Below are 52063 nucleotides of genomic sequence, written 5' to 3'. Positions count from 1 at the left end.
GGTTTGGTTTCACTATTGACTCCGAGAGGCTAATGGGTGACCCTATGGGTCCTCGATAAGGAGCTTGTGCACGAAAGTTATCAGGGCTGGAGCATGGTTAACACCATGAAACTCACGAGCCGAATAGACGTATGCAGTCATTCACCGCCAAGTTTGATCACTTTGTGCTTGCAATAGAGGGGGAGTCCATAGACGCCTCGTTAGCCATCTCTAGATTCAATATATTGTTCTCCGCTATATCCCACGTCATCAATAATTCTAGTAATAATTGCAGCTACAAATAAGTCAGCACAGTAAATTGCCGTATTTAATATATCTTCGTTAAATACAGATTCATCTCCATGCTCCAATGTGTGAGTATACCTTGCAGTCATACTGAAATCATGGTGAGTAATCTTCGATAAAAACGAATATACATTCTGATGATGTTGTTCTCCAAAAGGAAAGAGCCTGGCTTTTTCTGAGACTTTTGTTGCCAAAAAATAGCCTCTCATTTTGGCATCTTTTAGCAACTGGGCATCGCTTCTAGATAATCCGCTTTTTAACTGCTCCTTAAGTGTGTCCTCACAGTATTTCTCCCACTCCTTCAGCGTAGTCACACTAGCAATTTGAAGGTATTTATAAATTTGCTCAGGGCCTAGCCAGTCAATATAAAATGTCAGCGCCAGCTCATACAAAGACCTTACTACAGCGCCAGCGTTGACATATAGGCCCTTATCAAACAGCAAGCTCATAGACTCAAGAGATTCCTCCGCCCGCTGCAAAATAGAATAGAGAGTGTGATGATAATGAAGCTTTACTGCGCCGCCCTTATGAAATTCTTTGACTCTTTGCTTGGTACCTCGTACAGATTCTAAGAGAATATTAAAGCAATATGAGTAAGGTGGCTTTTCTACGCCCAGCAGTGATGGTTGTAACTTATGTTCAATACATAAGAAGCTTTCAAAGTGCTCAGTTCTGTCATTGTATGTACATTTCATAGCTCTTATTACATAACAAGATTCCTCTAAATTTTTCTTGCAGCCGAGAATAATTACTGGAGGCTTGGTTATGTTTAGTTCTTGATAAGCATAATAAGGGCTGACGTCGTCGGGACATAAAAAAACCTGCTCGTCATTCTTGCATATGTTTTCATATACAAAAAGCGCTGGTCTAAACCCCATTCGAATTAGATCTTTAAGATACTCGACATCCTCCTTGATATATTCGTCACACTTGTAAACCAATCCATTTTTGCTAGGCTGATAGAATCCCGGCTTGATACTTTTTAGAGACAACCTTGTAACGTAAGATTTAATCTTTCCTTTAAGGTACTTGGTGTATTTATCAAGAAAAATATCATCGCGCTCAATATTATCCCTGACCTTAATTTTATCGATAGGTATATTTCTTGTGGGAAGACTTCTAACCAAAGACAAGGGGTTTGAATTTAAGTCAATTTTCATATCTGAAATCTAGAGAAGTTCATGGTAATGGCTAGCGCCCGCAACAAACGCGAGCGTGGCGAGTCGAGGGCGAAAGCCCGTTTTGATTGCGTTTGTTAGGCATTCGGGAGCCTTTTCATTACACAGCTACCAGTGAAACCAAATTGTTTATACCAATCAACTAGGTCTTTGCCAATTAACGTGTCTCTATCGCTGAATTGTACTTCCGCTTGAAGATATATTTTAACTTTAAGCGCGTCAGCAAGATTGCATAGATAATTCATCATTTCCTTGCCGTGCCTAACACCTGGCTTGAACGAGCTGATGAGAAAAAGCTGAACTTCAGATGTATCTTCTTCACTATTTGCTGCAACTGCTAATAAGCTAATCGGGATGCCATTTTCATTCTCATACACAAGAGGATAAATTTTATTAGCGAAACCTCGGGCATACCCAGCGGCAAAAGGCACACGTCCGTCAAATTTTGAATACAAAGCGTGAACAAACTCTTCTGCTTTTGTCATCTGAATTGCCTAACATTTTATTATTGTGCATGCTTGTTTTCTCAGTTCCTATAGACGAAAACCTATCTGGCATGTCTTTGTAAAGCAACATCAAATTTCCAAGCTTTACTTTCAGCATCCTGAAAAACAAGCATGCGTTATATTTCAAAACCAGTGTGTTAAATCTGGTTACTTCGCTTTGGTAAGTACCGAATTTATAGCATGTAAATCAAAACAGCAAATTTGCGTTGTGCATTGTTAACTGGATAGTTGGCCTGAACTGCCTGATATTGCAAATAGCACGGTGTAACAGTGTTATGGTTACCGCTTAACCAAGCTCTTTAACCACTTAATGCCGGTATACAGCAGTTGCTTTAGGTTAACCGGTATTAACACCATTAGCGCTGTACCGTTATCAAATTTAGGGTTTAGCTGGCAGTAAAAAGCAATTTCAGTTTTAGTGCTGGCTTTTAACCGGGCAATGTCGTCTTTGCTGTAATTGGTGGCGCGGCCGACGGTTTTTAGGCAGTTAAGGCCGTGCCAGGTGCTGGGTTCGGCATTGGGTACCAGGGCGTGGTAGCGGTTAATGTCGGCGCTGTTCATGCCGGGGTTGGGGTAAATAAAGGCAACTTTTTTGCCAATTGCCCGGTACATGGCCGGGCTTAGCATAGTATCCAGGTAATACACCTTATGTTTTGGGTGGCGCAGCCAGGTGCTAACGGCGGCGAAGAAAGAAAAACCAAAGGTGCTGTTGTTGCCGCGATAACCCGGCGTGAACGCTGCTGACGCGCCCATTACGATGCTGTTGTTGGCCACTTTGCGAAAGGTCAGTAAACAGTAACCCAGCAATACCTCGTCCTGATAAAACAGCCTTAATCGGCGTTGGTAGTGCTGTGGGTTGGCAAAGTAACGGTTGAAATAGTCATGGCTGTCGACGCCGTTAAAGCTGGCGGCAATCAACGCGATGATCTGCCCGGTCTCTTTGGCCGTAAGCCAATTCTTAATGCTGTCTTTATCTTGCTGATAGCGCTGCATAAGGCGACACAAAACGAAAAGTTGGCGTAATCAGGCCAGTTTTTGCCATTAAGCGCAATTATTTTTTGTCGGTGCTTGTTATTGTACTGCTTGGTACATATATAGGTTGCAGCAGCTTGCTGCGATAGCCCACACACTGCTGTGCAGTAAATTTTAATTTTAAATGCAGGACTCACTATGCCAACGTTATTCGATCCTATCCAGGTAGGCGATATTCAACTTGCTAACCGTATTATTATGGCGCCACTAACCCGTTGCCGCGCCAGCGAGGGCAGGGTGCCGAACGATTTAATGCGTGAATACTACGTACAGCGCGCCAGTGCCGGCCTTATTTTAACTGAAGCCACTTCAGTTACACCGATGGGGGTGGGCTACCCTGATACGCCGGGCATTTGGTCAGACGAGCAAGTGGCTGGCTGGCGCAAAATCACTGATGCAGTGCACCAGGCCGGTGGCAAAATTATGCTGCAGCTGTGGCATGTTGGCCGGGTATCAGATCCGTTTTATTTAAACGGCGAGCTGCCGGTGGCGCCAAGTGCTATTGCGCCGAACGGCCATGTCAGCTTAATGCGGCCGAAAAAGCCGTATGTGACACCGCGTGCGCTGGAAACTAACGAAATTGCCGGTATTGTTGAGGCCTATCGTAAAGGTGCGGAAAATGCCAAATTGGCCGGCTTTGATGGTGTGGAAATACACGGTGCCAATGGTTATTTGCTTGATCAGTTCCTGCAGGACAGCAGCAACAAGCGCACCGATAACTACGGCGGCAGCATTGAAAACCGTGCCCGCCTGCTGCTGGAAGTGACCGATGCCGTGATAGCTGTTTGGGGCGCCGGCCGGGTAGGCATGCACTTAGCGCCACGCGCCGATGCCCACGATGTCGGCGACTCACAACGTGCCGATACCTTTGGTTATGTTGCTACACAACTGGGTAAGCGCGGTATTGCCTTTATTTGTGCCCGCGAAGCACAGGCTGATGACAGCTTGGGGCCGCAATTGAAACGCCAGTTTGGTGGGGTTTACATTGCCAATGAGCAGTTTAGCCAGCAATCTGCGGCTAAGGCACTGGCCGATGGCGTGGCAGACGCTGTAGCCTTTGGTGTGCCTTATATTGCCAACCCGGATTTAGTGGCGCGCTTTAAGCACAATGCGCCATTAAATGCCGCTAAGCCCGAGCTGTTCTACGGCAATGGCGCAGAGGGTTATACCGATTACCCGCCGTTAGCGCAGTAACAGTGGAATTAGTACTGCTACAAACAACAACACCGGTTTTCACCGGTGTTGTTGTGTTAACAGCTTCGCGCTTTAACCGCGGTTTTTAACCACGGCTCTTAACCACGGTAAGGGTTATTACTGATGCGTGCCAGCTGCGCGAACAGCAATACGGCCGCTGTTGCCGTATAACCCCATAATGCAAAGGCACTCCAGAACGCCATGCTTTGGCCCATAAACTGCCAGCTGGTATCACCGCAGCTGCCGGTAGGCTCAAACACCGCCGGTAGCCATTTGTCCAGCGCCAGCCAGCCGGGGAACTCGGCAAACAGCGCGCAGCTAAAAAAGCCGCCTTCGGCCAGTAGTTGCTCAATTTCCAGTAATTCATAGGCTTGCAGTATGCCAAACACGCCACTGGCTATTATGCCCAGCAGCGCAACTAACCTAAGCAGTGCTGTTTTCGGTGAGAGCAGGCCAATAATGCCGGCCAGTAAGATCCCGGCGAAAGCGGCACGTACATAAATGCACTTAATACAGGGCTGCATATTCAGGCCATATTGAAAGTACAGCGCCGTGGCCAGCAAGGCCGCGCTTGATAACACCACCAGGCCCCATCCCCAGCGCTGCATAGATAAACGTTTGATTTTTTGAAGCATTTTTTATCCTTCTACACGGGACTTTTGTACTGCTGTGGCTAATCTACGGCATTTAGCCTTAATGTACAATCCGCCGGCTATTTTGGGGCGGTGACTTGTTAACTGTTGGCGCTCTGGTACAATCAGTGCAAATTTGTAAACAAGAAGACGGACAGATCCGCATGACTAATCTGATTAAAGCGCAAAGCCCGGCCGGGTTTGCTGAAGAGTACATTGTTGACTCGATCTGGAACGGAAAATTTGCGCCTGGCAGCATTCTGCCGGCAGAGCGCGAGTTATCTGAGCTGATAGGGGTTACCCGTACCACTTTGCGCGAAGTATTACAGCGTTTAGCGCGGGATGGCTGGCTGACCATACAGCACGGCAAGCCCACCAAAGTGAATAACTTTTGGGAAACGTCCGGGTTAAATATTCTGGAAACGCTGGCACGGCTGGACGAAGAGCGCATGCCTGAGCTGGTAGACGAGCTGTTATCAGCCCGCACCAATATCAGCGCTATCTATATTCGTGGCGCCATTAAAAACCATGCGGCGCAGGTAGTTGAAATTTTTGCCGGTGCCGAAGCACTGGAAGATACTGCCGAAGCCTTTGCCGAGTTTGATTACAACCTGAACCATGAGCTGGCGCTGCATTCGTCTAACCGGATTTATGTGCTGATCTTAAATGGCTTTCGCGGCCTGTATAACAAAATTGCCCGCTTTTATTTTTCACACCCCAAAGCACGTGAACTGGCGCGTAAGTACTATCATCAGATAAAGCTGTACGCCGAAAACGGCAAGTTTGACGAAGTGGTGTTTGCGGTGCGTAAATACGGTAAAGAAAGTGGTTTGGTCTGGTCGGAATTACGGCCGCAGATCCCCAAAGATCTGGTTGAATAACGCTAACACAAACCGCCTTCGGGCGGTTTGTTGTTTTTCTGCGCCAGCGGGTGCTTGAGGCGTGGCGGTATAGTCGTTATCATTAGCCGGAATAATATATATCTTTTGGTTATAACCGGGTGAGCCATGCTAAGCGCGAAACAGGAAATTTATCTGGATAACAACGCCACGACGCCGGTGTTACCGCAGGCAGCACAGGCGGCTATGCATGTGATGCAATATGGCTTTGGTAACCCCAGTAGCAGCCATGCCGCTGGCATTAAGGCCAAAGCTGAGCTGGAAAGCACCCGCGCTTTAGCCCGCCAGCTGATTGGTGCCAGCAGTGGCGATATTTTATTTACCTCAGGTGCCACTGAAGGTATTCAGGCCGCCGTCGTCTCAGCCTTACTGGCTGCCCGCGAGCGTAGCCTGACCGGGCCAAATACCCTGCTGCTGTATGGCGCTACCGAGCACAAAGCCGTGCCGGAGAGTTTAAAACACTGGAATAAGGTATTGGGCGTGCATGCCAGCCTGATGGCGATTCCGGTTAACCGCGCTGGCCTGTTGGACGAGGCTTTTATCCGTCAGCAGTTGCCAGCCGCCGCCATAATTTGCACCATGGCCGCCAATAATGAAACCGGTGTCAAACAAGACTTAGCCGCACTGGAGCAGCTGATCCGGGCGGTAAACCCCGGCGTGTACTGGTTGGTAGATTGCGTGCAGGCGCTGGGCAAAATGGCGCTGAATATCTCGCAAACCAGTATCGACTATGCGCCCTTTAGTGGCCATAAACTCTATGCGCCCAAAGGCATCGGTTTTTTATATGTGCGTAAAGGTGCACCTTATCAGCCGGTGATTGCCGGTGGCGGCCAGGAAAGTGGCCTGCGCTCGGGTACAGAGAACCTGCCGGGCATCGCAGCGCTGCATGCCGTCTTTACTGAGCTGGCCAAAGCGAGCGGCTCTGCCTTTGTGGCGGAACCTGTGCTGTGGCATTACCGCGAGCAGTTAATTAACGCGTTAAAGCAGGTATTTCCTGCCATGCTGCTAAACAGTGATGCGCCTTATGTCGTGCCTACCACCATCAATTTTTCCGTGCCGGGCTTTTACAGCAAAGACATTATGGATTTGTTTGATGCCGCCGGTATTCGCGTTAGCTCAGGCTCGGCCTGCAGCTCTAAAGTGCCCAGCAGCTTTGTGCTGGATGCGATGGGGCTGGAAAGCTGGCGTTCGCAGGGGGCTATCCGCTTGTCGTTTGGCCCGGCCATGACCCAGGCAGAGTGTGACCGCGCCTGCGCCGCCATTCGGGCGCTGAGTAAAGTTGTGTGCCAACACTGTCTGGTGTTAACCGACGCCACCCCGACGCTGGAGCTGCACGCACAGGGGTTAGTCCAGTTAAAACACGACGCCTTATGCAGTTATTTGCTGATTTGTCCGGATACACGCCGCGCCGTGGTGATTGATCCGGTGCTACCGCTGGCACTGCGCATTGCCAATATTATTCAGGGCCAGGGCCTGAGTGTTGCAGCGATTTTGGATACCCATATACACCGTGACCATCAATCGGCCCGTCAGGAGCTGCTGACATTGCTGGGCGAGCCAGATGGCCATGCACTGTGCAACAGCGCGGCCTGTGACGTGTTGGGCTGGCCGCAGGGTTGTAGCACACTGGAGTTTGGCTGTTATGCATTACGCCGCCTGCCAACGCCGGGCCATACACCCGAAGCGGTAAGCTTATTGCTGACACTGGATAAGAGGTTAGTGGCGGTGTTCTGTGGCGATGTTATATTGCCGGGCGGCGTTGGCCGCACCGATTTACCCGGCGGTGATATCAGCGCCCTGGCCGACAGCATCAGGTTGTTAGCCGCTAAAGTGGCGCCTGATACTTTGCTGCTGTCAAGCCATGACTATGCGCAGCGCTTTTTTACCTGTTTTAACCTGGCCATTGCCGAGCAGCCGCTGCTACAGGAGCTGCTAGATAACAGCAGCAACAGCGACTGGCAACAACAACTGCAGCAACAGGCACTGAGCTTACAGCAGCACAGCCAGCATCTGTGTGGTCTGGTTGAGGTCAGCTTCTCTGACGCTACCGACGTTATTGCCGCAAAGCAGTTAAATGCCTTTATGCAACAGCAACCTGAGCTGGTGTTGGTGGATGTGCGTGAGCCGCATGAGCAAAGCGCTGGCGCTTTGGCCGGCTATTTAACCCAGCCTTATCCGGTACTGGAAATTCCGCTGTCTAAACTGGCCGACGCACTGATTAAAGGCCAGCTAACGCCGCAGCAGCCGCTGTTATTGGTGTGTCGCTCGGGTAACCGCAGCCTGGTGGCCTGCAAAGTGCTGGGCCGGCTTGGCTTTAACCGGGTGTATAACCTCAAAGGCGGCATGGCGTTATTACAATAGCGCAAAAAAAAGCGCCGCAGCTTTTTACAGCGTGCGGCGTCAGGTACTTCCTGCCAGCTTAGAGAGAAAGGGATCAGTAAAAAAACTGCTGCAGCGGGTTTAACAAGCGGGTTAAGCCCTTTTTAAACTGCAGTGGCGCACTTAATACCGATAAACATAAACAATCTTCGTTTGCCAGGGTGCGCGGGGTATGGGTATCGTCCGGTGAGTTTATCAGCAAATCACCGGCACAATACTCGCCGTTTTCATCGGCAATTTTGCCTGACAACACCAGCGTCATTTCCAGGCCTAAATGGGTGTGCTGTGGCACTTCGGTGTCTTTGTCGATATACAACAGCGAGACATGATGCTCACCACCGGCCGGCAGCTTGGCCGTGGCGATACCGCCCAGCGTTAACCATTTACCATGGTTGCTCGCCAGCCGCTGCAGTGCACGTGGCAGCATAAACTGGCGCTGGTTAACAACAATAGGCTCATAGGCGGCGCGCTGTGCTTTGTGTTGCTCTGCCTGTAGTTCAGCCTTAGCCATTGCGGGCTCTGCCATAATCGCTGCCAGCATATCACTCCAGTCATGCGGGTCTTTTTTCACCCTTTGCTGTGCCAACTGGCCGGCCAGATCGGTAGTAATATCCTGGCTTAACCGCTGACAGTGTGGGCATAAGTCAATATGCGCGGCAACCGCCAGTGCTACGTCGGCACTTAAGGTACCTTCGGCGTATTGTTCCAGCAACGCCATGCCGGGATGAAACTTAATTGCGTGCGCCATCTAATGCCTCTCTTAATCTGTCCAGCGCTAAGCGGATCCGCGACTTTACCGTACCAAGCGGAATACCCAGCTCGTCTGATACTTCCTGATGTGACTTTTCCTGTAAATACACTTTTTCCATCACTTCCCGCTGTGCAGGCGGTAATTGCGCAAAGTGCGGCGCTAATTTTTCACTGAGTAGCTGGTTATCCCACTGCGCCGCCTCATCATCGGCCTGTGGCTCCGGGTACTCGCCGTTTAACCATAAGTCGTCCGCGCTGATATCATCTTTGCGGCTTTGCTTTTTTCGTAACATGTCAAAGCGTACGTTACGCGCTATGGTAAAGATCCAGGTAGAAGCACAGCCGCGTGATGCATCAAACAGAGCAGCTTTTTTCCACACATTGAGCATGGTGTCTTGCACCATTTCCAATGCTTGTTGTTCATTACCAAACATTTTCATGCCAAAGGCTTTTAGCCTCGGCGCGAAGTAACTGAACAGTTCGGCGTAGGCGGCTTTATCGCGCTGCAACGCAACAAAAGTAAGTGCATCTTCCCACTGACTGGCGGTGGCGTTTTCTTGCCCTGACATAGGATCGCGGGTGTCCGTAATGGCTTGAGGGACCCTATCATGCCTTGGTACGCTGACTGACTTCAACATCTTTGCTGTTCCCGGTTAGGTCGCTTACCGACGTTTTAATTGCTCTGCGCCTTTTACGCCGGCTTTACGCCGCTGGTTTGGTTATTTTTCTATTTAAAAAATAGAAAGGTATGTGCGTTTTATTCTGCTTTTTGTCCTATTTAGTTGTTGTATTATGCCGCTATACCTAACCGGAGATGCACCATGAAACAAATTTTACTGATTAACAGCTCTATTAACGGTGATAAAGGCCACTCAGTTCAGTTAGCGCAGCAATTTTTGGCGCAGTTGCCTAAGGGCAGCTTCACACTGGACACGCTGGATTTAAATACGGATCCGGTTGGCCATCTGGAAATGGCAGAAATTGCCGCCTGGATGACACCCACTGAGCAGCGCAGCAGCGAGCAGCAGCAGTTAGCCGCCATTTCAGACCAGCTGATTGCACGCATCAAAGCAGCTGATGTGATTGTGCTGGGGGTGCCGATGTATAACTTTGGCGTGCCATCACAACTAAAGGCGCTGCTGGATCGGGTGGCCCGCGCTGGCGTTACCTTTAAATATACTGAGCAAGGCCCGGTTGGCCTGCTGGACGATAAGCCGGTAGTGGTATTTGCTACCCGCGGTGGCGTTTATCAGGGCACGGCGCTGGACAGCCAAACGCCGTTTTTACACACCTTTTTAAACTTTGTCGGTTTAAAAGATGTGCATTTTATCTACGCCGAAGGCCTGAATATGGGAGCGGACGCACAACAGGCGGCGCTTACCGCAGCCAAAGCGCGTTTAGCTGAATTAAGCGCTAAAATCGCCGCCTAGTTTTATCAGTTACTTCTCCACAGCTGTTCGAATATCTGCTATTCACGCTGTTTTCTGCCGGCCCGGTGTGGGCCGGTTTTTTTTCGCTTAATCTTATCATGCCCGCGTTCAGCCGCATTCGCCGCTATGGCGGTTGCACAAAGCTGGCGCTCTTTGTATAACAGGGCGTCTTTTATCATGATAAGAACAGGTTTATGACACAACATCACTCTACTTTGCTGGTGCTTGCCCTTTGCAGCGCACTGTTAAGCAGCCCGTTGGCGGCGAAAAAAGCCGAACCCTTAAGCTATCAGACCACACCAGTGAGTGTGCCGGCAGTACATACTGCTGACAGCAGCCTGGTGCTGAGCATGGAGCAAATTATGGCCGATCCGGATTGGATAGGCCGTCAGCCAGAAGCTGCCTACTGGAGCGCCGATAGCAGCCAGGTGTTTTATCAGCAAAAGCGCGAGGGCAGTGAGCTGCGCGACTGGTATGCCCGGCCACTGAATGCACAGGGTAATGGCACGCCGGTGTCGTTAGCACAGCTGCATACGCTGGGCAGTGAGACTGCTATTTATAACCGCGATCGCAGCCTGCAAGCCTGGCTGTTTGAAGGTGATGTGTTTGTCCGTCTGCTGCCAAACGGCGCCATAACCCAGTTAACCCGCGATAATGCAGCGCAAAGCGACTTACAGTTTCTGCTTGATGGCCGCCTGGCGTACCGCGAAGGCTGGAGTTTCTATGCTCACAATCTGGTAAGCGGCCAGCGCACTGAACTGGTGAGCCTGAAAACGGAAGACAGCCCGAAAGCACCCGCTGTGCCCTCTGGCTATCTGGCGCAGGAGCAACACAAGCTGATTGCCTTTATCGCCAAAGAGCAGCAAGCCGCCGAGCAGCGCTATCAGGCCAAACAGCAATTAAAACAGCAGAATAACAGCCTGGCGCCGGGCGCCTTTTACCTGGGTAAAGGTATGCAGGTCGTGGCTGCCAGTTTGTCACCCAAGGCCGATTACATGCTGGTGTCGGTACGTAAAGCCAGCAAGCGTAATGACAACGACATTATGCCAAACTACATTACCGCCAATGGCGACATCGCCGCCCAGCCGGTGCGTGGCCGCGTTAATGACGTGGTGCCGGCACCACAGCGTTTGCTGCTGTTAAACCTGCAGGATGGTAGCAGCACTGAGCTGAGCTACAGCAGCCTGCCGGGGTATAACGAAGATGTATTGGCCGAGGTAAAAGCAGAAAATGCCAAAGCCCGTGGTGAGAAATACAAAAGCGAAAAGGTGATCCGTGATATTGGTTTAATGACCGATTGGTACTGGAGCCAGAGCGCGATCCGCTGGCACAGCAATGGCCAGCAGGTGGCGCTGATGTTAAAAGCGCTGGATAACAAAGACCGCTGGATAGCGACGCTGGATTTTGCCGGTAAAAAGCTGCTACCGCAGCACCGCCTGCACGACAAAGCCTGGGTTAACTATGCCTTTAACGACTTTGGCTGGTTAAATAACAGTGACACGCTGTACTATTTATCAGAAGAAACCGGTTACGCCCACCTGTATGTTAAGCCGCTAAAAGGCAAAGCGAAAAAACTGACCAGCGGCACCTTTGAAGTGGCAAACCCGGTGCTGACACAGGATGACAGCTACATTTATTTTCAGGCTAACCAAAGCCACCCCGGCATTTACGAGGTGTACCGCGCGGTACTGGCCAGCGGTGAAGTAGAGCAGCTGACGAAACTGGGCGGTAGCACCAGCTTTAGCTTATCGCCGGATGAGCAAAAACTGCTGCTGAATTTCTCCACTAACCTGCTACCCAATGAGCTATATGTCGCCGAGGCTAAACCCGCTGCCGCAGTAACGCGGCTGACGCATACGGTGTCAGAGCTGTTTAAACAAATGCCGTTTAAAGCGCCGCAAATTGTTGCCGTGCCCTCCAGCCACGGTGAGCAACCGGTGTTTGCCAAGGTGTATTACCCGGATAACTATCAGCAGGGCGAAAAGCGCCGGGCGGTGATTTTTAACCACGGTGCGGGCTATCTGCAAAACAGCGATCTGGGCTGGTCGGGGTATTTCCGTGAGTTCTTCTTTCATAACCTGTTAACCCAACAAGGTTATGTGGTGATGGATATGGATTACCGGGCATCAAAAGGCTATGGCCGTGACTGGCGTACTGCTATTTACCGCCGTATGGGGACACCGGAAATTGAAGATCTCGCCGATGGTGTGAACTGGCTGGTAGAAAATGCCAATGTCGATCGCAACCGTATTGGTACCTATGGTGGCTCTTACGGCGGTTTTATGACCTTTATGGCGCTGTTTACCCAGCCGGATTTATTCCAGGCCGGTGCGGCACTGCGTCCGGTCAGTGACTGGGCCTATTACAACCACCCCTATACCTCTAATATTTTAAATACACCGGCGATAGATCCTATTGCCTATGAGCGCAGCTCGCCAATTTACTTTACTCAGGGCCTGAAAAAGCCGCTGCTGATTAACGCGCCTATGGTAGACGATAACGTGTTCTTTCAGGATGTGGTGCGTTTGGTGCAGCGCTTAATTGAGCAGGAAAATATCAATTTTGAAACGGCAATTTATCCGGTAGAGCCGCATGGCTTCCGCCAGCCGAGCAGCTGGCTGGATGAGTACCGCCGGATCTATAAGTTATTTGAGCAAAACCTGTAATGATGGAAAGTGTCGGCCGCAATACCTGCTCTGGCTCGCCGCAGCAACTCGCCCTTTTGCCTGCGGCAGGGCTCAGACACTCTGCGTCGACCAGCTCAGGTTTCCGGCCTTGTTGACCAGCTTTATCTGGTCTTGGCAGTACAGTTAACACGCCTCAGCCGAGGCGTTTTTTTATGGCTGGGTTAACTGGCCGGCGGCAGTAACAAAATCGGTATCGGCAATAAACGTCAGCGGCGTGCCATGATAAGGCTGCAATACCTGCAATGAGGCGGCATGCAGCATCAGCCTGGGCGCAGCGTTAAGCGCCTCAGCGTGGGCATAAAAGGCATCGCCTAAAATCGGGTGGCCCAAATGCAGCATATGCATGCGCAGCTGATGCGAGCGGCCGGTAACGGGCTTAAGCTCTACCAGGGCGCGGTCTGCAAGTTGTTGCAGTACCCGGTAGTGGGTAATGGCCGGTTTGCCCTCTACAAAACACACCTTTTGCCGTGGTGGGTTAGCACTGTCGGCCATCAGCGGCAGCTCAATCACGCCCTCTGTGGGCGTCACTTGACCCCACACCAGCGCTAAGTAGCGTTTTTTCACCAGGCGGTCGGCAAATTGTTGTTTTAACGCTGCTTCGGCTTTACGCCTAAGTGCCATCACCACCACGCCAGAGGTGGCCAGATCCAGCCGGTGTACCAGCTGCGCCAGCGGGAACTGCTGCTGTACCCGGCTTAACAGGCTGTCGGCTAAATGCGCGCCGCGCCCGGGGTTGGTCAGTAAACCGCTGGGTTTATTCAGCACAATAAGATCTTTGTCCTGATACAGAATGTCGAGCCAGGGCTCGGTTGGCGGATGATAGCTAAACTCAGAGGTCATACAGGGGCCCGGCGTGAAAATGCGCTTAGCTTAGCTGAATTTATGCCGCGGACGAAGCGCTTTTGCGGCATAATAACGCCGATTTAACAGCGGAGTGCAGCATGACAGCAAACCTGAGCGACCTGACGGTATTACCGGCCACCACTGAGCCATACCAGCTAGTGTATGCCGATGATGTATTGTTGGTAGTGAATAAACCGGCCAGGCTGTTAACGGTACCGGGGCGCCACCCGCAAAATCAGGATTGCCTGATAGCCCGGGTACAACGTGAATTTCCAGGCGCCCAGGTAGTGCACCGGCTGGATTACGACACCTCAGGTTTGGTCGTGTTACCGCTGACCAAAAGGGTGTTATCGGATATCAGCAAGCAGTTTCAGGCGCGCACGGTGCACAAACACTATATCGCGGTGGTCGATGGTGAGTTAACGCCAGCAGAGGGTGAAATCAATTTGCCGCTGGCGGCAGATCAGCAAAACCGGCCGCTATACAAAGTGTGCCGGCAAACGGGTAAGCCGGCGCTGACGCGTTATAAGGTGTTGCAGTATGACAGCGCGACACAGCAAAGCCGGGTGCAGTTAGAGCCGGTGACAGGGCGCTCACATCAGCTAAGGTTACATATGCAGGCGCTGGGCCACGCCATAGTGGGTGATAGCTTATACGCCACCGCCGATATTGCCGGCAACAGCCCGCGCTTACTACTGCATGCTGCCAATATCCGCTTTGTGCACCCACTAAGCGGTGCCATGCTCAGTTTTACCGCTGAGGCGGATTTTTAAGCCTGCGATAGCACAGGGAGTTAAGCATGACAGGGTTGCAGCTACTGACGGCATTAATGCCACTGCTTAGTGTGTTTTTGCTGTTGGTGCTGCTGCGGCTACCCGCCAGACAAGCGATGCCACTGAGCTTGCTGTGTTCGGCGCTACTGGCGTTTTTTGTCTGGCACATGCCACTGCTACAGTTGCTGGCTGCCATGACGGAGGGGCTGGTGATTGCCCTGACCATCGTCTGGATTATCTTTGGTGCTATTTTGCTGTTAAAAGTGCTGCAACTTACCGGCGCTATGGCGGTAATTACGCAGGGTTTTAGCCAGATAAGCCCGGATAAGCGGGTGCAGCTGATTATTATCGCCTGGTTGTTTGGCAGCTTTCTGGAAGGGGCAGCAGGTTTTGGCACGCCGGCGGCGATTGCCGCGCCGCTGCTGGTTGCGTTGGGGTTTACGCCGCTGGCGGCGGTGGTACTGGCGTTGGTGGCAGATTCCTGTGCCGTGTCTTTTGGTGCGGTCGGCACACCAGTACTGGTTGGTTTGGCGCAAGGCTTACCCGGCAGTACGCCGGCACAGCTGCAACAGATAGCCTTAACCGCGATTAGCATTGATATTATTGTCGCCTCGGCCTTGCCGCTTATTATGACCCTACTGTATTGCCGCTTTTTTAGCAGCAAACCCAGCTGGCGCGCTGGCTTTGCCATGGCGCCCTTTGCACTGATAAGTGGCTTAGCCTTTACGCTGCCAGCCTATGCAGTGGCCTGGTTACTGGGGCCCGAGTTTCCCTCGGTAATAGGGGCGTTAACCGGGCTGGCGTTAATGTGCAGCCTGGCCCGTAACGGCGTGCTGATACCGGCGCCGTTTGAAGCGCAAGCGGCTACCCTTGTAGCGGATAAACCAGCGCCTTTTGGCATAGTGCGGGCCTGGCTGCCTTATGTGTTGGTAGCCTTGTTGCTGGTGTTAAGCCGGGTGCCTGAACTGCCATTTCAGGCGCTGCTGCAAAGCATTAACCTGCAGTGGCAGGGGATCTGGGGCTCTGACATTAGTACCCGGGTGCAGCCGCTATATTTACCCGGCAGTTTATTTATCGTAACGGCGCTATTTGCCCTGCTGCTGCAGGGCGGTAACCGCAGCAATCTGTATCAGGCTGTGGTACTAAGTGGCCGTATGCTGCTGCCATCACTGATTGCCTTAGCCGCCGCCGTGCCTATGGTGCGTATTTTTCTGCACTCTGGCGTGAATGACGCCGGTCTGGCGGCCATGCCACTGGCGCTGGCACAACTGGCCGCTGCCGGCCTGGCCGACGTCTGGCTTTGGGTTGCCCCTCTGGTGGGTGCGCTGGGCTCTTTTATTGCCGGCTCGGCGACGTTTTCCAATCTGATGTTTGCCGGCTTTCAGCAGGCGGTGGCCGGGCAAGCTGGCTTAGCGCCACAGTGGGTGTTGGCGCTACAGATGTTAGGGGCTAATGCCGGCAATATGATCTGTGTGGTTAATGTGGTGGCAGCGGCCAGTGTGGTCGGCTTACAGGGGCGGGAAGGCGATATAATCCGCTATACCTTGTTACCCGCGCTGTATTACTGCGTTGCTGCCAGCCTGGTGGTTGTGCTGTGGCTATAAGCGTTTGCCTGCTTTAAGCACCAGTGCCAGTAACAAACCCGTTATTACGCCATATAAATGCGCATCTATTGCCACATCGGCGTCGATCAGACGGGTAAGTTCGGCATCCGTGCCTTGCCACTGCTCATAAGCCACTTTGGCGATAAGGCCGGCCAGCAACAGATAGCCGCTGTGATCGCGCTGTTGCACATCTTTTATTGCACCCAGCGTTAACATGGCGTGCAGCACGCCGGACAGGCCGACATAACTGTGAATGTTGGTAGAAAAAAGATACAGCAGGGCGCTGATAGCCAGCGCATACACTAACCACTGCAGCAGCAACTGGCGCACTGAGAAGTAACGGCCATGCAGCAGCAGTACCAGCAGTAAACCGGCCAGATTGAGCAGTAAATGCCAGTGGTTGGCATGCAGCAGGTGGCCGCTGATGGTGCGCCACAGCTGGCCCTGCTCAAGGGCGCTACGCTGGTACTGTAACGCCAGCTGCCAGTTGTCTGGTACAAGCACCAGCAATAGCATACATATAGCTAAAGCAGCATAAACTTTGGTGTTAGGCGCTAAAGAAAACGGCACTGTGATGTCCAATTTAAGGCAAAATTGCGGCTATAAAATGCCATCTTCGGCTTAACGTCAAGCATAATTAGTGCTGAGATAGCGGTGTTGCAAAAGAGACGGGTCGGCAGAAGGTTACTGGCCGGCGGTTAGCCGCGGCGGCAAATATTGAATTTGCCCGCTTAACTGGGTAGGGTGTAGCTATCTGCTGTTGTCGGAACAAAATCGCATGTCTGTAGTAACGTTACGTCGTTGGTCGGTCACTGCTGTTATCAGTAGTCTGTTTATTTTTCCGCTGCTCGCGCAGCAGGAAACCCGTGAGCCGGAAGCGGCTACCGGCAGGTATCAGCAGCAACTGGTTAGTGCAAAACACTATATGGTGTCGGCAGCACACCCGATGGCCACTGACGCTGGCCGGGCTGTGCTGGCTAAAGGTGGCAGTGCAGTGGATGCGGCTATCGCCGTGCAGCTGATGTTAGGCCTGGTCGAGCCGCAAAGCTCGGGTATCGGAGGTGGGGCTTTTATGCTGCACTGGCAGGCAAAACAGCAAAAGCTTACTAGTTTTGATGGCCGCGAAACGGCGCCCCAAGCGGCCACCCCTGAGTTATTTCAGCTTGATGGTGCAACCCTGTCCTGGCGTGATGCTTATGTTGGCGGTAAGTCGGTGGGGGTGCCGGGCGTAATTGCTATGTTGTACGATGCCCATCAGCAGCACGGCAAGTTGCCCTGGGCCGACCTGTTTACCGACACCATTACCGCGGCCGAGCAGGGCTTTACTGTCTCCAGCCGTACCGCGCGCCAATTAGCGATGGGCTGGAATAAAGGCATTTCAGCGTTTTATGACAGCAAACAGTATTTTTTCCCACAGGGCAAGCCCATAGCAGAGGGCAGCCTGCTGAAAAATCCGGCCTATGCGGCCACCCTTAAAGCCATTGCCGCCCAGGGCCCGGCAGCGTTTTATCAGGGCGAGTTGGCAAAAGCCATTAGCGAGCGGGTGCAAACGGCGCCGGTAAACCCGGGTAAACTCAGCGTGGACGATTTAGCCGGCTATAAGGCAATAGAACGTGAGCCTTTGTGTATACCCTACCGGCTGTATAAAGTATGTGGCATGGCACCGCCCAGCTCCGGTGGGGTGGCAGTGCTGCAAATCCTCGGTATTTTGGCCCGGTTTGACTTAAGCAAAGTGGCGCCGGACAGTGTTCAGGCCACGCATTTACTGGCGCAAGCCGCCAAACTGGCGTTTGCCGATCGTGAGCGTTACCTGGCCGATCCCGCCTTTGTGCCGGTACCGGTTGAGGGTATGCTGGCCAGTGACTATTTAGCCAGCCGTGCGGCCTTAATTGACGCCAGCAAAGATATTACAATCGCAGAGGCCGGCTTGCCTGAAGGCGCACCGCCGCTGCAAAGCGCTATTTCGCCCGAGTTGAGTAACACCAGCCATTTTTCTATTGTCGATAGCGAAGGCAATGCGGTGAGCATGACCACCAGCATAGAGAATGTGTTTGGCTCTGGCCTGATGGTCGGCGGCTTTATTTTGAATAACCAACTGACCGACTTTAGCCTAAGCCCGGCGCAGGATGGCCATTTGGTGGCTAACCGGGTTGAAGGCGGCAAAAGGCCGCGCTCTTCCATGGCGCCGATGATGGTGTTTGATAAAGACGACAAACTGCTGCTGGTAATAGGTTCACCCGGCGGCAGCCGCATTATTAACTATGTGGCGCAAAGCATCGTGGCCGTGCTGGATTGGCGGTTAGACGTGCAACAGGCGCTGAACTTGCCGCGGCTAACCCACCGTAACGATTACCTGGCGCTGGAAAAAGGCACTGCCCTGGCCAAGCAGCAGGCGATATTGGAAGATATGGGCTATCAGGTGCAGCTGCAGGATTTGAATAGCGGCCTGCATGCCATTATGCTAACGCCCTCTGGCTTGCAGGGCGCGGCTGATCCGCGCCGCGAAGGCAGCGTTGCCGGCCAATAACAGGAATTAACGTGATTAACATGACATCGCACATATCGACAGACATTACCCAGGGCGTGATGCAAATCAGCATTAACCGGCCGGAAAAAAAGAATGCGTTAAGCCAGCAAATGTACCGCGGGCTAACGCTGGCATTACAGCAAGCGCAGCAGGATGACAAGGTCAGGGTAGTGCTGCTAATCGGCACAGACAGCTGTTTTAGCGCTGGTAATGATTTACAGGACTTTCTCGGCGCCGGCGAGCTGAATGCGCAGCACCCCACAGTACAGTTTTTATATGAGCTGGCCCAATTTACTAAGCCCTTAGTGGCTGCCGTGGCAGGCTTGGCTATCGGCATTGGCACCACGGCGCTGCTGCACTGCGATTTGGTGTACGCGGCAGACAATGCCCGTTTTCAGCTGCCGTTTACCCAGCTTGGGCTGTGTCCGGAAGCGGCGTCCAGTGTGCTGCTGCCCAATGTTGCCGGCTATCAGCGTGCAGCACAGTATCTGTTATTGGGTGAGGCTTTTGACGCTGCTGCCGCGCTGTCGATGGGCATGGTAAATCAGGTGGTAAGCCCGGCTGAGCTAATGGCGCTGGCACAGCAAAAAGCGCAGCAGCTCGCTGCGTTACCTGCTGATGCGGTGCAATGCAGTAAAGCCTTGCTAAAGCGGTCACAGCTGGCACATACCAAGGAGACCATCGCGGCTGAGCTGGTGCAGTTTCAGCGCTTATTGCACAGCAGCGAGTCTCAGGCCCGTATTGCGGCGTTTTTTCAGCGTTAGCGCGCGCTGCTGCTAAATTTATCCACCTGTACGGTTTTGACTACCCAGCGGTTACCAGAGCGCACCAGCTCAACGGTGCGCAGCTCATCAACCTGCTTACCACCATGCGGCCCGGTAAGCAGAATATCGATGGCGGCTGCATCTTCATACTGCTCGCGTAAATTACCGCCACTGCGGTTGACTCTGATCTCGACCGTATCAAACGACATATTCATTAAGGTACGGCCAACCTGGCGCACTGTACCGTACGAGTCCATCAGCGCCGCATATTCAGGGGTGCTGAGGGCTTTAGCCTGCTCCAGATCTTTTTCGTTATAAAGGGCGTGGAAAAACTGCGTAGCGATATATTCCGGTGTACCCCACTGCGCATTCACTTTAGGGGCTTCGTCGGTACAGGCAGTTAACAACAGCATTAACGGCAACAGCCAGCGTAACGTCATAATATAATGTTCCGGTTGAAAATACCGGTTCAGTGTGGCGTTTTTTTTTACTGCTGTAAAGCATGCCCGCTAAAACTAGAGTAAGCAACAAAGTGGTAAGAAAAAGGGCAGCCAAGGCTGCCCACTTTTAACTATAAGTTACTGATTAAGCTTGTAACTCTTGCTCGGTGAACACATCGGCAAACAGCGGGCTGGTTAAGTAGCGCTCAGCTGCGCTGGCCAGAATAACCACGATGTTTTTGCCGGCGTTTTCTGGTTTGGCGGCCAGGCGCTGGGCGGCCACTAACGCTGCACCAGAGGAAATACCGGCCAGAATGCCTTCTTCGCGCATTAAACGGTGCGCCGCGGCTATGGCTTCGTCGCTGGTTACCTGCTCCACGCTGTCTACCAGTTCAAGATCCAGGTTGCCCGGAATAAAGCCGGCACCAATGCCCTGAATTTTATGCGGGCCAGGCTTTAGCTCTTCACCGGCTTTGGCTTGGGTGATCACCGGTGACTCGGCCGGCTCAACTGCAACGCTTAACAGTGGTAGCTTTTTCTCCAGCTTTAAGTAACGGCTAACACCGGTAATGGTACCGCCGGTGCCGACACCGGCAACGAAAATATCCACTTTACCGTCTAAGTCATTAAAAATTTCCGGGCCTGTAGTGTCAAAGTGAATTTGCGGGTTAGCCGGGTTTTCAAACTGGCCTAAAATAAGATACTTAGACGGGTTTGACGCCTGAATTTCTTTAGCCTTTTCAATGGCGCCTTTCATGCCTTTTGGCCCTTCAGTCAGCACCAGCTTGGCCCCTAAGGCTTTTAACAGCTTGCGCCGCTCCAGGCTCATGGTGGCCGGCATGGTCAGCGTGAGTTTATAACCGCGGCTGGCAGCGACAAAGGCCAGCGCTATACCGGTGTTGCCTGAGGTTGGCTCAACCAGCTCAACATCTTTGGTCAGTAAGCCTTTTTTCTCGGCGTCCCAAATCAGTGCTGCGCCCAAGCGGCACTTCACGCTAAAGCTGGGGTTACGGGCTTCAATTTTGGCGTACACATTAGCACCGCCTTCAATAGTCCGGTTTAATTTGACCAGCGGGGTGCGGCCGATAGACAATGAGTTGTCTGCATAGACGTTTGCCATAAAAAAACTCCGTTTACGATAAATTGGTTATAAGAATACGCTGGCGCCGTAAAAGTTAAAGTAGCTTTTGGCTATATGATATTACGTTTCACCACAAGGGTGCACGGCGTTAACACTAAGCATAGAGGGTAGTAATGGCCTTTGTAAGTACCGACAATTATATAGTGTCAGATGAGCTGGCGCTGGCGGTGAACGCTGCCGTGACACTGGAAAAACCACTGCTGATAAAAGGTGAGCCTGGCACCGGTAAAACCCGGCTGGCCGAAGAGCTGGCGCAGAGTTTAGATACTGAGCTTATTCAGTGGCATATTAAATCGACCACCAAGGCGCAGCATGGCTTGTATGAATATGATGCGGTGTCGCGCTTGCGCGACAGTCAGCTCGGTAGCGACAAGGTGCAGGATATTAACAACTACATTCGCCCCGGCAAATTATGGCAGGCGTTTACTGCTGCCAAACGTCCGGTGCTGCTGATAGACGAGATAGACAAAGCCGATATTGAGTTTCCCAATGATTTGCTGCACGAGCTGGACCGGATGGCGTTTTATGTGCACGAAACCGGCGAGCAGGTCAGCGCCACTGAGCGGCCGATCGTCATTATTACCTCCAATAACGAAAAAGAGCTGCCAGATGCGTTTTTACGCCGCTGCTTTTTTCACTATATCCGTTTTCCTGATGCCGACACCTTAAGGGCAATAGTGGCGGTGCATTTTCCGCATATTCAGCCGCAGCTGTTAAGCACAGCGTTGGAAGTGTTTTTTGAGCTGCGCGAGCTGCCGGGGTTAAAGAAAAAACCGTCGACGTCAGAGCTGCTGGACTGGTTAAAGTTATTGCTGGCCGAAGATATTCCGGCCGAAGTATTAACCGACAAGCAGCAAAAAGGCGGCTTAATGCCGATGTTTGGCGCTTTACTTAAAAACGAGCAGGATGTGGCCCTGGTAGAGAAACTGGCGTTTTTGGCGAAAAGACAGGGCAGATAGTGGCAAACGTTAAATTGATAAAGCGGGTTCTGTGTTGCCTCCTGGCTCGACTGCAATACTCCTTTGGGCTCGTCGCAGCAACTCGCTGCGGCTGGCGCCTGCGCTCAGACACTCTGCACCGACCAAAACGAGTTTCCAGTCTCACCCGGGTATATGAGCACGTTTTATGCTAATTGACTTCTTTTTTACGCTGCGCAAATACGGCTTAAAAACCAGCATCACCGAACTGCTGGACTTACTTAATGCGCTAAAACAGCAGGTGATTTTCGCTGACACCGAAGCCTTTTATCAGCTGTCACGACTTTGCCTGGTAAAAGATGAAACCCAGTACGATAAATTCGACCGGGCTTTTGCTGAGTATTTTGCCGGCGTGGCACAGGTGGATATTGCTGCCAGTATACCGCCGGACTGGTTAGTGCCCGAGGTGCTGCGTAAGCTTAGCGACGAAGACAAAGCCAAACTACAAGCGTTAGGTGGGCTGGATAAACTGCTTGAAACCCTGCGCCAGCGTTTGGCCGAGCAGCAAAAAAAGCACAGTGGTGGGAATAAATGGATTGGTACCGGCGGCACTTCACCCTTTGGCGCTTATGGTTATAACCCCGAGGGCGTGCGGATTGGCCAGCAGGGCAGTGGGGCACGGCGCGCGGTAAAAGTGTGGGATAAACGTGAGTTTAAAGATTTAGACAGCGATAGTGAACTTAACAACCGCAGCATTAAACTGGCGCTAAAGCAGCTGCGTAAATTTGCCCGTAGCGGCGCTGAAACTGAACTGGATTTACAGGGCACTATTCAGGCCACCTCCGAGCAAGCGGGCTGGCTGGACTTGCGCTTTATGCGTGAGCGGCATAATGCGATTAAATTGCTGGTGTTTTTTGATGTCGGCGGCTCGATGGACGATCATATCGAGCAGTGTCAAAAACTGTTTGCCGCGGTAAAAACCGAGTTTAAACATCTGGAGTTTTTCTACTTTCATAACTGTGTGTACGAGGGGGTCTGGCGCGATAATAAACGCCGCTATACCGAGCAGATTAAAACCGACGACATTATTCATACCTATGGCAGCGACTATAAGCTGATTTTTGTCGGCGATGCCACTATGGGCCCGTACGAAATAGAATATCCCGGGGGCAGTGTAGAGCACTTTAATGAAGTGCCGGGCAAAGTCTGGCTGCAGCGCTTGTTAGCGCAGTATCCCAAAGCCGTATGGTTAAACCCCCAGCCACAGCAGTGGTGGCAGCATTATTATTCGATTGGCATTATTGCGCAGTTAATGCAACAGCGTATGTTCGCGCTGACGCTGGATGGGTTAACTGCTGCCATTAAGAGTTTGTTGTAAAAGGAGTTGTTGTGAGCATTGTGACACCACCTGCTTTATCTGAAAGTGTGATGGCTAAGCACAGCCTGGCGCTGTCTCAGCTGGTTGTGCAGCCGCTGTTTGACGCAGCCAAAAAACGCGTTGCGCTGGAGCTGATGCAGCATAGCCACAGCTGCGTCAGGCCGCTGGTGCTGGATAGCAGCGATGCTGCGATACTGCAACAGCAGTGTCAGCAACTGGCAGATTACCTGACCAGCTATAACTGCCGGTTGCTGCTTAGTGTCAGCCTGCCATTAGTGTTGGCCCGGCGCTCATTGGCACCGCTACCGGCCAGTAAAGTGATGCTGGCTATTGCCGGTAAGGCAGCAGATAGCGCAGCTCTTCGCGCAGCACTTGGCCATTACAAGACACTGGGCTTTAGTATTTTACTGGATGACACGCCGGACGGCAGCTTAAGCGCCGATCTGCTGGCACTGGCCAGTATAGTGCGGATTGATATGGCGTATACCGGCCTGGAAGACTTTCAGCGTCATCAGGCACAGTATGGCCGCGATGGCCTGATCTGGCTGGCAACGAAGGTGGAAACCGAGGCGCTGTTCACCTTGGTTAAAACGCTGGGCTGTCAGTGGTTTCAGGGCTATTTTTTGCCTGATAAGCTCACTGTTGATGGCAAAACACTAGAGCCCAGTGCACTAAAACTGGCTGAGATTATTGGCTGTTTATTTGTCGATGAGCCGGATATTAATCAGCTGGCGACCTTGCTGGCTGACGAGCCGGCAATCGTGATGGGTTTACTGAAACTGGCCAACAGCCCGCTGTACCGTAAAACCCGCGCCGTAAACTCGGTAAAAGAGGTGGTTACCCGGCTTGGCCTGACATTGGCACGCAAATGGCTGTTAAGCTACGCTGTACTGTCGGGTACTAACGCGGCGGCAGCTATTATGGTGCTGGCTCGGGCGCACACCATGGCGCGTATTGCCGAAAGCTGGCAGCTTAGCACACAGACACAGCAGCAGTATTTTCTGGCTGGTGTTATCTCGGGTACCGACAGGCTGTTCGGCATCGACAGTAGCGCTTTTTTACGCCGTTTGCATGTCAGTTACACCATTAAACAGGCGCTGCAACAACAAAGCGGCCAGATGGCACAGGCGCTTGAGCTGACACTGCAGCTGGAGCGCAGCTGTGCACTGGGGCAGGGCCTGGAACCACGCTGCCAGCCGTATCTGCCGCTATACCAGGACGAACTGGCACAGGTGCAGCAGCGGCTGGCACAGGCGGGGTGTTAAGTGGTTACTCTGCCACTGACGCCCATAAGTCATACTCATCCGCTTCTTCCACCACGGCATCGATAATATCGCCGGGTTTTACGCTGGTTAAGCCGTTTAAGTACACCGCGCCGTCAATTTCCGGCGCGTCGGCAAAGCTGCGGCCGATAGCGCCTTCTTCGTCCACTTCGTCAATCAGCACTTTAATGGTTTTGCCAATTTTGGCCTGCAGCCTGGCGCTGCTGATAGCCTGCTGGGTTTGCATAAAACGGTGATAACGCTCTTCCATTACCTCTGCCGGTACCGGATCGGGCAGCTCGTTGGCTTTGGCGCCCTCAACCGGGCTGTATTTAAAGCAGCCAACGCGATCAAGCTGGGCTTCTTTTAGCCAGTCGAGCAGCATTTGGAAGTCTTCTTCGGTCTCGCCCGGGAAGCCGACAATAAAGGTTGAGCGGATGGTCAGCTCGGGGCAGATCTCACGCCATTTTTTGATGCGCTCCAGTACACGCTCAGCCTGGCCGGGGCGTTTCATCAGCTTTAAAATACGCGGGCTGGCATGTTGAAACGGAATGTCCAGGTAAGGCAGTACCTTGCCTTGTGCCATCAGCGGGATAATGTCGTCCACGTGTGGGTAGGGGTAAACATAGTGCAGGCGCACCCAGATCCCCATATCGCCCAGCGCTTCGCACAGCGATTGCATAGAGGTTTTTACCGGTGAGCCGTTCCAAAAGCCGGTGCGGTGTTTTACATCGACGCCATAGGCGCTGGTGTCCTGTGAAATAATAAGCAATTCTTTTACGCCGGCATTTTTTAACCGCTGTGCTTCATCTAACACTTCACCCACCGGCCGGCTAACTAAGTCGCCACGCATTGACGGAATAATGCAGAAGGTGCAGCGGTGGTTACAGCCTTCAGATATTTTTAAGTAAGCATAGTGCTTAGGCGTTAACTTAACGCCATGGTCCGGCACCAGCATAGTGAAAGGGTCATACTTAGGCTTAGGTACAAACTCATGCACCTGTTTTAATACGTTTTCGTAAGAGTGTGGGCCGGTAATACCCAATACATTCGGGTGTACTTCACGTATTTCATCTTCGCGCGCACCTAAACAGCCGGTTACGATAACTTTGCCGTTTTCAGCTAAGGCTTCACCGATGGTTTCCAGCGATTCCTGTACTGCGCTGTCAATAAAACCGCAGGTATTAACAATGACCAGTTCAGCATCATCGTAGGTTGGCACTATGTTGTAACCTTCGCTTTTAAGCTGGGTAAGAATACGTTCAGAGTCGACCAGGTTTTTCGGACAACCAAGGCTGACAAAGCCGATAGTATTGCCTTTGCCACTACCGGTTTTAGCCTCAGCTGCAAGGCTTTTGGCTGGCGTATCCAGCGTGGTGGTTTGTGTCGGGTCAAAGGTCTGAACTGTCATAGTATCTCTTGAATTGGGCTGGGCCTGAAAAAAGTCGGCGGATTATACCTGAATACGCATAAAGATACAGAGCCAGCTGCGCAAAAAATAAACAGATGTTGGTAGGGTTGCATTATGCCCGTGTCAGCACATTAACGCATTAATACGATAGCGGCGCAGATTGCGAATTACGCCGTAAAAGATAGCCTGCCAGCTGCAGCTTCTTGCGCAGGGAGAACCGCGGTGTGAAGAACTGTTGCAGCAGTAGTGTTTTAATGTCCTGTCGCAACTGTGATGTCAGACTTGTATCCTGCTGTTGGCCACATTGCAGGCTGTAAAAAAGATAGGCGAGGTTTAACAGTAAAATTTTGCGCCATTGTTGCGGTAGGTCCGGATATAACTGAGCGCGGCATAACCCCGTGTAAAACTGCTGCAGCTGTTGTTGCTGCGTCAACGATACATTAAATGAAGCACTGGCAGCATGCTCGCGGTAGCCGTACAGCGGCAGGCGCAAATGGTGCAGGGTGTTTGCCCGTTGATACAAGGTGGGGATTGCCATGACGTCTTCACAGAAACCGATGCCTGGCTCAAAGCGAAAATCCGGCGCAATGGCTTTGCGGTATATTCTCAGCCACGGAAACCAGCGGTTGGATTGAAACACCGCAGGCGCTACGTGTTTTACCTGATGATAGCCTGCTTTGTGCTGTAAATAGCGGGGTTTAACTGTGGGTGGCTGGGAGATATCGTTAAAGCGTTTAAAGCCTATTTCGATAAGATCAGGCTGATGCCCGGTAATAACCCGGAGCACTTGCGTGATATAACCGGGTAGTAGCAGATCGTCAGCATCCACAAAGCCAACATACCGGCCTGTACTGTGTGCGATACCCAGATTTCTGGCCACACTTACGCCGCTGTTTAGCTGACTCAACAGCATATAACATTCTGGCCAAACAGATCTGGCAATATGGCGTTGCGCTACTGCCAAACTGCTATCCGTTGCGCCGTCACAGACTAACACCAGTTGTACCTGAGCGGTCAGCTGTGTTTCAACCGACATCAATAATTGGTCCAAATAGTCTGCCGTATTATAAAACGGGACGACAAGGGATAACAAAACCTGCGATTGCATATATACCACCTGGCAACTTAGCGCGAAGCAGCTAGTTTATCAGGGGCTATAACAGATAAAGTAGAGCTTTTACAGTTAGTTACCAATAGTCACAAAGCAGGTCTTTTCTGTAAAAAGTAAAACGCCGGGTTTAATGCCCGGCGTTTTACACTACGCGCTAAACTTTATACGGCATCGCACCCAGATAATCTTTTTTACCTACATCGACACCATTGTGACGCAAAATGGCGTAGGCGGTGGTGATATGGAAATACAAATTAGGGATGACATGCTGGATCAAGAATTCGTAACCCGTTAGATATTTACCTTCCCAGCGTGGCTGAGTGATTTTTTGCGTGGCGGACTGGCTGAAATCAGCCTCGGTAAAGCTGGCCAGATAGGCTACTGTATCACTGATGCGCTGCTGTAATTGCGCTAAGGTGGTTTCGTCATCGGCATGCTTGGGGGCACTGTCAGTTTTACCGGTTAGGCGTGCTACGCCTAATTTGGCTGTGTCGCAGGCAATTTGCACCTGGCGGATAAGATGAAACTGATCCGGTGCTAAACGCGCATTCAGTAAAACGGCAACATCCACTTTTTTTGTTGCGGCAAAACTGGCGCCTTTGTTAAGGATGGCGCTTAAATTTTGCAGCATTTTGCTAAATTGCACTACGGTAATATCGTAAAACATAGTCTGTCCTCCGGGGTAATAAAACAAATACAAACCCAGATTTGGGGGGCTGCTGCTATTTTCGCAATGGCGGCACCAAAAAATATAGCGCTGCCATGGCAAAATATTAATGCTGCTTGTTGTGAGCCAACTTGTACAGAACGGGCAGTAACTGCCCGTTTGGTATGATTACCGTTATTATGCCGCCTGTAATTATTTTTTGGGGATGATATTTATGCTTCTGGCGCTATGTTTTTGGTTGGGGTATAAGCCAGCAGGCGCAGGGCATTAAACACGACAATCAGTGTTGAACCTTCATGTACAGCCACCGCAGCACCGATGCCCAGCCCCATTATGGTTGCTGGCACCAGTAATGCTACGACACCAAGGCTGACAAATACATTCTGCAGAATAATGCGGCGGGTACGACGGCTTAAATCTACCGCAAAAGGCAGATGGCGCAGGTCGTCTGCCATCAGGGCAACATCTGCGGTTTCCAGTGCAACATCAGAGCCGGCGGCGCCCATGGCAATGCCGACACTGGCATTCGCCATAGCCGGTGCATCATTAACACCATCACCCACCATCGCAACCTGGGTTGTTTCGCGTAATTTACGGATAGCAGTGACTTTATCCTGTGGCATTAAATCGCCCCAGGCTTCATCCAGGCCAACCTCTTTTGCCACAGCTTCTGCAACCTGCTGGTTATCACCGGAGATCATAATCATTCTTGAGATACCCAGCTGCCGTAAGGTCGCTAACGCAGCTTTAGCGGCAGGGCGGGGGGTATCCATCAGGCCGATAGCGCCTAAATCGCGCTCTCCGTGGCGTATTGCCATAACAGTACGGCCATTGTTACGCAAAGCATTAATGGCTTCTGTTGTCTGCGGGTTTAGTGGTGCGATAGCTTGACCGGTTTCTTCATTACCAAACATCTTGGCTTTGCCAATCCAGACCGTTTTTCCATCCAGTTGTGCACTTACTCCCAAACCGGCATAGCTTTGCAGGTTTTCTGCCTGGGCTGGTTCTTTACCGGCCAGCCGTTTGCGACCATCACGGGTGATTGCTGCGGCCAGCGGGTGGTCACTCAACGCTTCTACTGCAACGGCTACACGCAGCAGTTCTTCTTCTGATACACCTTGTGCCACAACAATATCGGTAATATGCGGGCGGCCTTCAGTCAGCGTGCCGGTTTTATCAAACGCCATGGCGGTTAGTGCGCCCAGCTCTTCCAATGGTGCGCCGCCTTTAATTAATACGCCGCCACGGGCTGCTCTGGCAATACCGGATAATACGGCACTGGGGGTGGCAATGGCCAGTGCACAGGGGCTGGCGGCAACCAGTACCGCCATGGCACGGTAAAAACTATCGCGGAAAGGCTCGTCAATAACGACCCAGGCAAACAGCAATATCACGACCAGTCCCAGTACGGCGGGCACAAAAATACGCTCGAATTTATCGGTAAAGCGTTGAGTAGGGGACTTGCGTATCTCTGCTTCGCTCACCATCTTGACCACACGGGCCAGAGCGGAATCGCTGGAGCGGCTGGTCACTTCTATCTCAATGGCTCCGCCACCATTTATGGTACCGGCGAACACTTTGCTGGCAGCTTCTATAGAATCCGGGCGCTTGCGGGCAAACTCCGGATCATCAACCGGGTGTTTATCAACCGGAATACTTTCCCCGGTAACCGGCGCCTGGTTAATGCTGCTGGTGCCTTTAATCAGAAAACCGTCTGCAGGCAGGCGTTCGTTGGGGCGAACGACCACAATATCGCCCACTTCCAATGCTTCTACCGGAATTTCCAGCAGTTGCTCATTACGGCGAACCATCGCTGTTTTAGGGGCCAGCTCCGCCAGTGCTTCGATAGCCCGTTTAGCTCTGCCCATGGCGTAGTGTTCCAGCGCATGTCCCAGACTAAACAAGAACAATAACAAGGCACCTTCAGCCCAGGCACCCAAAGCAGCCGCACCAGCCGCCGCAACCAGCATCAAGGTGTCAATTTCAAAACGTTTATGGCGAAGGTTTTCAATGGCTTCACGCAGGGTAAAAAAGCCACCGAAAAAATAGGCGCTAAGGTAACAGATAAAAGGTAGCCAGGCAGGCGTACTTGCTGACACTTTACCGATAATAAAACCAGCCGCCAGCATAAAACCACTGGCAAGTGCGAACAAAAGCTCTGTATTGGCGCCTAAAAAACCGGCATGTGAATGGGGTTCTGTCTCAGAATGAGAGTGATCTTTATGTTTATCGCTCATATCGGCTCCTTACATCTCACTTTTATACTATACCCCAGTATAGTAGTTGCTGTTTTGGGTAGGATCAATTGCTGAGCAGATTTTATTTATACGCTGATAGAGCATTCTGGCACTGGCTAAACAATTCAAGTTGTGTTTCTCGCATCGTGGTTTGTACGTTAAATATTGCCAGCAGGGTATGAAAAAGGTTGTCGTGGCTGGCTTTCTGTTCTGTCTGCTGCTGTATACATGAGGTGTTTACCTTTTGACCTGTGATGTAGTTTTCGGACATCCACCATAGCAGTGGTATATGTGTCTGAGCTGTGGGAGCCATCCAGTACGGTAGCCCATGCAGGTAAATGCCATTTTCGCCCAGAGATTCCCCATGATCTGAAACATATAGCATGGCGGTTTGATAGTCCTTGGCCGCTGACAACTGCTTGATAACGGTAGCCAGCAACTGGTCGGTTGCAATAATGCTGTTATCATACGCATTGATCACATCTTGCTGTGAACACAACTGTAGTTGCTTGTTTTGACATTCCGGCACAAAAGCTTTGTCGGTTATTGCACTGCGCCGGTAATACTCCGGGCCATGACTGCCCAGTTGATGAAGCACGATCAGGCGATCTTTTGGGGCGGTATTAGCCTTGCTAAGGTAAACCGGTAGCCGCTCGGTGAGTACACTGTCCAGACACTGGCCTCTGTCACAGCTGGAGTGATTTTGTTGCTCAAATAAAAACTCTGACGGTACGCGGTCGCACACGCCTTTGCAGCCTGAGTTATTATCAAGCCAAGACACTTCAACACCGGCGTGTTGCAGTATATCCAGAACATTACTGCTGTTTTTGGCAGTGCTTTCTATATAGTCAGTACGCGACAGAGCCGAAAACATACAAGGTAAAGAGTGAGCCGTAGCCGTACCGCATGATGACGCTTGTTTAAAGCTATATACAGGCAGTGCACTGAGCAGTGGGGTGGTATTTCTGACATAACCATTTAGCCCAAAGTGATCGGCTCTGGCTGTTTCTCCGACCACCAAAACAATCAGCTTGGGTTTTGTCGAGGACGTTGCCGCAGGTAGCTGTTTGGCATCGAGACCAAGCTGATTAAAACTGACCGGAAATGCCGTTTTACGGATGTTATTGGCCAACGATACGGTGGCTGACAGGGTGCTGACGGGCAGTGCCAGATAACGTACTTCGCGGAAGTTGCGAAAAAAAGGCGCTAACTGTGAGTAATTGATTGTAACAATACTGAGCAGCGTTAGTATAATCAGCAGTATTGCCGCCAGCCAGTGCAGTAAAAAGCGTTTGTTGCGCACTATTTTGGTTCGGATAACGGTAACCGCCAGCAATGGAAACAGCATCAGCTTGGTTAATTGCCACAACATCCCGCCAGACAACAACCCTTGTGCTTCAGCCGGATCGGTTTCCAGTGCATTTTGCAGCATACTTTTATCAATGACGACACCGTAACTGGTATTAAAATACAGTGCGGTTGAGCCCAGCAGAAACAGCAATAAAAATACCGGCTTTTGTACAGGCCGGAAGCTGAACAAGGTGAGTAACAGAAAATTCAGTAAGAATAATAATGATACAAGACTGAGTTGCAATGAATACTGGCCTGCTGCCCTGGCTTGTATGGCATCGAAAAAGGGCGTGTTCAGTAGTAGGGTCATTGCCAAAGCGCCGACAAAAGCAAACCAGAGCGGATGCCATAGTGGCGAGCTATGGTTAAATGCTATGGTTTGCCGGGGCAGGGGTACTGTTTGCAAATGTGCGGTGGGCGTTAGGTCTGACATAAGCTTTCCATAATCTACTGATATGCAACGCAGCTTATGGGGCGGTGCTTAAGAAATGCTTAAATTCCTGTGGATCCTTAACAAACTATTGCTGCTACCTATAGCAGAAAGCCCTTTAAGGGCTTTCACAAGGGATATCATCGTTGTATTTACGTTCACGATACAGGTAAGAAGGAAGTTGTACCTGTGCTAAAGCCTGCTGTTGTTGCAAGGGACTTACCGCTTCTTCAGAGAGCGTTAATTGCTGGTGTTCACGATTATAGTTGGCACTAACCGCCTTACCATCGGGTTTCAGAATAGTAAGTTTATCCTCTGTCATCAGGGCAAACAGATTGTCAAACTGTATCAGAGCCCGCCCAGAACTGGTACTGTCCAGCAACAGATCACGTCCCGTCATCGGGTGACAGGACGATATCCCAGCCATGCTAAGCAGAGTGGGAGCCAGATCAATCTGACTACTTAAGGTTGTGAGTACTTCAGGCTGAGTGTCTGCGCCCAGAATTAGTCCTGGAATGCGAAACTTTTCCACCGGGATCAGGTTACTGCCATAGACCCTGTTATCATGATCTGCTACTACCAGAAACAGCGTATCCTGCCAATAAGGGCTTTTCATTGCTTGCTCAAAAAAGCGGCCCATTGACCAGTCTGCATATTTCACTGCATTGTAAGCCGTATTTTTAGGCTCTTGGTATAGTGAAATCCGGCCGTCCGGGAATTCGAAAGGTTCATGATTGCTAGAGGAAAATATCAGGCTGAAAAACGGTTGCTGCTGTTGATGCAGGGCCAATAACTGCTGATGTGCAGTTCTGAACAAGTCTTCATCGCTGGCTCCCCAACTACCTACCAGCACCGGATTATTGATTTTAGGTAAATCCACAATCTCCTGAAAACCATTGCCGGTAAAAAAGCTACGCATATTATCAAAGTGTGCTTCGCCACCATAAATAAACTGAGTGTGGTAGCCCTGTTTTTTTAAGATGGATGCCAGAGTGGTAAAACCTTGCTGACTGTTTGACAGCTTTACCGTGCTTTGGGCCGGTGTCGGCATAAAGCCGGCAACAACCGCTTCAATACCGCGTACTGAGCGAGTACCGGTAGCATACAGATTGTCAAACCAGATGCCTTGCTGTTTCAGCTGTTCCAGCTCTGGAGTGACCGGTGCGCCGCCAAGTGATTCAACAAAGGTGGCGCCCTGGCTTTCCATCAACACTATTACTATGTTCAGCGGTTTATTACGCTGTTTTACGGCTTGTTGCCAGTGTAAGGTTGGGTATTCTGCATTATTAAAATCATATTGCTGCAGCCAGGGCCAGTTAAGGCTTAAATTCAGCATTTGTGTCTCTGGCAGTTTACCGTACATTTCGCTGGAACGGGCTTCATGTTTGAGGTTATACAAGGCAAATAAAACCGAATAGCCCGAGTTGATGACCAGAGAATTCACCATAGCATCAGAGGTAATTGCAAACAGCGCCGGGTTAGCAGGGCGGTGTGCTGTAGTGGAACGGATGCCGGCAAATACCATAAAAACCACCAGGGGCCACAGTAGTAAATGCTGGCGCAGTGGCCATACTTGCAATGTGTGCTTCGGTAGCCTTAGCGCCCGGTGCAGCAGTAGAGCGGCTGCGACAGTTAACACGGTTCCTGCCACCAGTGGCAATCGGAAGCCATGCCATAAGGTAGAGAAAACTTCTTTCGGGTATTTCAGATACTCAATGTACAAGCGGTTTGGCCGTATATCGTATTGCTGAATAAAGGCGGGGGTGGATAGTTCGATAAATGCAATAAGGATTAAACCCGTCAGACACCACCAATAGCTAAAACGAAACCAGCTGTGCTGTAATCCGGGACGCGCCCAGCACAGCGATAACAGAACGGGTATTGCAGACCAGATACAAAGTAGAATCAGGTCGGCCCGAATCCCCTGCAGGAATATCATGCCCAATTGGCCCGTAGGCGCTACCCTGTCATATAGCCATAGCACCAGACCAAGCCGGGCCGCACTTAATAGTACCAACCCGATAAGAATCATACGTAGTAAGTAGGTGTAGGGACCGCATGTTATTTGTCGTAATACCGGGAATTTTACTGCAGAAACTTTAGTCATAGAGGCTCGCCGTACTGCCAGATAGAGTGGCTGCAAGGCTAACGAACAATGCTTAAGACTTTCTTAAGACTGTGCTTTTATACTGTTATCTCCAATCATAGGGGGGTATATGAAATCAGAGGCTAAAGGGGTTAAACGGATCATGCTGGCCGGAGTCAATTCGTGGCAAGGGCTGGCCAGTAGCTGGAGATCAGAAGCGGCAATACGGCAGGAAATTATCTTATTACTGGTATTGCTACCTGTAGCCTTGTGGGTTGATGTATCTGCGGCCGAGCGTGCGCTATTGTTATTGAGTGCATTATTGATTCTGATCGTGGAGCTATTAAATACCGGCATTGAAGTGGTGGTGGATCGCATTGGCAGTGAATATCACGAGCTAAGCGGTAAAGCGAAAGATATTGGGTCGGCAGCTGTATTAATAACGCTCGTTGCCAGTGCCGCCGTCTGGTTATGTATTTTGCTCTAAGCTAGCTGGAAAAAGCCTTTATGAGATTGTTACTGGTTGAAGATGATAGCCTGCTTGCGCAGGGGTTAATTACTGCATTATCACGTATGCATTACCGGACAGAACACTGTATTACCGGTTCGCAAGCCATAGTGGCAGCAACCAGTAGCGGGTTTGATGTGATTATTCTGGATCTGGGGTTGCCAGACGGGTTGGCATTACATGTAATTAAAACCTTACGGGCTAAAAAGGTTACAACACCTATTCTGGTGCTGACGGCATGGGATCATCTTGAAACCAAGGTTGAGGCATTAAATGCCGGCGCTGATGATTATGTGCTGAAACCCTGCGATAGCAGAGAAATTGAGGCCCGTTTAAGAGTCTTACTGCGGCGTTATCAGCAACGACAGCAGGACATCCTGACTTGTCAGGAAGTAGAAATGAATATGCAGCAGCATCTTTGCCGCTATCAGGGGCGGGATATAGTACTGACTTTACGTGAGTTTTTGATCCTGAAAGAGTTTATGCTACATCCGGATAAAATTCTGAGTAGACAGTATCTGGATGAACTCAGTTCGGGCTGGACAGGCGAAACAGAAAGTAACTCCATAGAGGTGCATATTCATAATATCCGTAAAAAAACTACAGCATCGCTGATAAAAACGGTCAGAGGCGTCGGTTATATGCTGGTGAGTCATCGTGAAAATTAATAGTATCCGCCGGATGCTGTTGCTCAGTGTTAATGCGGTTATCCTGTTAATGTTACTGATTACCAGCCTGAACACATGGTTTAATGTTCATCATGAAATTGACGAGTTATTTGATGCACAGCTGGCACAGTATGCACGGTTAATTCGTCATTTAATGGTAGAGCCCAATACTCCCCTGACTGCAGATAGTAATCACGCCATTGAAATGCCATTTTTACTGGATGATGGTATAGAGCATACTGCAGCAGCAGAACGGTATTCCGAGGGGCATAAATACGAAAGTAAAATTGCAGTTCAGGTCTGGCATGAAAATGGTCAACTGTTAATCCGTTCCGGTAATGTCGGCAAAACGCCATTGTTGCCCAAACAGTCAGGTTTTCATGAGATCCGGCATAATCAATACCTGTGGATTGGCTTTAGCTTATATGTGCCTGATGAAAAAGCCTGGATCTTTACTGCGCAACGGGAAGATGTTCGGGACGAGTTAAGCTGGCATTTAACACTGAATCAGTTGTTACCGCTGGGGATAGCGATATTGCCGATAATGTTACTTGTGTGGCTGGCTGTGGAATGGGGCACGAAGCCGGTACGGGAATTATCGGAAAAGCTGGCAGAAACCAACCCTACTGAATTACAACCTGTTGAGATGCCGTTACCACGAGAGTTAAAGCCATTCAAGGACGCTGTGAATAAACTTATGGCTGAGTTAAAAGCTTATCTTAAAAAAGAGAAAATGTTTATTGCAAATGTATCCCATGAGCTGAGAACGCCACTTAGCATTTTGCAAGTGCATACCGATAATCTGGAAAATGCGACCGATATTAAGGAACAACACACAGCAATACAGGCCATAGGCAAAAGCACACGCCGTCTGGCACACCTGGTTAAGCAGTTAATGGAAACAGAAAAACTGGAACATAGTATTGTACTGCAATATCAGGCAATTCAGCTTCTTAGGTTAACAGAGGATGCTCTGGCATCAATAGATTTTCAGCTAATTGACCGCGTAATCTGGGTGGTCGATATACCAAAACAACTGCAAGTACGGGTCGATCCTACATTATTTCAGGCCGCATTGCGTAATTTATTGGACAATGCGGCTAAGTATGCGCCTGCTCAAAGTGAGGTCAGTATCAAGGCGCGTATAGAACAGCACGCTGTAGTGATAAGTGTGAGTAATGCAATTAATGGTGATATTACGCTTGAGCTAGCCCGATTGGGAGAGCGATTTTTCCGGAGTTATGGTCATCAGGATGTTGCAGGCGTCGGCCTTGGATTATCGATTACCCGTAAAATTGTTCACTTACACGGCGGAAAGTTAGTTTTTTCACAAGACATAACCGGACGTTTTGTAACAGAGCTCTTTTTGCTACAAACAACATAAAATAAGAGACAGCTTTTATAGCTACAGACTTGAGAAAGATTAAAACTGACTATACTATAGGGGAGTATAGTTACGGAGTACGGTATGACTCATTCAATTACTAATAAACCCAAGTTACTGACGCGGGTACGGCGGATTAAAGGTCAGGTTGAAGGGCTGGAAAAACAGCTGCTGGCCGAAGGTGATTGTAGTAAAGTACTACAGCAAATTGCGGCGGTGCGAGGTGCTATTAATGGCCTAATGACTGAGATACTGGAACACCATATTCGTGATCATCTGGCAGGCGATAACCTGGAGCCTTTACAGCGCGACTCGGATGTAGAACAGGTTATTAGTGTATTGCGCTCGTACCTTAAAAGCTAACTTGGTTAAATTAGTAAGGCGGTCATTATTTTGATAAGCAACTACGCACTGACTAAAACACCACTAAGCAGAATGTTGATGGCATTACTGCTGGTGGTGCAATTGTTATGCGTAGTTTCCAGCGCTTTCGCTGTTGAACATTCTGCTGATGATATTCATCATCAAATATCATGGTCTGACACCAGTACGGTTGTAGCCGCAGAACAATCATCATTAACTGATACCTCACTTCATGCAGTTTGCGACCATTGTAGTCATTGCCATGCCGCACATATTGGCTTGTTTAAACCAGCTCCGGCTTTGCCGGTAATTGGTAATGAATTGCTGGTGTCTTACTTAAATTATCTACCCTCTTCCCCTAAACGAAGCATTTACCGCCCACCCATCAGCTGATTCTGTTTTTTTGGTTTTTACATTACCTATAACAGGATTTTGCTATGTTCTTAAAAATGAATTGCAAACGCTTTGCTGCGTTTGGTTTGCTGGCTGCCAGTAGCATTTTGCTGCATCAGGCGGTAGCAGCTGAACCTGCAACAGCAGATTTAACGCTGCAACAGGCAGCAAAACGGGTATTACAACAACATCCGCAATTACAGGTATTTGACTGGCGCTTGAAAGCGGCGTCGGGTCAGCAGCAATTAGCGGAACTTACACCTGGTTATGAGCTGGGCGTGCAGGCTGATAATGCCTTTGGTACTGGTGATATGTCGGGTGTTAAAAGCCTCGAAGTTACGGTGTCGTTGTCTTCCGTTATTGAGCTTGGCGATAAGCGCCAGGCCCGGATGGCGGTGTCCAGTGCAAATCAGGGATTATTGCTGGCGCAGCGCCAGGCCGCGAGCCTGGATTTACTGGGCGAGCTGACCCAGCGTTTTGTAACTGTGCTGACATTGCAGCAAAAAACGGCGCTGGCGGCACAAACCGTCAGTATGACTGAGCAGGCTTTAACGCTGGTGACGCAGCGGGTGCAGCGTGGTGCAGCACCGGAGGCCGAGCAACTAAGGGCGAAAGTGGCCTTTAAGCAAGCACAGTTGCAGCATGGCTTACTGCAAACCGAGCTGGATAGCAGCAAGTTGGCGCTGGTCAGTTTATGGGGGGCGGAACAAGCCGATTTTAATCAGGTTAGTGGTGATTTATTTCAGCTGGCGCAAAGCCCATCCTTTCAAACACTTTATCAACAAGTGCTGGCAACCCCCACCGTGGAGGTTTTTGCAGCCCGGCAACGCTTGCGTGATGCTGAGCTGACACTGGCGCAAAGTCAGTCGGCGGGTGATGTACGCTGGCAGATTGGCGCCATGCGCTCACAGGAAAGCCGTGATTTTGGCTTGGTTGCCGGTGTGTCGGTGCCCTTGTTCAGTAAACAGCGTAATCAGGGTGCGATAACTGCGGCGCAGGCAGAGTCTCAGGCGGAACAGTTTGAAAAAGAAACCGCCTTGCTGGATTTACGCGCCCGCTTATATCAGGCATGGCAAACTCACCGTTACAGCAGTATGGCTGTGAAAGATATGCAGCGCGATATTTTGCCGGTGCTGGAGCAGGCACTACAACAAACTGAAGACGCATACCGCCGTGGCCGTTATGGCTATGCAGAGTGGATTTCTGCTCGTCAGGCACTACAGGACGCTCAGCTTGAGTTGGTTAACGCTGCCAGTACCGCATTGAGTAATCAGGTACTGATTGAACAGCTTGCCGGTGTGGCGCTTGCGGCATCACCTCTGGCGATAAAGACACCCACTCAGCTTATCACTACTGAATCAGGATCTTCCAAATGAAATATTCCGCGTTATTCCTTGCATTACTGATCGCTCAGGGTATGGCTGTTGCACCTGCTCAGGCCGGGCCGGGCCACAGCCATGATGAAAAACCGAAAACTGAGCAAACAAACGGCGTTCATGCCCATGATGATGATAAGCAGCATGGCAGCGACCATGATGATGATCACGATGAAGCCGCAACGATTGATGCCGACATGGCAAAAAGGGTAGGGATTGAAGTGGCGACGGCAGGTGCCGGCACCATTGAACGCCATATTCCGTTATACGGTGAGCTTGTCATCCCACCTAACCGTCAGGCACAGGTGCGAGCCCGTTTTCCTGGCATGATTACCCAGATAAAGCCTGCAGTTGGCGACACAGTGAAAAAAGGTGAGGTGCTGGCGTTGGTTGAATCCAATGACAGCCTGCGCACTTATCCGGTAACGGCACCGATAGCCGGAGCGTTGTTGCAACAGTATGCCAGCCAGGGCGAATACACAGCTGGTGAAACGTTATTTTCACTGGCAGACAGCAGCATATTGTGGGCTGAGCTGAAAGTATTCCCAGCGGCAATGGATGAGATAAAAACCGGTTTGCCGGTGCATATTGAAGCTCGCGGTGGCATGGTTGATAGTCAGATAAGCCATATTTTGCCTGCCTCCGGCCAGCCTTATGTATTGGCGCGGGTTGCACTGGATAACAGCAACGGCCATTTTTCTGCCGGAGAGCGGGTCAATGCGCTGGTGGATGCTGAAATCATAGATGTTTCTCTGGTGATAGATAACAAGGCCTTACAGGATCTGGAAGGTAAGCAGGTGGTGTTTGTGCGCGAAGGCAACCGCTATGAACCGCGACCACTGCAGCTAGGCCGCACCGATGGGCGCTTTACTGAAGTGCTGTCTGGTCTGCATGCTGCTGAAGAGTATGTGGTGGTAAATAGTTATCTGATTAAGGCTGAGATCGAAAAAGCCGGCGCAGCTCACGAACACTAAAATTTGCCTGGCTGCGCTTTGGTTCTGCGGCGTTAAAAACCGGCTCAGCATGCTCATTTACCGCATGTAAACTGCGCTGCTTCGCCCGTTCTTGCCTTGCGTAACCTTTGCTGGCTCAGGCAGATGAAAAGGAGATAAACATGATTGAAGCTATCGTTCGTTTCTCAATTGAGCGACGGTATCTGATGCTGGGCCTGATCTTGTTACTGATTGGCGCCGGGCTGTGGAGTTACCAGCGATTACCTATCGATGCAGTACCTGATATTACCAACGTACAGGTGCAAATTAACACTGAAGCGCCCGGCTATTCACCTTTGGAGGCCGAACAACGGATTACCTTTGTGGTGGAAACGGCGCTTTATGGTTTGCCAAAACTAAAATATACCCGTTCGTTGTCACGTTACGGGCTGTCACAGGTAACGGTGGTGTTTGAAGAAGGCACCGACATTTATTTTGCCCGTAACCTGCTTAATGAGCGGCTTGGCAGTATCAAGAATGCGCTGCCAGCCGGGCTGGAACCACAAATGGGCCCCATTGCTACTGGCCTGGGTGAAATATTTGTTTATACCGTCGATGTTAAACCCGGCGCTACTGATGCAAATGGCAAACCGCTGGATGCCATGTATTTGCGTGAAGTACAGGACTGGATTATCAAACCGCAACTGGCGCAAGTGCCCGGTGTGGTTGAGGTTAATACCATCGGTGGTTATGACAAGCAGTACCATGTGATGCCTGATCCGGCAAAAATGCTGGCCATGGGTATTACGTTGCCGCAACTGTCAGAAGCACTGCTTAGCAATAATGCTAACCGTGGGGCAGGTTACATTGAGCGTAATGGCCAGCAATTACTGGTACGTTCGCCCAGCCAGCTCAGTACTATCAGTAGTATTGAAAATGTGGTGGTGGCGTTAAATGGCTCAGTACCTATCCGGATAAAAGATGTGGCAGAAGTTGGGCTTGGCAAAGAGTTACGTACCGGTGCCGCCACCCGTGACGGCCACGAAACCGTAATGGGTACGGTGATGATGCTGCTGGGTGAAAACTCGCGGACCGTTGCCCGTGATGCTGCTCAAAAGCTGGAAGAGATAAAAGCTTCACTGCCGGAAAATGTGATTGTTGAAGCGGTATATGACCGTACCACGCTGGTAGATAAAACCATTGCGACTGTGCAAAAAAATCTGCTGGAAGGCGCATTACTGGTCATTGTGGTGCTGTTTGTGTTGCTGGGTAATATCCGTGCGGCACTGATTACCGCTGCCGTAATCCCGCTGGCAATGCTGGCCACCATTACCGGTATGGTGCAGCAAGGCGTATCAGCTAACTTGATGAGCCTGGGAGCGCTGGATTTTGGCCTGATTGTCGATGGTGCGGTGATTATTGTCGAAAACTGTATCCGGCGCTTAGGAATGGCACAACACCAAAATGGTGGCTTGCTGGCACTGCGCGAACGCTTAAACGTGGTGTTTGCTGCAACGACCGAAGTGATTAAACCCAGTTTGTTTGGGGTAGCGATTATCACGGTAGTGTATATCCCAATTTTTGCCCTGACCGGCGTTGAAGGCAAAATGTTTCACCCAATGGCCGCTACGGTAGTAATGGCATTACTGGCCGCTATGGTGCTGTCACTGACCATTGTTCCTGCTGCCGTTGCCGTGTTTATGAGCGGTAAAATCAACGAACAGGAAAGCCGGGTTATTGTGGCTGCAAAATCACTGTATCGTCCGGTGTTGCATGCCGTAATCAAGCTGCGTTTGCTGGTTGCTGGCTTGGCAACGCTGCTGGTCGCGGTTTGTTTATGGCTTGCCACCTCCATGGGATCGGAATTTATCCCGCAATTGGATGAAGGCGATATTGCCCTGCACGCGATGCGGGTAACCGGTACCGGGCTGGAGCAGTCAGTTGCAATGCAGGAAGTACTGGAGCAACGGATTAAGCAATTTCCGGAAGTTGATAAGGTTTTTGCCAAAATTGGTACGCCGGAGGTAGCAACTGATCCGATGCCGCCGAACGTTGCAGACAACTTTGTTATTTTAAAACCGCGTAGCGAATGGCCGGATCCAAGTAAAACCAAAGCGGCGCTGGTAGCTGAAATGGAGCAAGCACTGGAACAACTGCCTGGCAATAATTATGAGTTTACCCAGCCGATTCAGATGCGTTTTAACGAGCTGATTTCTGGTGTGCGTTCGGATGTGGGCATTAAAGTGTTTGGTGATGACCTAGATGTGCTGTTAAGCGTAGCAAACAGCATTGAGCAGGTTGCCAACAGTATTAGCGGCGCGGCTGATGTGAAAACAGAACAGGTATCCGGTTTACCGGTACTGTCGGTAATGCCAAAGCTAACGGCTTTATCGCGTTACGGACTAACAGTCAGCCAGTTTCAGGATTTCATCGCCATGTCGATTGGTGGCGAAGAGGCAGGGCTAATCTACGAGGGTGATCGGCGGTTTCAGCTAATAGTACGTTTACCGGAGCAAATCCGCAGTGATATTGATAACCTGTCATGGCTACCTATTCCAACGCCGGATGGGGGCTATGTACCGCTAAATGAAATTGCTACGCTGGATATTCAACCAGCACCGGCACAAATCAGCCGCGAAAACGGTAAGCGCCGTATTGTGGTATCGGCTAATGTGCGCGAGCGCGATCTGGGTAGCTTTGTTGCCGAGCTGAAACAGCGGATTAGTACCGACGTCAGCCTGCCCGCTGGTTACTGGCTGGATTATGGCGGTACTTTTGAGCAATTAGAATCCGCCAGTAAACGGCTGGCAATCGTAGTGCCGGTAACCTTATTGCTGATTATCGCCTTGTTGGTGATGGCATTTAACTCGCTCAAAGATGCGTTAATTATCTTTACCGGTGTGCCACTGGCACTGACGGGGGGCGTACTGGCACTGTGGCTACGTGATATGCCGTTGTCTATTTCAGCCGGTGTCGGCTTTATTGCCTTGTCTGGTGTTGCGGTGCTGAACGGTCTGGTAATGGTATCGTTTATGCGCCAGCTGTGGCAGGAACAAGGCGATTTACTGTATGCCGTGGTTGAAGGCGCGTTGATCCGGTTACGTCCGGTATTGATGACAGCACTGGTGGCGAGCCTGGGCTTTGTACCTATGGCAGTAAATACCGGTACCGGAGCTGAAGTGCAGCGACCATTGGCTACTGTGGTAATAGGCGGCATTATTTCTGCTACCTTACTGACGCTAGTGGTATTGCCAGCGTTGTATCATGCCTGGCATAGCAAAAAGTCCTGACATTTGCCAAAAAATGCCCCCGTATTAAACGGGGGCATTTTACAGATAACGCCAGCAATTAAGCGCGAGGCAAATCAAACGCTTAACGATATTTGCGCGCTGCTTTACGTTTTCTCTCGGCTTCACGCTCGGCCTTTTCTTTCGCTTTTGCTGCTTCTTCGGCCTTGGCGTCTATTTGTTCCTGGCTCACCATTTCTGGTGTTTCCAGGGTGATAGGGCCCAAATTACCGGCACGTAGCTCGGTAATTAAGATGCTGCCGGCCTTTTCCAAATCTACTATGCCGCCTTTACGCATGGCGCCACGTTTCTGGCCGATGGCATCCATCAGGGCTAAATCGTTTTCTGGCAGCTCGGTTAAACCAAAGCGCTGCATAACGGCGTCCGGGTAGGCCTTAAGCAGGTAGTCGGCAGCAAACATGGCAATGTCGGCGTAGTCGAACACCGTATCTTTAATAGCGCCGGTGACCGCTAAGCGATAGCCGCAGGTTGGCGGGCTCAGTTTGGGCCATAAAAAGCCGGGTGTGTCGGTTAAAATGACGTTGTTATCCAGCTTAATACGCTGCTGCATCTTGGTGACACCGGCTTCGTTACCGGTTTTGGCAATAGTGCGCCCGGCAAGGGTGTTAATTAGGGTAGATTTACCCACATTAGGAATGCCCATTATCATGGCACGAGCCCCACGTATATCTAAGTTGCGCTCGGGTAGCATCTCATTACACAGTTGCAGCAGGGCACGGATCTGCTCGGGGTTTTGCTGGCTTATCGGTATGGCTTTAATGCCAGACTGGCTGTCAAAGTGCGCAACCCAGCGCGCGGTTAGTGCAGGGTCGGCCAGATCAGCTTTGTTTAACACCTTGATACAGGGGGTGCCCCGGCGTAGCTGCGGCACCAGCGGGTTCTCACTGGAAAACGGAATGCGAGCATCCAACATTTCGATAATAATATCGACCTGCGGCATGACTTCGGCAATTTCTTTGCGGGCCTTATGCATATGGCCCGGGAACCAGTTAATTGACATCCGTTACTACCTATAACCAAGCAAAAGAGTACGCAGCGGCGTTAAGCCAAGCACAGGGCCACTGCAAAAGTGGCCGCTATCATAGCCTAAAACACCTGCGGGATGTTAGTGCAGGACAAACTGGTAAAAGCTTAACACCGATAACGGCGCCAACAGGGCCGAATAGCAGGCGACACCGGGTAAGCGGATAATACCCAGGTTGCGGAATAACAATAATAACTGAAACAAACCCAGTAATGGCGGTAACAGCGTGATCCAGACACTGCCGGCCAGTGATGGCAACAACCAACTGAGTAGCGGGTTGCAGCTGCTGGCAACCACTAACAACGCCAATAACAGTAAATACTGCTTCGGAGTAAACTCCGGTATTGGGGTTAAATCGTCCATAATGCTCTGCGAAATAAAATCACTGTAGGGAAATATATAAAAATAACATCCTGTTTACCCGTACAGTTTTGTTTAAAAATGTAATGACGCGGCAAGCTTAGGCAGTTGCCATCGTTTTGGCAATGCCTTTGTCATAATTTTATTACTCTGTTAGCACTTGTTGCTCAAATTTTGTTCCGGTATCGGGTTGTGGTGGCTCATAACGGCGAATTTGCAGCACTATACCCAGGTACGGATGATCCAGATAATGCACTTCACCACTGATCACCCGCCGGCTTTGCCGTACATAAATGGTGTTAAGTTTATCCTGGCCTGGTAGGCGCAGGTTAAATTCGGTGTTAACAAACAGATAGTGGTCCAGATGCAGTTTAAATAAGCCATCTAACTGCCATACCTGATCCGGTAATTGGTTAGCGGTCAGTACAGAGTCGGCACTGATACTGTCAAGCTGGCTGTTTTGTGCCGCCGGCAATTGGCTATTGGCCTGTAATTGTTGCAGCAGCAGCTCGATATTGCCCAGCATTTCATCTTGTCTGCTGTCATCGGCTGCCACTAACGGCATTGTGGCATCGAGCGGGCTGACAAGCGCCGGTGTTATAGTGGTTGCCAGCGGTTGGCCCCAGTAATCAAATTGCTGGCTGTAATTGGTGCCGGCAAACCAGCGGCTGGCAATGGCGCGCCGCTCTGATACCGGTGCCTGGCGCCAGGCAGTGTGCAGTAAAATCTGGTTACCGGGCAGCCGTCTTATCTTGCTGGCAATGTCGCTAAACTGCAGTGCTGCGGCATCGGCCAGGTAAGGGCTGTTACGGTGCTCGCCGCTGCCGGTAATTACCGCTGCCAACTGCTGTGGATAGGGCAGTGTGGTATTGAGCACCCGCTGCTGCATAACATGGCTTAGCTGCCAGGGTTGTGGCTGCGGCTCAATAATGCACAAGGAGCGGGGCATGGCCCGTGGTAACAGCAGGCTGTGTTGTAGCATTAGGCTGAACGGCTCGACGGCTGGCTGCTGGCACAGTGGTAAATCCGTTAACAGCGCACTGATATCAGCTTGCAATAATGGCGTGAGCAGATCATAGGCCCGGCCCGGTTTAACCGGCGTGACCGGCGCGCTAAAGTGCTCCTTGAGCGCTGCAGGTGGCGTTTGGCTGAAGATCAACATTTCTACTTCAAACCAGCGCTGTTCCTGCGCACTCAGTGTGCTGCTAACCAGGGAGGTTAACGCCAGTGCCAGCCAGGCCCGGCGGCGCACAGCGCCTTTGATTGCTGTTATCATTTCGCTACCTTATGTTTGGTAAAATCGATAAGCATATTGGCTATCAGGCTCAGACGCTCGCTGCCATCGTTAGAGGCAATAGCAAAACGCAGCTTCTGGCCACCTTCCAGTTTAAATACCCGCGATTGTTTTTGAATCAGCTCAATAATATAAGCTGGCGATACCGCCGTTTTGTCGCCAAATTCTACCACACCACCTTTACTGTTGGCTTCTATCCGCCTGATGCCCAGTTGCTCGGCCTGTAATTTAAACTCGGCAATGGCCACCAGGTTCTTCGCCGCATCGGGCAGTAAACCAAAACGGTCGATAAGCTCTACCTGCACTTCGTCCAGCTCTTCGCTGCTTCTGGCTGAGGCCAGTTTTTTATAACAGGACAGCCGCAGGTTAACATCCGGAATATAGCTGTCGGGCAGCAGCGCCGGGATGCGCAGTTCAATTTCGGTTTGCTGGCTTAGCATGGCATCCAGGCTGGGCTCGCGGCCGTTTTTCAGCGCCTGCACGGCCTGCTCCAGCATGTCCATGTAAAGGCTAAAGCCAACCGATTCTATCTGGCCGCTTTGCTCATCGCCCAACAGCTCGCCGGCACCGCGTATTTCCAAATCGTGGGTGGCCAGGGCAAAGCCGGCGCCTAAATCTTCCAGGCTGGCGATGGCTTCCAGCCGCTTTTCTGCATCTTTGGTTAGCCGCTTCGGCGGTGGTGTTAGTAAGTAAGCATAAGCCTGATGGTGTGAGCGGCCAACCCGGCCGCGCAGCTGATGTAGCTGCGCCAGGCCAAAATTATCGGCGCGGTTAATAATAATGGTATTGGCAGTTGGCACGTCGATACCGGTTTCAATAATGGTAGAGCACAGCAGCACATTAAAGCGCTGATGGTAAAAATCAGCCATGATTTGCTCAAGTTCGCGCTCACGCATCTGGCCGTGAGCTATGCCGATAATCGCCTCGGGCAACAGCTCGGCTAAATCTGCTGCGGTTTTCTCAATGGTGGCAACGTCATTGTGTAAAAAATATACCTGGCCGCCGCGCAGAATTTCGCGCATTACCGCTTCGCGGATAAGCCCGACCTCGTATTCACGCACAAAGGTTTTCACTGCCAGCCGGCGTGCCGGTGGGGTGGCAATAATAGATAAGTCACGCATGCCCGACATAGACATATTCAGCGTGCGCGGAATCGGCGTGGCGGTTAGCGTTAGAATGTCGATATTGGCGCGCAGTGCTTTAATTTTCTCTTTTTGCCGCACACCAAAGCGGTGCTCTTCATCAACAATCAACAGGCCGAGATCTTTCAGAGTGATATCGTCCTGTAACAGCTTATGGGTGCCAATTAAAATATCCACTTTACCGCTTTGCGCATCGTCCAAAATGGCTTTTTGCGCTTTGGCGCTGATAAAGCGTGACAATACTTCAACCCGTACCGGCCAGTTGGCAAAACGATCTTTAAAGTTTTCATAATGTTGTTGCGCCAAAAGCGTAGTAGGTACCAGGATCGCCACCTGTTTGCCATCATTTACCGCGACAAAGGCGGCGCGCATCGCCACTTCGGTTTTACCAAAGCCAACATCACCGCACACCAGCCGATCCATTGGCTGCGGGCTTTGCATATCACGCAGCACGGCATCAATGGCATCTTGCTGATCGGCGGTTTCTTCAAACGGAAAGCTGTCGGCAAAGGCCAGGTATTGCTCCTCGTCCAGCTTAAAGGCATAACCCTGATGGGCGGCGCGCTGGGCGTAAACATCCAGTAGCTCGGCGGCGACATCGCGCACTTTTTCTGCCGCTTTGCGCCGTGATTTCTCCCAGGCATCGTTACCCAGTTTATGCAGCGGGGCATGTTCGGCATCACTGCCGCTGTAGCGGCTAAGTAAATGCAGGGAACTTACCGGTACATAAAGTTTGCTGCTGCCGGCGTATTCAATGGTGACGAACTCGGCGCTGATGCCACCGGCATCCAGTAGCTGCAGGCCCTGATAACGGCCAATACCATGCTGTAAATGTACTACCGGCTGGCCGATATTCAGCTCGGCCAGATTACGGATGATGGTATCACTGGATATTTGCTGGCTGCGTTTGCGCCGCCGGCGCTGGCTGATTTTCTGGCCAAACAGCTCGTTTTCGCTGATAAGCGCGAGCGGGGCAGGCTCAAGCAACCAGGCGCCTTGCTCCAGCGCGCCTATCACTATGCCAACATCGGCGTCGCTTTGCTCGAAAGCGGTTAAATCAGTAAACTGGCTGATATGCATGCCGGCTTTGTGTAAAAGCTGCAGCAGGCTTTCACGGCGGCCTTCACTTTCAACAAAAAACACGGCCCGGCCGCGCTGCTGTTTTAACTGTAGAATAAATTGCTGCAGCGCCTGCAGCGGGTGGCTCAGCTGATGGTTAACGCTAAGGTCCGGCAGCTTGGCCAGTCGCAGATTACCCTGACCGGCTTTGACGCTAAGTTCGGCCTGGCTTAAGCGGATGCGGCTATAACTTTTGATGCCGGCGAATAAGTGGTCGACTGATAAATACAGCTCTGCCGGTGGCAGAATAGGCCGCAGTAAATCGATAGCCCTGTCATCATAACGGCGTTTCAGCTCTTGCCAGAATTTGTCTGCGCTGTGCTGAATATCGCCCAGCAGCAGGCAGCGGCAATCCTTTGGCAGATAATCAAATAAGCTGGCGGTTTTTTCGGTAAACAGGGGCAGGTAGTATTCAATACCGGCCGGTAATACGCCCTGGCTAACCTGCTGATACAAGGATTCTTTTTCTGTACGGGCGTTAAAACGGGCACGATAGGCCAGACGAAAACGCTCTATAGCGGCGCTGTCGGTGGGAAATTCATGCGCCGGTAACAGCTCTATGGCATCAACCTGTGCCAGGCTGCGCTGGTTGTCCGGGTCAAAGGTGCGGATGCCGTCCACTTCATCGTCGAAAAAGTCGATGCGATAGGGCGTGCTGGCGCCCATCGGGTATAAATCGACGATAGAGCCGCGGACAGAAAACTCGCCATGCTCCATCACCTGCTCAACTGCACGGTAACCCACCTCGACCAGACGGCGCTTTAGTGCGGCTAAATCGACCTGTTGCCCTTTAGCAATTAAAAAACTGTACTGGGCTAAATAATCCGGATGACACAACCGCAGCAGTAAGGTGCTGACCGGCACGATCACCAGGCCTTGTTTTAGCGTAGGTAACTGGTGCAGGGTTTTTAACCGCTGCGAAATAATGTCCTGATGCGGTGAAAACACATCATAAGGCAGGGTTTCCCAGTCTGGCAGGCTAAGCAGCGGGCAGTTGCTGTGTTTGTTAAACACAGCAAGCTCCTGCTCCAGACGCAGGGCGCTTGGGGTATCGGGCACCAGCAACAGATAAACACCGCGTTGTTGTGATAACAGCTGTGCGATAGCCAGCGGCAGCGCCGCACCTTGCAGATTGCCCCAGTGCAGCTGGTCGGCGGGCTGTTTAATCTGCGGTAAATTGACAATCAGATCCATGTAAAACGAGTAACCTTAATGCTAAGAGGCCGGCTGCTAACCTTGCGTTTGCTGCTGGCGCCGTTGGGCGTGTTGTTTTAGTAAACGTGACTGCTGATGCAGGCTGGCGCGCACTATCAGCTCGCGATCTTCTTCGCGGATACGGGAAAACACCAGTGTGACCTGCCATTTGTCCTGCTGTGGCTGGCACGACAATACCTGGCCGTAGCAAAACACCGCACCGTCGTTGTTATCTAAAAACAATTTAATTTCAACAACCTGTAATGTATCCATCGGGCTGTCGGCCAGATAACTGCAGCCGCTACCGCCGTAGCTCAGGCTGGTGTAACGGTGGGCGTCGTTATCTTGCTGGCGCAATACGTAGTGCAGTAATAAATCGATCTTTCTGGCTTGCTGCTGCAGATAATTGGCCAGCTCTTCGGCCAGCTCGCCCAGCCGGTTTAATGAGCGCAGTGCTGAGCTATTTAAGCTGTTAGCCTCGCTCGCCAGCAGAAATGGCGGCGGTATGGCGTTTAACAGGGCGGCTTCATCTGGCAGTGGGCCGGGTATAGGGCGTATATTCAGGCTGATACTGTGCTCAACACTGAAATAATCCTGATAGGCATCTGCTAACTGCTCAAGTGTTAACTCACTCATGCTGTGACCTTCGTAAGTTGCTTGTCACCACTGACAATTATCTCTATGATCGGCGTCACTTTACCATCTAACGCAGGCCTTGTCCTGAATATTAGGATGCCGTTGCCAGTCAGTTTAACTATCGGCCTTCGCTACAGCCAAAGCCGCAAAGGCAATGCCTTTATCTCGTTTATCACGCTGTTCTCACTGGCCGGCATTTTTCTTGGCGTTATGGCCTTGACTATTGTCAGCTCGGTGATGAATGGCTTTGAAGGTGAGCTGAAAAAACGTATTCTGGGCGTGATCCCGCATATTGTGGTTACCGCGCCGACAGCGTACGACAGCTGGCAGGCGCCGTTACTTACGCAGCGTCAGATACAACAAATTACCCCGTTTTTACAAGCCGAGGCGTTGGTGCAATCGCCCCGTCAGCTCACTGGTGTGCTGCTGCAGGGGGTGCAAACCGATGCTTTACCGGCCTTTATGCAACAAGCCTTGCTGTTGGGCGATTGGACGGAGTTTTCCCGCCAGCGCTATGCTGTCATTTTAGGCCGTGGTTTGGCCGAGCAGCTAGAGGTGTCGGTGGGTGATCAGGTGCGTTTTATGTTGCCGCAGGCCGGCAGTTATACGCCAATGGGCTGGGTGCCACGCCAGCGCTTATTTGTCGTGGCCGGTATTTTGGAAACCGGCTCGGACGTAGATAAGCTGATTGCGCTAACGAATTTGGCCGATTTAACCCGTTTACTCGGCAGCCAGCGCGAGCATGCGCAGTGGCGGCTAAGTTTAACCGAGCCTTTTGCTGCACCTGCTATTGCGGCGCAGCTGGCAACAGATAGCAAGTTAACGGTGCAGGACTGGCGGCAAAGCCACGGCAAGCTGTTTTCGGCCGTTGCGATGGAAAAAGCCATGATGTGGCTGATGTTACTGCTGATAGTAGCGGTCGCAGCCTTCAATATTGTCTCGGCGCTGGTGATGATGGTTACCGATAAACAAGCCGAAATTGCCATTTTAAAAACCCTGGGGATGAATGATCGCCAGCTGTTTAATGTGTTTGCGGTGCAGGGCTTAGTGAACGGTGTGCTGGGCGCTATGGGGGGGGTACTGGCCGGTATTTTATTGTGCTGGCAGCTTAACCCTATTATGGCGCTGTTTGGCTTGCAACTGGCACCCGGCGTAGCGCTGCCGGTCGACATCCGTTTTTCGCAGTTAGCGTTAATTTTAGTAAGCGCCATAGGTTTGACCTTGCTGGCGGTATGGTATCCGGCCAGACGGGCGGTAAGTATTAATCCGGCGGAAATTTTACGTGATGAATAAGGTTCTTCAGGCAAGCAAGCTGTGTAAAAGTTACCGTGATGGCCAGCAGGTCACGCAGGTATTACATGGCGTTGATTTAGCGGTGGATAGCGGCCAGATGCTGGCGCTGGTGGGCAGCTCAGGCTCGGGTAAAAGTACCTTGCTGCATATTCTGGGCACCTTGGATCAGGCTGACAGTGGCAACCTGTTGTTGTTGGGCCAGGACGTAGCACGCCTGAGCGGTGCTGAAAAAGCCCGTTTACGTAACGGGCAACTGGGTTTTATTTATCAGTTTCACCATTTGTTGATGGATTTTAGCGCAGTAGAAAACGTTGCCATGCCGCTGTTAATTCGTGGCCTTAACGCCACTGAAGCAAAAAAGCGTGCCGCCCAGATGCTGGAGCGGGTAGCGCTGTCGCACCGCTTAACGCACAGGCCGGCTGAGCTGAGCGGTGGTGAGCGCCAGCGGGTAGCCATCGCCAGGGCGTTAGTCGGTGAGCCGGCACTGGTGCTGGCGGATGAGCCAACCGGCAACCTGGATCAGCACACTGCTGAGACTGTGTATCAGTTATTACGCAGTTTAAACCGTGATTTAGGCACCAGTTTTATCGTGGTCACGCATGATTTGGCGCTGGCCTCCAAGCTGGATAGCTATCAGCTGATGCGCGATGGCCACCTGGAGCGCGCACATGGCTAATCTGGCCTGGCAGCTGGCAAAACGTTACCGTAACACCCGCCATAGCAGTGGTTTTATCCGGTTTATTTCTGCCAGCTCTACCTGCGGTATCGCTCTGGGTGTCGCGGTGTTGATCCTGGCGTTATCGGTGATGAACGGCTTTGAACTGGCGTTAAAACAGCGCTTATTGTCGGTTATTCCCCATATTGAGCTGGAAGCAGTGCAGCAGCGCATTAGCGACTGGCCGCGCAAGCAACAGGCATTTAGCAGGGTAAATGGCGTAGAGGCGGTGGCGCCTTATATTAAAACCAACGGCATGCTGCGCTTTGCCAATCAGGTAAAGGCGGCTGAGGTGCGCGGTATAGTGCTGGATGCTGAGCGGCAGCTTAGTGATTTTGCCAGTTATGTCAGCGCCGGTAGTTTGCAAAGCCTGAATGACAACGAAGTGGTGTTAGGCCAGGGTATTGCTGATGCGCTTGGCGTCAGTGTCGGCCAGCAGGT

General features: G+C 51.2%; 44 protein-coding genes. 23 read left to right on the top strand and 21 right to left on the bottom strand.

Annotated features, from left to right (window positions below; translation table 11 throughout):
- Nucleotides 1–200: 200 nt before the first annotated feature.
- From RNAN_RS16270 to RNAN_RS16260, 3 genes are all read right to left on the bottom strand, one after another.
- Nucleotides 201–1445, bottom strand: a complete 1245-nt coding sequence (locus RNAN_RS16270; protein ID WP_008223795.1) for a DUF5677 domain-containing protein — start codon at nt 1443–1445, stop codon at nt 201–203.
- Nucleotides 1446–1540: 95 nt separating this feature from the next.
- Nucleotides 1541–1948, bottom strand: coding sequence for a hypothetical protein (locus RNAN_RS16265; RefSeq protein WP_040552371.1), 408 nt, complete (start codon nt 1946–1948; stop codon nt 1541–1543).
- A 300-nt stretch (nt 1949–2248) separates the two neighbouring features.
- Nucleotides 2249–2962: a hypothetical protein gene (locus RNAN_RS16260; RefSeq protein WP_008223793.1), complete on the bottom strand. Its 714-nt coding sequence runs from the start codon at nt 2960–2962 to the stop codon at nt 2249–2251.
- 177 nt (nt 2963–3139) lie between these two features.
- Here RNAN_RS16260 and RNAN_RS16255 point away from each other — a divergent pair, with 177 nt between their 5' ends.
- Nucleotides 3140–4195, top strand: a complete 1056-nt coding sequence (locus RNAN_RS16255; protein ID WP_008223790.1) for an alkene reductase — start codon at nt 3140–3142, stop codon at nt 4193–4195.
- Between the two features lie 98 nt (nt 4196–4293).
- Here the strand turns inward: RNAN_RS16255 and dsbB are convergent, their stop codons facing one another.
- Nucleotides 4294–4830, bottom strand: coding sequence for a disulfide bond formation protein DsbB (dsbB, locus tag RNAN_RS16250; protein WP_008223788.1), 537 nt, complete (start codon nt 4828–4830; stop codon nt 4294–4296).
- A 161-nt stretch (nt 4831–4991) separates the two neighbouring features.
- Between dsbB and fadR the strand changes: the two genes are divergently transcribed.
- Together fadR and RNAN_RS16240 are read left to right on the top strand one after the other, a co-directional pair.
- Complete coding sequence (fadR, locus tag RNAN_RS16245; RefSeq protein WP_040552369.1) at nt 4992–5708, top strand: fatty acid metabolism transcriptional regulator FadR; 717 nt, start codon at nt 4992–4994, stop codon at nt 5706–5708.
- Between the two features lie 126 nt (nt 5709–5834).
- Entirely contained in the window at nt 5835–8087 is a 2253-nt protein-coding gene (locus RNAN_RS16240) for an aminotransferase class V-fold PLP-dependent enzyme (RefSeq protein WP_008223786.1), read from the top strand.
- Between the two features lie 73 nt (nt 8088–8160).
- Here RNAN_RS16240 and RNAN_RS16235 read toward each other — a convergent pair whose 3' ends face one another.
- Nucleotides 8161–8853, bottom strand: coding sequence for a ChrR family anti-sigma-E factor (locus RNAN_RS16235; protein WP_008223785.1), 693 nt, complete (start codon nt 8851–8853; stop codon nt 8161–8163).
- Complete coding sequence (locus tag RNAN_RS16230; RefSeq protein ID WP_008223784.1) at nt 8837–9424, bottom strand: sigma-70 family RNA polymerase sigma factor; 588 nt, start codon at nt 9422–9424, stop codon at nt 8837–8839. The genes RNAN_RS16235 and RNAN_RS16230 overlap by 17 nt, the downstream gene beginning before the upstream one ends.
- A 252-nt stretch (nt 9425–9676) precedes the next feature.
- Between RNAN_RS16230 and RNAN_RS16225 the strand changes: the two genes are divergently transcribed.
- Together RNAN_RS16225 and RNAN_RS16220 are read left to right on the top strand one after the other, a co-directional pair.
- Nucleotides 9677–10285: an FMN-dependent NADH-azoreductase gene (locus tag RNAN_RS16225; RefSeq protein ID WP_008223783.1), complete on the top strand. Its 609-nt coding sequence runs from the start codon at nt 9677–9679 to the stop codon at nt 10283–10285.
- Nucleotides 10286–10479: 194 nt separating this feature from the next.
- Nucleotides 10480–12951, top strand: a complete 2472-nt coding sequence (locus RNAN_RS16220) for a S9 family peptidase (RefSeq protein ID WP_008223781.1) — start codon at nt 10480–10482, stop codon at nt 12949–12951.
- Nucleotides 12952–13122: 171 nt separating this feature from the next.
- Here the strand turns inward: RNAN_RS16220 and RNAN_RS16215 are convergent, their stop codons facing one another.
- On the bottom strand, nt 13123–13812 hold the full coding sequence (locus RNAN_RS16215; protein ID WP_008223779.1) for an RluA family pseudouridine synthase: 690 nt from the start codon (nt 13810–13812) through the stop codon (nt 13123–13125).
- Nucleotides 13813–13913: 101 nt separating this feature from the next.
- Between RNAN_RS16215 and RNAN_RS16210 the strand changes: the two genes are divergently transcribed.
- Together RNAN_RS16210 and RNAN_RS16205 are read left to right on the top strand one after the other, a co-directional pair.
- Nucleotides 13914–14588, top strand: coding sequence for a pseudouridine synthase (locus RNAN_RS16210; protein ID WP_008223776.1), 675 nt, complete (start codon nt 13914–13916; stop codon nt 14586–14588).
- Between the two features lie 26 nt (nt 14589–14614).
- Nucleotides 14615–16192, top strand: coding sequence for an L-lactate permease (locus RNAN_RS16205; RefSeq protein WP_008223774.1), 1578 nt, complete (start codon nt 14615–14617; stop codon nt 16190–16192).
- On the opposite strand, the gene rrtA is transcribed toward RNAN_RS16205, so the two are convergent.
- A complete protein-coding gene (gene rrtA, locus RNAN_RS16200; RefSeq protein WP_148275768.1) occupies nt 16187–16708 on the bottom strand; it encodes a rhombosortase in 522 nt (173 codons plus the stop codon). The two genes, RNAN_RS16205 and rrtA, sit on opposite strands and share 6 nt — an antisense overlap.
- Nucleotides 16709–16970: 262 nt before the next feature.
- Between rrtA and ggt the strand changes: the two genes are divergently transcribed.
- Both ggt and RNAN_RS16190 read left to right on the top strand, forming a co-directional pair.
- Nucleotides 16971–18719, top strand: coding sequence for a gamma-glutamyltransferase (gene ggt, locus RNAN_RS16195; RefSeq protein ID WP_008223770.1), 1749 nt, complete (start codon nt 16971–16973; stop codon nt 18717–18719).
- Between the two features lie 20 nt (nt 18720–18739).
- Nucleotides 18740–19483 carry an enoyl-CoA hydratase gene (locus RNAN_RS16190; RefSeq protein ID WP_040552366.1) on the top strand — a complete coding sequence of 248 codons (744 nt, stop codon included), beginning with the start codon at nt 18740–18742 and terminating at the stop codon, nt 19481–19483.
- On the opposite strand, the gene RNAN_RS16185 is transcribed toward RNAN_RS16190, so the two are convergent.
- A complete protein-coding gene (locus RNAN_RS16185) occupies nt 19480–19923 on the bottom strand; it encodes a hypothetical protein (protein WP_008223765.1) in 444 nt (147 codons plus the stop codon). The genes RNAN_RS16190 and RNAN_RS16185 overlap by 4 nt on opposite strands.
- Before the next feature lie 145 nt (nt 19924–20068).
- Entirely contained in the window at nt 20069–21043 is a 975-nt protein-coding gene (gene cysK, locus RNAN_RS16180; protein ID WP_008223762.1) for a cysteine synthase A, read from the bottom strand.
- A gap of 134 nt (nt 21044–21177) precedes the next feature.
- Here cysK and RNAN_RS16175 point away from each other — a divergent pair, with 134 nt between their 5' ends.
- From RNAN_RS16175 to RNAN_RS16165, 3 genes are all read left to right on the top strand, one after another.
- The gene (locus RNAN_RS16175) at nt 21178–22023 is read left to right on the top strand and encodes an AAA family ATPase (protein ID WP_008223760.1); all 846 of its coding nucleotides are present in this window, start codon (nt 21178–21180) and stop codon (nt 22021–22023) included.
- Nucleotides 22024–22189: 166 nt separating this feature from the next.
- A complete protein-coding gene (locus RNAN_RS16170) occupies nt 22190–23359 on the top strand; it encodes a vWA domain-containing protein (RefSeq protein ID WP_008223758.1) in 1170 nt (389 codons plus the stop codon).
- A gap of 11 nt (nt 23360–23370) precedes the next feature.
- Entirely contained in the window at nt 23371–24624 is a 1254-nt protein-coding gene (locus tag RNAN_RS16165; protein WP_008223756.1) for an EAL and HDOD domain-containing protein, read from the top strand.
- 4 nt (nt 24625–24628) lie between these two features.
- On the opposite strand, the gene rimO is transcribed toward RNAN_RS16165, so the two are convergent.
- The 6 genes from rimO to RNAN_RS16135 all read right to left on the bottom strand — a co-directional run bounded on the left by rimO (nt 24629) and on the right by RNAN_RS16135 (nt 33934).
- The gene (gene rimO, locus RNAN_RS16160; RefSeq protein WP_008223755.1) at nt 24629–26032 is read right to left on the bottom strand and encodes a 30S ribosomal protein S12 methylthiotransferase RimO; all 1404 of its coding nucleotides are present in this window, start codon (nt 26030–26032) and stop codon (nt 24629–24631) included.
- Between the two features lie 139 nt (nt 26033–26171).
- Entirely contained in the window at nt 26172–27140 is a 969-nt protein-coding gene (locus RNAN_RS16155) for a glycosyltransferase family 2 protein (RefSeq protein WP_052027310.1), read from the bottom strand.
- Nucleotides 27141–27297: 157 nt separating this feature from the next.
- Nucleotides 27298–27810, bottom strand: a complete 513-nt coding sequence (locus tag RNAN_RS16150) for a DUF1993 domain-containing protein (RefSeq protein ID WP_008223750.1) — start codon at nt 27808–27810, stop codon at nt 27298–27300.
- 212 nt (nt 27811–28022) lie between these two features.
- Entirely contained in the window at nt 28023–30047 is a 2025-nt protein-coding gene (locus RNAN_RS16145) for a heavy metal translocating P-type ATPase (RefSeq protein ID WP_008223748.1), read from the bottom strand.
- 82 nt (nt 30048–30129) lie between these two features.
- Entirely contained in the window at nt 30130–31830 is a 1701-nt protein-coding gene (locus RNAN_RS16140) for a phosphoethanolamine transferase (protein ID WP_008223745.1), read from the bottom strand.
- Nucleotides 31831–31945: 115 nt separating this feature from the next.
- On the bottom strand, nt 31946–33934 hold the full coding sequence (locus RNAN_RS16135; RefSeq protein ID WP_052027309.1) for an LTA synthase family protein: 1989 nt from the start codon (nt 33932–33934) through the stop codon (nt 31946–31948).
- A 109-nt stretch (nt 33935–34043) separates the two neighbouring features.
- Here RNAN_RS16135 and RNAN_RS16130 point away from each other — a divergent pair, with 109 nt between their 5' ends.
- The 8 genes from RNAN_RS16130 (at nt 34044) to RNAN_RS16095 (ending at nt 42827) form a co-directional block, all read left to right on the top strand.
- Nucleotides 34044–34400 (top strand): diacylglycerol kinase, encoded by a 357-nt coding sequence (locus RNAN_RS16130; protein WP_008223741.1) that lies wholly within the window; start codon nt 34044–34046, stop codon nt 34398–34400.
- Nucleotides 34401–34420: 20 nt separating this feature from the next.
- Nucleotides 34421–35089: a response regulator gene (locus RNAN_RS16125; protein ID WP_008223738.1), complete on the top strand. Its 669-nt coding sequence runs from the start codon at nt 34421–34423 to the stop codon at nt 35087–35089.
- Nucleotides 35079–36473: an ATP-binding protein gene (locus RNAN_RS16120; protein ID WP_008223735.1), complete on the top strand. Its 1395-nt coding sequence runs from the start codon at nt 35079–35081 to the stop codon at nt 36471–36473. Before RNAN_RS16125 ends, RNAN_RS16120 begins: the two co-directional genes overlap by 11 nt.
- An 84-nt stretch (nt 36474–36557) precedes the next feature.
- Nucleotides 36558–36836, top strand: coding sequence for a metal/formaldehyde-sensitive transcriptional repressor (locus tag RNAN_RS16115; protein ID WP_008223732.1), 279 nt, complete (start codon nt 36558–36560; stop codon nt 36834–36836).
- A gap of 78 nt (nt 36837–36914) precedes the next feature.
- Nucleotides 36915–37229 carry a hypothetical protein gene (locus RNAN_RS16110; protein WP_008223731.1) on the top strand — a complete coding sequence of 105 codons (315 nt, stop codon included), beginning with the start codon at nt 36915–36917 and terminating at the stop codon, nt 37227–37229.
- 44 nt (nt 37230–37273) lie between these two features.
- Entirely contained in the window at nt 37274–38605 is a 1332-nt protein-coding gene (locus RNAN_RS16105; RefSeq protein ID WP_008223730.1) for a TolC family protein, read from the top strand.
- A complete protein-coding gene (locus RNAN_RS16100; RefSeq protein ID WP_008223729.1) occupies nt 38602–39579 on the top strand; it encodes an efflux RND transporter periplasmic adaptor subunit in 978 nt (325 codons plus the stop codon). The genes RNAN_RS16105 and RNAN_RS16100 overlap by 4 nt, the downstream gene beginning before the upstream one ends.
- A 140-nt stretch (nt 39580–39719) precedes the next feature.
- Entirely contained in the window at nt 39720–42827 is a 3108-nt protein-coding gene (locus tag RNAN_RS16095; RefSeq protein WP_008223728.1) for an efflux RND transporter permease subunit, read from the top strand.
- 82 nt (nt 42828–42909) lie between these two features.
- Here RNAN_RS16095 and ylqF read toward each other — a convergent pair whose 3' ends face one another.
- The 5 genes from ylqF to RNAN_RS16070 all read right to left on the bottom strand — a co-directional run bounded on the left by ylqF (nt 42910) and on the right by RNAN_RS16070 (nt 49614).
- Nucleotides 42910–43845 carry a ribosome biogenesis GTPase YlqF gene (gene ylqF, locus RNAN_RS16090; RefSeq protein WP_008223727.1) on the bottom strand — a complete coding sequence of 312 codons (936 nt, stop codon included), beginning with the start codon at nt 43843–43845 and terminating at the stop codon, nt 42910–42912.
- Nucleotides 43846–43950: 105 nt separating this feature from the next.
- Nucleotides 43951–44232: a hypothetical protein gene (locus RNAN_RS16085; protein ID WP_008223725.1), complete on the bottom strand. Its 282-nt coding sequence runs from the start codon at nt 44230–44232 to the stop codon at nt 43951–43953.
- A 142-nt stretch (nt 44233–44374) separates the two neighbouring features.
- Complete coding sequence (locus RNAN_RS16080) at nt 44375–45505, bottom strand: CsiV family protein (RefSeq protein ID WP_008223724.1); 1131 nt, start codon at nt 45503–45505, stop codon at nt 44375–44377.
- A complete protein-coding gene (gene mfd, locus RNAN_RS16075) occupies nt 45502–48978 on the bottom strand; it encodes a transcription-repair coupling factor (RefSeq protein ID WP_008223722.1) in 3477 nt (1158 codons plus the stop codon). Before mfd ends, RNAN_RS16080 begins: the two co-directional genes overlap by 4 nt.
- Nucleotides 48979–49014: 36 nt before the next feature.
- A complete protein-coding gene (locus RNAN_RS16070) occupies nt 49015–49614 on the bottom strand; it encodes a PilZ domain-containing protein (RefSeq protein WP_008223719.1) in 600 nt (199 codons plus the stop codon).
- A 96-nt stretch (nt 49615–49710) separates the two neighbouring features.
- Here RNAN_RS16070 and RNAN_RS16065 point away from each other — a divergent pair, with 96 nt between their 5' ends.
- The 3 genes from RNAN_RS16065 to RNAN_RS16055 all read left to right on the top strand — a co-directional run.
- Nucleotides 49711–50907 carry a lipoprotein-releasing ABC transporter permease subunit gene (locus RNAN_RS16065; RefSeq protein ID WP_040552364.1) on the top strand — a complete coding sequence of 399 codons (1197 nt, stop codon included), beginning with the start codon at nt 49711–49713 and terminating at the stop codon, nt 50905–50907.
- Nucleotides 50900–51583, top strand: coding sequence for a lipoprotein-releasing ABC transporter ATP-binding protein LolD (gene lolD, locus RNAN_RS16060; RefSeq protein WP_008223715.1), 684 nt, complete (start codon nt 50900–50902; stop codon nt 51581–51583). The genes RNAN_RS16065 and lolD overlap by 8 nt, the downstream gene beginning before the upstream one ends.
- Nucleotides 51576–52063 (top strand): ABC transporter permease (locus RNAN_RS16055; RefSeq protein ID WP_040552362.1); only part of this gene is annotated, 488 nt, incomplete at its 3' end. The genes lolD and RNAN_RS16055, both read left to right, overlap by 8 nt.

It is taken from the genome of Rheinheimera nanhaiensis E407-8 (genome assembly GCF_000296695.1).
GTDB lineage: Bacteria > Pseudomonadota > Gammaproteobacteria > Enterobacterales > Alteromonadaceae > Alishewanella > Alishewanella nanhaiensis.
The sequence above is the reverse complement of the archived record's forward strand: the minus strand, read 5'-3'. Positions and strand labels throughout refer to the sequence as shown.

Coding starts and splice junctions, on each gene's coding strand:
- RNAN_RS16270 (WP_008223795.1), bottom strand. CDS start 1,445: ATGAAAATTGACTTAAATTCAAACCCCTTGTCTTTGGTTAGAAGTCTT.
- RNAN_RS16265 (WP_040552371.1), bottom strand. CDS start 1,948: ATGACAAAAGCAGAAGAGTTTGTTCACGCTTTGTATTCAAAATTTGAC.
- RNAN_RS16260 (WP_008223793.1), bottom strand. CDS start 2,962: ATGCAGCGCTATCAGCAAGATAAAGACAGCATTAAGAATTGGCTTACG.
- RNAN_RS16255 (WP_008223790.1), top strand. CDS start 3,140: ATGCCAACGTTATTCGATCCTATCCAGGTAGGCGATATTCAACTTGCT.
- dsbB (WP_008223788.1), bottom strand. CDS start 4,830: ATGCTTCAAAAAATCAAACGTTTATCTATGCAGCGCTGGGGATGGGGC.
- fadR (WP_040552369.1), top strand. CDS start 4,992: ATGACTAATCTGATTAAAGCGCAAAGCCCGGCCGGGTTTGCTGAAGAG.
- RNAN_RS16240 (WP_008223786.1), top strand. CDS start 5,835: ATGCTAAGCGCGAAACAGGAAATTTATCTGGATAACAACGCCACGACG.
- RNAN_RS16235 (WP_008223785.1), bottom strand. CDS start 8,853: ATGGCGCACGCAATTAAGTTTCATCCCGGCATGGCGTTGCTGGAACAA.
- RNAN_RS16230 (WP_008223784.1), bottom strand. CDS start 9,424: ATGTCAGGGCAAGAAAACGCCACCGCCAGTCAGTGGGAAGATGCACTT.
- RNAN_RS16225 (WP_008223783.1), top strand. CDS start 9,677: ATGAAACAAATTTTACTGATTAACAGCTCTATTAACGGTGATAAAGGC.
- RNAN_RS16220 (WP_008223781.1), top strand. CDS start 10,480: ATGACACAACATCACTCTACTTTGCTGGTGCTTGCCCTTTGCAGCGCA.
- RNAN_RS16215 (WP_008223779.1), bottom strand. CDS start 13,812: ATGACCTCTGAGTTTAGCTATCATCCGCCAACCGAGCCCTGGCTCGAC.
- RNAN_RS16210 (WP_008223776.1), top strand. CDS start 13,914: ATGACAGCAAACCTGAGCGACCTGACGGTATTACCGGCCACCACTGAG.
- RNAN_RS16205 (WP_008223774.1), top strand. CDS start 14,615: ATGACAGGGTTGCAGCTACTGACGGCATTAATGCCACTGCTTAGTGTG.
- rrtA (WP_148275768.1), bottom strand. CDS start 16,708: ATGCTATTGCTGGTGCTTGTACCAGACAACTGGCAGCTGGCGTTACAG.
- ggt (WP_008223770.1), top strand. CDS start 16,971: ATGTCTGTAGTAACGTTACGTCGTTGGTCGGTCACTGCTGTTATCAGT.
- RNAN_RS16190 (WP_040552366.1), top strand. CDS start 18,740: ATGACATCGCACATATCGACAGACATTACCCAGGGCGTGATGCAAATC.
- RNAN_RS16185 (WP_008223765.1), bottom strand. CDS start 19,923: ATGACGTTACGCTGGCTGTTGCCGTTAATGCTGTTGTTAACTGCCTGT.
- cysK (WP_008223762.1), bottom strand. CDS start 21,043: ATGGCAAACGTCTATGCAGACAACTCATTGTCTATCGGCCGCACCCCG.
- RNAN_RS16175 (WP_008223760.1), top strand. CDS start 21,178: ATGGCCTTTGTAAGTACCGACAATTATATAGTGTCAGATGAGCTGGCG.
- RNAN_RS16170 (WP_008223758.1), top strand. CDS start 22,190: ATGCTAATTGACTTCTTTTTTACGCTGCGCAAATACGGCTTAAAAACC.
- rimO (WP_008223755.1), bottom strand. CDS start 26,032: ATGACAGTTCAGACCTTTGACCCGACACAAACCACCACGCTGGATACG.
- RNAN_RS16155 (WP_052027310.1), bottom strand. CDS start 27,140: ATGCAATCGCAGGTTTTGTTATCCCTTGTCGTCCCGTTTTATAATACG.
- RNAN_RS16150 (WP_008223750.1), bottom strand. CDS start 27,810: ATGTTTTACGATATTACCGTAGTGCAATTTAGCAAAATGCTGCAAAAT.
- RNAN_RS16145 (WP_008223748.1), bottom strand. CDS start 30,047: ATGAGCGATAAACATAAAGATCACTCTCATTCTGAGACAGAACCCCAT.
- RNAN_RS16140 (WP_008223745.1), bottom strand. CDS start 31,830: ATGTCAGACCTAACGCCCACCGCACATTTGCAAACAGTACCCCTGCCC.
- RNAN_RS16135 (WP_052027309.1), bottom strand. CDS start 33,934: ATGACTAAAGTTTCTGCAGTAAAATTCCCGGTATTACGACAAATAACA.
- RNAN_RS16130 (WP_008223741.1), top strand. CDS start 34,044: ATGAAATCAGAGGCTAAAGGGGTTAAACGGATCATGCTGGCCGGAGTC.
- RNAN_RS16125 (WP_008223738.1), top strand. CDS start 34,421: ATGAGATTGTTACTGGTTGAAGATGATAGCCTGCTTGCGCAGGGGTTA.
- RNAN_RS16115 (WP_008223732.1), top strand. CDS start 36,558: ATGACTCATTCAATTACTAATAAACCCAAGTTACTGACGCGGGTACGG.
- RNAN_RS16110 (WP_008223731.1), top strand. CDS start 36,915: ATGGCATTACTGCTGGTGGTGCAATTGTTATGCGTAGTTTCCAGCGCT.
- RNAN_RS16105 (WP_008223730.1), top strand. CDS start 37,274: ATGTTCTTAAAAATGAATTGCAAACGCTTTGCTGCGTTTGGTTTGCTG.
- RNAN_RS16100 (WP_008223729.1), top strand. CDS start 38,602: ATGAAATATTCCGCGTTATTCCTTGCATTACTGATCGCTCAGGGTATG.
- RNAN_RS16095 (WP_008223728.1), top strand. CDS start 39,720: ATGATTGAAGCTATCGTTCGTTTCTCAATTGAGCGACGGTATCTGATG.
- ylqF (WP_008223727.1), bottom strand. CDS start 43,845: ATGTCAATTAACTGGTTCCCGGGCCATATGCATAAGGCCCGCAAAGAA.
- RNAN_RS16085 (WP_008223725.1), bottom strand. CDS start 44,232: ATGGACGATTTAACCCCAATACCGGAGTTTACTCCGAAGCAGTATTTA.
- RNAN_RS16080 (WP_008223724.1), bottom strand. CDS start 45,505: ATGATAACAGCAATCAAAGGCGCTGTGCGCCGCCGGGCCTGGCTGGCA.
- mfd (WP_008223722.1), bottom strand. CDS start 48,978: ATGGATCTGATTGTCAATTTACCGCAGATTAAACAGCCCGCCGACCAG.
- RNAN_RS16070 (WP_008223719.1), bottom strand. CDS start 49,614: ATGAGTGAGTTAACACTTGAGCAGTTAGCAGATGCCTATCAGGATTAT.
- RNAN_RS16065 (WP_040552364.1), top strand. CDS start 49,711: ATGCCGTTGCCAGTCAGTTTAACTATCGGCCTTCGCTACAGCCAAAGC.
- lolD (WP_008223715.1), top strand. CDS start 50,900: ATGAATAAGGTTCTTCAGGCAAGCAAGCTGTGTAAAAGTTACCGTGAT.